Here is a 52756-nt window from a genome sequence, read left to right as displayed (position 1 = left end):
GTCTCATGAGCCATTCCTTGCGAGTGACAACCCATTGGTATCTATCGCAAGTCGCACTTCATCCTTGAACCCACCCCCCCACAGACCATTATTGCATAACGTACATTATGGAACCGTCCGATGTGCCGGAAAACATGGATTGCGGCTGATCCTTGCCTTGCCGCGCTTGACCCGGCCTCCCGCGAAACGCGCGTGCGCGACGCAGACCTCAGCGCCACAGTTACCTCGGGAACGGTCGATGCAGTTGAGTCGCCTACAATGTAACCTAACTCTGGTTCGGTTATGGACGTTTCCGATGCCCACTTCACCCTGCGAAAGATACCTCAGGATATGCGATAAGAGCGGACATACGCGTTTGCGCCCGCGTCGTCTCCTTCGTGCAGCCAACGACAACCGGCATGATGCCGATCACCTGTTCGTCGCCACTCCTGGGAGCGCTACGATATCCCTTACTCGCGAACGAAGGCCAGCGATCGAAATCGGATCGGCCTTGTCCATGCTGGCAGCGGTAGTCCTCGCTACCTACGTCGAGCTAGAGGTCATTACCGGCACACTGAACCAGGTGCTCGACGGGTTGTTCGTCGAGGCGTCGTCCGTCCTCTGGTGACGTCACACGGGCCATTGGAGCGGAGCAAAGGTTCCGAATCAACGTCCGCCGCCGCTTCGATCTCGCCCTCCTTTTTACTCTCTAAAGGAGCCTGGCGGATGGCATGCCTCTGCCCGAATGGGCCAACGGGCTCGCGACAGGCGTGCCGTTTCAGTTAATCCTGGCGCCTCCCGCAGAGAAGAGGTGGATCTTCTCTCCTTTTGGCGCGAGGTGGACCTGCTGTTCAGGGCGAAGGTCCACACGTCGATGCAGAACGATAGCGGCCGTCTGCGTGCCGACGCGCGCCGAAAGATGCGTTTCAGCGCCTGTCGGCTCAACCGTCAGGACCGTTGCTGGAATGCCCGTATCGGCAAGCTCGAGGTCTTCCGGGCGGATGCCGTAGGTTCGGGCTTCATTGCTGCGCAGGAATGGTAGTGGCAGGGAAAGCCCGCCCTCGATATGGAAGCCTCCGTCGCCGACGTCGCCTTCAAAAAGGTTCATTGCAGGCGAGCCGATGAAGGTCGCAACGAAGGTGTTGTCCGGGCGGTCGTAGAGGTCGAGCGGTTTGCCGATCTGTTCGATGCGGCCAGCGCGCATGACGACGATCTTGTCGGCCATGGTCATCGCCTCGATCTGGTCGTGGGTGACGTAGACGATGGTGGTACCGAGCCGCTGGTGCAATTCCTTGATTTCGCTGCGCATCGTCACGCGCAGCTTGGCATCGAGATTGGAGAGCGGCTCGTCGAACAGAAACACCTTGGGGTGGCGGACGATCGCGCGGCCCATCGCGACGCGCTGGCGCTGGCCGCCGGAGAGCTGCTTCGGCAGGCGGTCGAGCAGCGGTTCCAGCGCCAGAATGCCGGCGGCTTCCCTGACAAGCCGGTCGATCGTCGCCCTGTCGCGGCCCTGGAGTTTCAGGGCAAAGCCCATGTTCTCGGCGACCGTCATGTGCGGATAGAGTGCGTAGCTCTGGAACACCATGGCGATGTCCCGCTCCTTCGGCGCCACCTCGTTGACGATGCGGCCGTCGATGCGGATCTCGCCGCCGCTGATGTCCTCCAGCCCCGCCAGCATGCGCAGAAGCGTGGACTTGCCGCAGCCGGACGGGCCGACGAGCGTGACGAACTCGCCATCCTCGATATTCACGGAAACGCCGTGGATGACGGAGGCTGCCCCATATTGCTTCAAAACGCGATCGATCGTTACCGATGCCATTGTCTTCCTCCCTTAAAGCTTGAGTTGCCAGATTTTTGCACTGGCGGCGGCACCGGTTAGCGTCGCCGAACTAGCGGCGGAAAATCCCGGAATGCGCTTGGTGCCGGTCCAGCGGCCGTTGTCGGCGAACACCTCGATGGAACCTGCGTCGAGAAAAATGCGCAGCTCCGAAGGCTTGGCGCCGGATGCGAGATATCGCGGTGGCTCTTTGCCAGTGCCGGCATCAAAGAGGATCGCCAGGCCGTCGCCATCAAGCTTCACGCCGAGTTTGACGTCCGGGTGATCGAAGGCGAGTTCAAACGCGGCGCCGGGCTCGGGCAGCGAGAGCACGATCTCGACCGCGCCGCTTTCGAGCGGAACCGTCTCGCCGGCGGCGAGCGCCGCTTCGTCGAGCTGCGTGTGGCGGAGGCTTTCCGCTGCGACGCTCGGTGGCGTCAGAACGGCATCTCCATCGAGAAGCACGCGACGCGGCAGCGTCATTGCGGTCGGGAAGTCGTCTTTCTTCGAAAAATCCGTCCAGTTGGCGAGCCAAGCGATGCCGACCGGCTCGTCGCCGTCGACGAAGGCCTGGAAGGCATAGGCGTCGGAGCCGAAATCCAGCTCCTGTTCGAACTCGGACAGGAATTTGCGGCCGTCGAAGCGACCGACCGTCACGGAGGTGAGGTTGCGCCGGCCGGTGGCCGGGTCCCTGCTGGTGAGCAGGCCGAAGATCAGCGCCCAACGGGTATCCGGATCGTCCGCCTTCCCACCGAGCGGCACCATGCAGGGGCATTCCGCTGCGGTCATACCAAAACGGTCCTCGCGATGAATGATGCCGAGAAAGGTCCAGCCGGCAGCGCCTTTCGGGTCCGTCGTCTCATAGAGCAGAACGACGCCGCCCGACCTGTCGCGGCTGCCGAGCAGCATCTTCCAGCGGCCGTCCGGGCCCTTGAAGACATAGGGATCCCGGAAGTCGGTGGTGAGGTTCAAACCTTCCGGACGGACCGGCAGAACCACCTCGGATGGACCGGCGACGATGCCGTCGCGACTGAGGGCGGAGAGCTGGATCTGCTCTTCCGGCTGCCGATCGCGAACGTGTTCGGTATAGAAGACGCGGATCTCCTGCCCCTCAGGCCCGGAAATGGGGATGGCCGAGCCGGAAAAGGCGCCGCCGCGGCCGTCGTCCTTTTCGGACAGATGATCCGCCGGAAAGAGGAACATCGGCAGGTGCGTCCAGTGTATCAGATCTGTCGAGACGGCGTGTCCCCAATGCATGGTGTTCCAGCGCAGACCGTGCGGATAGTGCTGGTAGAAGAGATGGCCGCGGCCGGCGAAACGGCCGAAACCGTTCGGGTCGTTCATCCAGCCGAAGGGCGGCCGGAAGTGGTAGCCGGCCGGCACCTGAGGCGGTGCGGTACGCATGTCGTGGTGCAACACGCGAATCCCCTCCTCCAGCACCGTCTGCGGATGGAATGCGTAGACCACTGAGAGCGCGGTCGTTTCCGCATCATAGGCGAGTACAGTATGGCCACCGGTCCCGAGCGTCACTGCGAAGAACTCGAACTCCTCGGTGCGGCGCGTGGACGGATCGGCGATGTCATTGCGCTCGACACTCACGAAGAGCTTCGCCGTGCCGCCAGTTTCGCGCGCCTTGATCCAGAGATGCAGCACCGTGCCGGCGGCAAACTCGGCCTCGATGATTTCAAGCGCGGGGCTCGCGGGTATTGTTTGGGAAGTCATAGTCAACCTTTCACGGCGGAGCCGACGAACGAGCTTACGAACCAGCGCTGGAAGGCGAGGTAGAGAATGAGGACGGGGATCATCATCAGGACGGAAGCGGCCATGGCGCGGTCCCAGTAGATGCTGTCCTGTCCAAAGAAGGTGGCGATTGCGACCGAGATCGGCCTTGCATGGTCGGTCTGCGTGACGAGTGTCGGCCAGAGATACTGGTTCCAGCTCTCGATCCCCATGAGGATCGACACCGTTGCGAGCGCCGGCAGGCTGAGCGGCATGTAGATCGAACGGTAGATGCGAAAGGCCGAGGCCCCGTCCATCTCCGCGGCCTCATAGAGTTCCTTCGGCAGTTGCGCGAAGAACTGGTAGAAGAGGAAGACGTAGAGCGGGCTTGCTACCCAGGGCAGGATCTGGACGGCAAAGGTGTCCGTCAGCCCTGCCCGCGACATCATGACGACGAGCGGCATGATGATGCTTTCCTGCGGGATCACATACAGCGCGACGACGAGCGCAAGCAGGACCGCCTTGCCGCGCAGCGAGCCCCAGGCCAGCACGAAGCCTGCCATGGAGTTGATGATCAACCCGGAAACCACGGTGACGACGAGGATCACCAGCGAGTTGAACAGGTAGCGGCCATAGGCAAGCTCGCCGGAGAAATTGGCGATCTCCCTGTAGTTCGAGAGTGTCGGGTCGCTCACCCAGAAGGCGCGGAAGCTGCCCATATCGGCAAGGATCCGGAAGCGATCGTCCTTGAGGCTGGCAATGAGCAGCATGAAGAGCGGCGAGATCATTACCAGCGCGATGATGAAAATGCAGACGGTCTGGACGATACGAGGGCCCGTCTTGCTGTTGCCCCGGGATATGGCCAGCGGGGCCGGCTGGTTGAGCACGAGATCAGACATCGAAGCGCCTCAGGAGTTTGCGCTGGAGAAGCGCGATCAGAAGAACGATGACGAAGAGAATGACGGAGACGGCAGAGGCATATCCGAGCTTCTGTTCCTCGAAACCGGCGCGCACCATGTAGTGCACCACGGTCTCCGTGCTTTCCTTCGGCCCGCCCTGGGTGAGGATTGCAACTTGGGTGTAGAGCTTGAAAGCCTGGATCGTCGTGATGACCAGCACGAAAACATGGGTGGGACGCAGGCCCGGCATGGTCACGTGCCAGAAACGACGGAGCGCGCTTGCCCCATCGATGCGGGCGGCGTCGTAAAGCTCTTCCGGAATGCCCTGCAGGCCGGCAAGGTAGATGATCATCTGGAAGCCATAGGCCTGCCAGGCCGACAGCAACACGATCGAGAACATCGCCCAGTTCGGGTCGCCGAGCCAATCGATCGGCTGGATCATTCCAGCGGACAAGAAGCCGACGATCTGATTGAGCGGACCGCTCGGATACTGAAACAGCGTGCCCCAGATCACGCAGACGACAACCATGGAGGTGATCGCCGGCAGGAAGAACATGCCGCGCAGAAGATTGCGCATCGGCAGTTTCTGGTGGAGCAGCAGCGCCGTCAGGAAGGCCAGACCGCACTGGACCGGGAGCACCCAGACCGTGAAGCGCGTGACGTTCCAGAGCGACGTCCAGAACAACGGATCGGTAAAGACGCGCTGAAAGTTCAGGAGGCCGACGAAACGAACCGGCGTCGGGCGCGGCACGAGCGGCTGGTTGGTCATCGCCGTCCAAAAGGACAGAAGGAACGGCGTGATCAGGAAGATGGCGAGCAGCAGCACGGCGGGCGCGATCATCGCGACTTCCTGCCAAAATCGCTGCCGGTCACGTCGCCTGCCGGCGCGCGGAATGGCCGGCGCAGACGTCTGTTGCAAAGTCATGGTCTCCTCCTCATCGCTCATCCTCCCGAATCGCTGCCGGGCCGGCCAAAGAGGTCGGCCCGGCGAATGCGCGTTACTGCTGTTCGTCGAACGGCGGATAACCGGCGTTGTCCTCGATATCCTGGTCGATCTTCCTGGCGGCGGCAGTCAGGGCTTCCTGTGCGTCGCCGCCGTTGAAGATCTTGTCGACCGCCTGCATGAAGGCCGAGGTAATCGTCGGATAGGCAGGGTGCGGCGGACGGGCGACCGCGGACTTCGAGGCCTGTTCGAAGGCGACAGCAAGCGGTCCGCCTTCAGCGTAGAGCGGGGATTCCGCAGCAAAGCTCTTCAGGCCCGGATAGGCCGACTGGGTCTTGGCGTAGTCGCGATAATCCTTGTCCTTCAGAAGGAAGCTCAGGAACTTGCCCGCGGCCCCAGGGTTTTCGGAGGTCGCCGAGATGCCCCAGATCCAGGTGCCGTTCGGGCTGACGCCCTTCTCGCCGATTTTCGGCAGCGGCATGACGACGATATTGTCCTTCATCGCGGCGGCGGCTTCCGCATAGAACCAGTGCCCGCCCATGGCGAGTGCTGCCGGCTGACCCTCGGCATAGAACTGGTTGGTGCCGGACGACGTCGGAACGACCCAGCCGTTTTTCACCCAGGTCTGCATCATCGTGAGCGCCTTGACGCAGGCTTCGCTGTCGAGCGCACCGCTCGCCTTCCACGCCTTGCGATCGATCAGATCGCAGCCAGCGCTTTCGAGCAGCGGGCCATAGGCATAGGTGATCCACTCGGTCTTGATGCCGTAGCCGCGGAACGTGTCGATCGGCCACTTCACGCCTTCGAGCTTGGAGAGCTTTTCGAGATAGCCTTCGAATTCCTCGCGCGTCCAGGCGTCGTCGACGGATTTCGGAATGCGTGCGCCGATGGCTTCGAGATACTTCTTGTTGCCGTAGAGGACGACCGAGGAGTCGGTGAGGCCGATCGCATAGAGGTCCTTATCGATCGGATAGGTGCCCTGGGCGATGTTCGAGCCGGTCATGTCGTCGAGGACATCCTTATCGACGAGCGGCTTGATCGGCTGCAGGTATCCGGACCAGACGTAGTTGGCGAGGAACGGTGCGTCGAGTTCCATCACGTCCGGCAACTGCTTGGCCATGACGGCGGCGCTGAACTTCTCATTATAGGCGTCGTGCGGCGCGTAGATCAGTTCGATGTCGACATCCGGATTGGCGTCCTCGAAGCGCTTGGCGACATCGCCATAGGCCTTCACCCAGCCAGGATCGCCCTGGTGCATGACATGAACGACGGTTTTTGCATCGGCAATACCGGCGCTCCCCAAGAGCGCCGTGGCGGCGCAGAGTGCATTGCGTAAACGATTACCCAAGTGCGCAGTCATTGTTTTCTCCTCCTGTTGAATGCGATCACAAAACTGAATTTAGACGGATGCCCGCTCGACCAGATGGAAGGGCAACTGCCGCAGATGCGGCGGCTCAGGTTGCCCGGCGAGCAGGATCTCCATGGCAAGGCGGCCCATCGCGCGGTGCGGCAGGGCCATTGTCGTCAATGGCGGATCCAGCCGCGAGGCAAGCTCGACCTGGTTGTCGAAACTTGCCACCGCAATGTCGTCCGGGATGCGAAGGCCGGCACGCGCAAGCGCGGCATAGACCTCCATTGCCACTCGGTCGTTGCCGCACAGGATGGCGTCCGGCCGCTGACCGGAAAGAAGTGCCTCCACATGGGATGCGACAAGGCTTGGCGCGCGGTCGCTGTAAACGCTGCGGCGCACGGCCGGAAACACGCCGAGCGGATCGATGCCTGCCTCCTCCAGCGCCGCACGAAAGCCCTTCTCGCGCAAGGAGCCGGCCAGAATGCCCGGCAAGTTGATGAAGGCGATACGGCGCCGGCCTGCGGCCAGCAGGTAACGCACGATCTCACGTGCCCCGCCCTCTTCGTCCGGGACCAGCGACGTGACACGGCCGGAGGCCTCGCGGCAGTTGATCATGACCCCGACGGAACCAGCCAGCGTTGGCGGCAGATCGACGTCCTTGTGATACATGGCGGCGTAGGCAACGGCGCGCGGCCGGAACTGCTGCACTTCGTCGAGCACCGAGCCGATCGACTGTCCGCTGCTGTGGTTGACAGCGAAGATGGCCATGCCGGCGCTACGTGCAGCCCCATCGAGTCCACGCACAATTTCGGTGGCGAAGGGCGAGGTGATCAGCCCATCGGACACGACGCCGACCAGCGGAAGCCAGCCCTGACGCACGCCGCGCGCGGCCAGGTTCGTTACATAGCCGAGCTCCTCCGCAATCGCCTTGACCTTCTGACGGGTCTCGTCCGACATGCGGGCGGAGCCACCATGCAACGCGCCGGAAACCGTCTTCACCGAGACGCCCGCACGTTCCGCGATGTCAGAAAGGGAGATTGTCACGATTGGTGCCTTTGATGGGTTATCGATTACCCATTAATTCAAACCCGGCCCCATTGTCAAGCGGTCATCCGATCGAAACGCCACCATAAGCCTTGAAGGATGATCGCTGCGTAGAGCTTTGCACCCGACATCGCTCCGCCAAGACGGCGAACAGCCCCGAAATCACCACCAGCCACTGCCACGCGAAAAAGGACGCCATTTCCGATGATGCGAAATAAAGGTTGGAACTTGGCTCAAGAGGGACGAGAGCCGCTGTGCGTTCCACTGCGGCTTTCTGTTTCAGTCGGGGTCAGGCCTGCTCAGAATTGCTTGCAGCCCTCACCCGTCCGCCAAGAGATTTCTGGCCGTCACCCTCGATGTCGAGAAGGAGGCTGGCGTCGAGCATCCAGAAATCGACGGTCTCCAGCGTCAGGCCGGCGGTCAGTGTGCCGTAGGCGCCGGAGCCGTCGAGACCGGCATAACCGGCTGTCGCACCGAGCTTCGGCGTCACAGTGGAGCCGTTCTCCAGGGTGAAGGAACGCGCGATCTCCGCCCCGAGACTTATTCGGAACTGTTCGGCGTCGAAGCCCTCGATGGTGATTTCGTCGCCCGCACCGTTGCGCACGCTATAGTCCTTGACCGTCTCGTTGAAGTAGACAGCCCGGAGCTCCGGTGTCAGCACCGTGACCTCGTCGATTTGCCATTCGCCCATGATCGCCGTGTCGATCAACCAGCGTTTCGTGTCGAACGAACCGTCCCAGAAGGCTGTGTCGATGTCGTTCGCCGAGCCGCCATAGAGCAGGCTTGTATCCGAGAACACGCCCTTGCCGATCTCGAGCGAGGCATAGGGGCCGGCGAGCCAGCCGTTGCCGTCAATTCGGCGTCCTCCTTCGTCGGATCGGTCATCCGGTCGAAATGGAGTGACAGGCCGACCAGCGCCTTTTCAGAAATCAGATAATCGGCGCCGAGATTGAGCATGGCGAAGCTGCCCCACTTGTCGTCGTTCTCGTCTCGCTTGTGCGCCATCAGCGTGCCGTCGATCCAGACGTTGAACGGCGGGGCATAGCCGCCAGCCGATTCCATTTGCGCAAGACTGGTCGCGAAGCTGGCCGTTATGCCATCTTCCGAAGGCGTCATACGGGCAGTGACTGGATCCGTGGCGTTGCCCAGCTGCCGACGTTCTAGAAGGCCCGGAACCCTGATCGAAGAGGCGATCAGGCCCTGCCGGGTCTGGACGAAACCGTGCACGAGGTCATCAATATTATCGGCGACCTCGGCAGGATTGTAGCCGATCTTGTAGGTCACCGTACCGGTGTTGGAGGCGCCTTGCGCGTTCATCAGCCTGAAGCCAACCCGCACAGTACCCGAGTAGGCCGGGTTCGGGATAAACTTCAGATACCAGCCGAGAGGCGTCGGACCCGCTGCGGCAAATTCACCCCGCACGATGCTCGCCGTGCCGGCATTGGCCGGTTCCACGAATGTGGGGCTCGCATCAGTGAACGGACCGCCAGTGGCGCCGGCCTCGAGGTTGACATTGACGGGCATGCTGCCCGACGGAACGTCGACTGTCTTGTCAGTGACGGTGACGGCGCGTGTTTTGACCGTCAGAGTGTAGCTTGCCGTTCCGGTGGTGCCGTGACCGTCACGCGCTTCGATGGTGAAGCTATAGTCCTTCGCCTCGGCCGCCGTATCGAGGGGACCCGTCAACTCGCCGGTGGAGATGTTGAGGATCATTCCGGCCGGCAACGTGCCGGATTTGAGACTGTAGCTTAGCGCTCCCGCTCCCCCCGTTGCGTGGATCTGCTGGCTGTAAGCCTCACCAGCCATGGCCTCAGGCAGTGCCCCGCCGGCGGGACTGAACGTCATGGCCGAGGCAGCCACCGTGACCGTGACAGCGCCCGAGGTCGCAGCGGCATTGTTGCTGTCACCTGAATATTCCGCGGTGATGGAATGTGCACCGACGGCCAGCGCCGCGGTGCTGAACGTGGCCGTGGTGCCGGAGACGGAGCCGGTTCCAAGCGTCGTGGATCCGTTCTTGAAGGTGACGCTTCCCGTCGGTGACGCGCCGCCGGCCAAGGTCGCCGTAAAGGTCACCGATGCGCCAAGCACCGGATTGCTGTCGGAGACCGAGACAGTGACCCTTGGAGCAACCGGCCCGACCGTAACGGTCACGGCGGACGAGACCGCAGCGGCATTGTTGCCGTCACCCGAATATTCAGCGGTGATGGAATGCACGCCGACGGCGAGCGCCGCGGTGCTGAAGGCGGCCGTGGTGCCGGACACCGTGCCGGTTCCAAGCGTCGTGGATCCGCTTTTGAAGGTGACGGTTCCCGTCGGCGACGCGCCGCCGGCTAACGTCGCCGTGAAAGTCACCGATGCGCCGAGCACCGGATTGCTGCCGGAGGCCGAGACCGTGATCGTCGGAACCGATGTCAGGTAGGTAAAGCCACCATTGAACGTATCGGTTCCGTTCGGCGTAGTAAGGGCGACCGTGACAGGCCCAGCGGCATGCGCGGGCGTCGTCACCGTGACCTCACCGTCGTCGACGACGGTGAGGTTGCTCCCGGCAACACCGTCGAAGATAACCGCAGTCGTATCGGTGAAACCCGTACCGGTAATGGTGACCACCGTGCCGCCGGCCGTGCCCCCGGCATTCGGGGTGATGTTGGCGATCGACGGAGCAGGCGCTGCGTCGTCATTGAGGATAGTGCCCATACCCTGGCTGTCGACGACCGTCGCGCCGGCGACGTTTGTGACATTGACGAAGAATGTCTCGTTCGGCTCAAAGTCCGTATCACCGAGCGCAAGCACTGTGAATGTGGCGTCGGTCGCGCCCTGGCTGACCTGACCGCTTGTGGAATTGGTTGTGTAGTCGCCAGGGGCGTTGGCGGTGCCGTTTGCCGTCGCAATGTCGAAGGTCACGCCGCCGACACCGGCCGGTTTGTCTAGCGATATCGTGAAGGTGCGGCGTGTAGGTGATTGTCGTGCCAGAAGCCGATGCGGTGCCGTGGGCCGGCGCCGACGTAACCGCAACGCTATCTGCCGCGCCGCCTGTGAGGGCGAGCGTGATTGCGTTGTTCGCCGAGTTCGCATCGACCGTCGCGGACGCATTGCCGGCGACGGGCGCCTGCAGCGCGAGTATGGTCGTCAGCGAATAAGCGGCCGAGCCGCTCGCACCGTAGGTGTCTACGGCAGATACGGTGAAGTTGACGGTGCCTGTCGTCGTCGGGGTGCCGGAAAGAGTGCCCGTTGCGGTATTGAAAGACAATCCCGTTGGGAGCGTGCCGGAGGAGATGGTGAGCCCATAGGTATAGGGCGCGGTGCCGAGCGATGCGGTCATTGACTGGCTATAGGCAACGTCGGTCGTGCCGCCGGGCAGCGCTCCTGCCGCTGGCGACAGGGCCAGTGTGGGTCGGTTCACCGTGATGGTAACCGTCGCGGGCGAAGAGGTGCCGGCTGAATTCGTGGCGGTGTAGGTGAAGCTGTCAGAGCCGGAGTAGCCTGGTATTGGCGTATAGGTAACGGTCGTGCCGGAGGCCGACGCCGTGCCGTGCGAAGCGGCCGTGCCGATCGCAACCGACGTCGCCGTGCCGCCGGAAAGGCTCAGCGTGATCGGGTTCGCCGACGAGTTCGCATTGACCGTCGCCGATACCGCGCCTGCAACCGGGACGATCTCGTTGACGTTCAGTGTGTACCCCCGCGAGCCCGAGAACGGCGCGCTAGGGCCAGTCGAGCTGTCGGTAGCGACAATCTGGAAGCTGTAGCTCCCCGCAACGGTCGGCGTTCCGGAAAGTACACCGCCGGACGAGAGAATGAGACCAGCCGGTAATGTGCCGGATACAGAGAAGGTATAGGGGCTGGTGCCGCCGGAAGCCGTCAGCGTCTCGCTATAGGCCGTCCCAACGGTCCCTGTCGCCAGCGAGACGTTCGGCAAAACGATGGTCGGGGCCGATACGGTGATGGTAACCGTCGCCGGCGACGATGTGCCGCCCGCATTTGTCGCCGTATAGGTGAAGCTGTCGGGCCCGGCATAGCCTGGCGTCGGCGTATAGGTGATGGTGGCTCCCACAGCCGTCGCCGTGCCATGCGCAGCTGGCGCGCTGACCGTCACCGATGTCGCTGTTCCACCGGAAAGGTTCAACGTGATGGGGTTTGCCGACGAGTTGGGGCTGACTGTCGCCGAAACCGCACCGGCAATCGGAACGGCGGGGTTGACGGCAAAACTCTGCTGTACCTGCGGGGCGGCGTTGTAGGACGCATCGCCGGCCTGGTTGGCATTGATCGTGCAGGTCCCGGTCGTCACGAAGCTCAACACACCTGCGCCATCAACGGTGCAAACGCCGGTGGTCGCGGAGGTGAAGACGGGGCTGAGCCCGGAACTGGCGCTTGCCGTCAGCGTCGGCGTCGTGCCGAAATTCTGCGGGCCCGGATTGTTGAAGGTGATGGTCTGGTCGGTCTTTCCAGCGCACGTAACCGTCGCCTGTACGGTTCCGCCAGCGGGCTCGCTCCAAGCGTAAACCACAAATTGAGTATCGTCAGCGGGTATTGTCAATGTAGCGTTTAGATTCAACTCCGCGCCGGGTGCAGCATATGCTTCAAATGAAGTGCCGTCAGACATATTAACGCCAGCGTTCTTGTAAATCGCGAAGCCTGCGCTGTTCGAATTCACAGTGCCAGATGAAGTAACCCTGTATGTGACTTTTTCGCCGGCGAGGACGCTAAGGTTAGCCTGCCACAACTCGCTTGTATTCGAGAGGGAAACGCCGCTCCCCCACGTTGCGTTGATCGCACTGCAACCAGCCGATTGAGCGTGCGCACTCTGGAAAAACGCCAGGCTGATCAAGAAGGCAGCAACGAAGGCGAACCAGACGTTCCCCAGCCGAAGGACTGCGTTGGTGGCGGCCCGGAGCACCCAAGCGGCGGAGACAGCCGACTGAAAACGCTCGAGCATTTTCAGCCATGTGAACGCCATGCCTGCAAGAGCAAGCACAAAAACAACTATCGTCGATGTCATCGGTTCCCCGTCTGCCTTCCCCCCGAAGGCCGTCCAAATCGCGCAAGCGCCCGCAATCCATGCCTGGGTGCCGAAAAGCTTTGCTCCAGTGAAGAACTTTCGCTCAGCTTGTAAGCCAGAAAATCGCAAGTTACGCGTGCAGTGTCATCAGTAGATGGTTGTCATGGTTCGCGCCACACGAACGATGCGGATTGCCCAAATTTTTTGCTACGGAGGGTTGCAACAAAGCTGGCTACGTCACTCTGAAAAAACGTCTGCCGTCGAGGGCGCGTCACACGGCATCGCCTTGGTATCGGTTGAGAGAAATGTCCATCGCGGTCGCCATTCGATGGACCTCTGCCAGGACGGGTTCGAAGATCGCGTTGCGGCGCTCAAGTTCGGCGTGTTCGGCAAGATATGCCGGTACGAGTTCGGAAATCTCATCGAACACGGCCTGTTCGTCCACTGTGGTCAGACGCCCGTCCTGCATGACGATTCGTCCGGCAACCATCACTGTTTCCACCGACGATCCGTTTTCCGAATAGGCAAGGTGTTTGGCGACCTCGTTGAGCGGCACGAAAGGATAGTTGCGCATATCCAGGACAAGAAGATCAGCCGACTTACCGACTTCCAGCGAACCGGTCACGTGTTCCAGCATCGCCGTCTTGGCGCCGCCGATCGTCGCCATGGCGAGGATCTCGTCCGCCCTCAGCCATTTCTCATAGTCAGGACCGGCGGCGCTATGAACAAGACCGGCGACGCGCATGACATCGAAGATACGAGACGTGTCGTTCGACGAAACGCCATCCGTGCCAAGGCCGATCGTCACACCGGCATCGAGCAGGCGGCGGATCGGCGCGATCCCGGCCCCAAGCTTCAGGTTGGAGACGGCGTTGTGGGCAACGGAGACGCCCGCCTCCCCCATCAGCTCGATGTCCTTGTCGCTGACCCACACCGAATGCGCGATGGTCGTATTGCGTTTCAGAAGGCCGAGATCATGCATATAGGCGATCAAGGACTTGCCGTGATGAACGAGCCCAGTCACCGCCTGTGTCTTGGTTTCGAGGACATGCGTGTGGAACGGCACACGCCTTTCAACTGCCAGCTCCATACAGGCCGCCATGAGATCGGGCGTGCAGCGCTGCGGCGCGGAAGGGGCGATCATGAACTGCAGGCGGCCCGACATGCCGTGCAGGCTGGAAAAGGCAGCGCGGCAATAGTCCGCATATGCTCCTGCCGACATCGGCGGACCAAAATTGAGAAGATCCTGCATCGCCGAGGGCATTATCTCGCGCACAAAAGGCAGGGCATCAAGCGGATGCACATTCATCGCCGCGCTGGAAACATTGGCGCGGATTCCGACATCGTCGTAGGCGCGAAAGACGGTGGTAAGCCGGTCAAGATCGTGCCTCGGCGGGTCGAAGAAGTCGTCGCAAAGCGTTGTGACGCCGCTCCGCAGCGATTCCATCGCCAGCAACAGGCTGCGCAGATAGAGCAGACGCTCGCCGATAGGGTCGTTCATCAACAACGGATAGGCATAGAGCAGCCAGAGTTCGAGCGGCATGCGCTCGTAACGTCCCCGCAGAAATGTCTCGCTGGAATGCGTGTGGGCATTGACCAGCCCCGGCATGACCAGCTTGCCGCGTGCCTCGATAATTCGCGCGTCAGGTCCGGCGACAAGACCCGAGCCGATCGATCTGATCTCGGTGCCTTCGATCAGGATGTCAGCGGCAAATGGTGTTGCGCCGTGAGCGCGGTCCGTCGCAACTATCGTCCCATTGCGGATGAGAATTTCGCTCATGACAAATGCCCCGGAAACCACTGAATGACCTGAGGATGGCGTCCGCCGCACATCATGATTATTGATCCCTGAGCTCGGCGAACGAGCTTGCGGCTTTCGCGCCGCCGCGAAGCTTTCCGGACAGCCAGACGCCGAAGACTGTCGCGAGATAGGGCAATGCCTGCAGGAGGTCGTGCGGGACCCTGTCGCCGAAGGTCAACTGCGCCCGGATGCCGATGGCGCCGACGATGGCGAAGAACAAGGCAGCGAAGGTAGCCCCGACCGGATGGGCGGCACCGAAGATGACCGCAGCAAAGGCCATGAAGCCGCGACCGGCCGTCATGCCCTGGGCAAAGAACTGCAGGCTGCCCGCGGCAAGTTCCGCGCCGCCGATAGCGCACAGCACCCCACCGATCGAAAGCGCCACGAGCCGCATGCGCGAGGGGTTGGCGCCGACGCCGCGCGCGGCGAACGGATGCTCGCCGCAGGCGGCAAGCCGCAGGCCGAAGCGTGTCCGCCGCAACAGCACCCACATGGCGAAGACAACAAAGGGCATCGCGGCAACCGAGACCGACAGCACACCATAGGAGCCGAAGGTCGGCCCCAATTTAGGAATGCCGAAAGGCGCAGTCACGGTTGCCTGGCTGCCGAAAATCGACTGCACGGCCAGTGCCGTACCGCCGACACCGAGACCGGTCAGCCCCAGGCCGGCGATAATGGGATTGGCCTTCAGCCTGTCAATGACGAACCAGAGAAGCACCGAGGCCAGCACGCAGGCGAGAATGGCGATGAGGATGGCCGCACCAACGGACTTTGTGAGCATGATGCCGAGAACTGTCGCGCAGGCGCCGATGATCATCAGGCCCTCGAGGCCGAGGTTCCAGACCCCTGCCCGCTGCGCGATGACGCCGGCGAGCGTGACGTAGATCAGCGGCGTTCCGGAACGCAGAATGGAGATGATGATCTCATTCATGTCTTGCGCCCTCCGAGACGCAGCACCCTGTCGATGAATGTCGACCTTGCGGTTATGAACAGCGCGATCGCCGCATTGATGATGTCGATCGCCGCCGACGGCAGCCCCGCCATGATCGGCAGATAGAGTGCCGCCGAGGCAAGGCCGCCGAAGAAGATGGCCGCAACCGCCGTTCCGAGAACGGAGAGATTGGCGACAAGCGCGATCAGGATCGCAGTGAAACCATGCGCCGGCAGGAAGCCCGAGGCGATGCGGCCGTTCGGCCCCATGAACTCGATGGTGCCGGCAAGGCCCGCAAGCGCACCCGAAACGAGGAAACTGGAAAGGCCGAGCTGCCAGAGGCGCGCCCCCTGCCATTCCACCATCGTGCCATTGCGGCCTGCAAGGCTTGCCAGGATGCCGAAGGAAGTTCGGTTCACCAGCAGCCACATGAGGATGCCAACGACCACCGCGATTGCGATGATCGCCGGGGAGAGACCGAGAGAATCCGAGATGCGATAGGCCGCATCGAGCGGGCGGCTCGATGCCTGCTGACCGGAACCCGAGGGATCCTTCAGCGGCCCTGAGGTGACATAGACCAGCAGCAAGCCGGCCATGAAGTTGCCCATCAGCGTGGTGATAACCTCGTCGGTGCCTGAGCGCAGCCGCAGCAATCCCGGCCACAGCGCCCAGAGAGCACCGCCGAGCATGCCGGCAAGAAGCAAGGTCGGGATAACCAGGAAAGCTGGTCCGCCCTTTACCGCTTCGGCAGCGAAGGCGGCGCAGATCGCGCCGACATAGAACTGCCCCTGGGCGCCGATGTTGAAGAAACCCGCCCGGAAGGAAATGCCGACGCCGACGGCCGTTATGAACAGCGGCAGCGCCCATCTGAGACTTTGCTCGATCGCGCCGCTTCGCAGGAATGCCCCATCGAGCACCGCCCAGAGCGTCACCGGGGCATTGTAACCGGCAAGCTGGAACACGAGCGCGCAGAGGATGAGCGCGAAGATCACAAAGATCAAACTGCGGACGACGGTGATGAGACTGTCTTTCATGCGCTTGCCCCTGCAGCGGCACCGGTCATGGCCGCTCCCACCAACCCGATGTCGAAGGGCGAGCGGAACTCGCCATTCAGACGTCCCGACAGCATCACCACGACGCGATCCGATATGTCGAAGAGCTCGTCGAGATCCGACGAGATCAGCAAGATGGCCGCGCCACGGTCGCGCGCCTGCCTGAGCGCCTGCCAAACGAAGGCAGTGGCCCCGATGTCGAGGCCGCGCGTCGGCTGGGCCGCGATGATCAGCTTCGCATCGGGATCGATCTCCCGAGCGAGGATTACTTTCTGCGCATTGCCGCCCGAAAGCGACCCGGCCTTCTGCGCGGAATTGTGGTAGTGAACGCTCCATTCCTTGAGTGACCGGTCGCAGGCATCGCGCACTGCCGAGGGACGGATCAGCTTGAGCAGCCTGCCCTGCAGCAGCTCCCTCGCGCTCCAGTTCTGCCAGAGCGAACTCGTGAGGCTGAGCCCCTCCACATTGCGCTCGAAGGGAATGATCCTGAGGCCGATCGCGCGACGGGCGGCGAGCGGTTCGCCAGTCACGTCATGGCCGGCAAGCTGGATCGATCCACTTGTCAGATCGGCGAGAGCGGAGATAGCCCGCACCAGCGTCTTCTGTCCATTGCCTTCCACCCCGGCGATACCCACGATTTCGCCCGGACGGATCTCCAGATCGACGCCATCAAGGGCAATGCCTCCGCTGTCCGGCCGTGTAGAAACGGCCTTCACCGAAAGGATGGCAGGGCCGGTCGTGTTCACCGGCTGATCGACGTCGGCACCGACTGGCGAATTCGTTCCGACTAACGCATCGCGATCGTGCCAATCGAGAGTCCTTGCCACGGCGTCACCGACGATCAGCTTGGCCAGGCGGTCCCCCGAAACCCCCGCCACCGGAAGCGGTCCTTCGACCTTCTGGCCGCCCCGCAGCACCGTGACCGTGTCCGCAATACCCAGCACCTCGCGGATCTTGTGCAGGATGAGGATAACAGTCACCCCACGTTCCTTAAGGCGGCGAACACGCGCGAACAGCATGTCGATGCCCGCGGGAGACAGGACTGCGGTTGGCTCGTCGAGAATGAGGACGCGCGCATCTGTGACCAGCGCGCGGGCAATCTCTATGCCCTGCTGTGTCTCGATCGGCAGATCCCGGATACGCCGGTTCAAGTCGACCTGGACGTCGAGCCCCGCAAGATGCGCCCGCCATTTTTCAGCGAGCCCCTTGCGACTATAGATGCTGCCCTTGCCCGTAGCGCCAAACTCCATGGTCTCGGCGACGGTAAAGGACGGTGGCAAGGCAAAACTCTGGTGGACGAGCTCCACGCCCGCGGCCCGGCTTTCGCTAACCTGCCCCGTCCGGATGTCGTGTCCCATCACGTTGACCGCGCCGGAGGTCGGCTGGACGAGGCCGGCCGCCACGCGGGCAAAGGTGGTCTTGCCGGCTCCGTTCTGACCGACGACCGCATGGATCTGGCCGGGAGCGAACGAAGCTGAAACCTCCGACAACGCCGTCACGTCTCCGAATTTGACGGTGACGTTGCGGCACTCCAGGGCCGATTTCGGAGAATTGGACATGCTATGGTTCCCATCGAGAGCGGGAGGTTCGCGGCTGTCAACAGGGCTGGAAAGGAGCCGCGAACCCCAGTGACCTCCCCCAAGAGAGAAGGTCTGTGCCGACGTCCTTCGAAGCCTCGGGCTGGCTCGGCGAGCCAGCGCCAGGGATCAAAGGGTGGTGTTGAACGGAACCTTGATCGACCCATTCAGGATGCCGACGCGAACCTTGTCGACCTCGATCAGCGCTTCCTTCGCCTTGGCGTTCAGATCCGCCGGCCCCTGTTCGGTGAAGACCGGCGAGAGAATGAAGTCGATGACGCCGGTGCCAAGGCCCGTGTGCTCGTGCGCACCGCCCTTCCATTCGGGCCCGACCGCCTTGGTGGCCTCGTTGTAGAGCGAGGCGCCGAAGTCCAGGCTGACGATCGATATCAGTGATTTCGGACCGAGCTCATACTGTCCGGGCGCGAGGCAACTCACCATGCGCCCTTCCTTCTCGTTGGCCGCGGCAATGATGCCGCCGTCGGTGGCCGCCGCATCGGTCTGGATGTAGTCGATGCCGTCATTGTACATCTGGGTAGCGATTTCCTGACCCTTTGCAGGGTCCTGAAACGAGCCTGCAAAGGCGGCGATGACGGAGGCATCCGGTCGAATGGAATGCACGCCGGCCTTGAAGGCGTTGAAGTCTGCGTTGAGAGGCGGAATGGAAACGCCGCCGATGAAGCCGGTCTTGCCGGTCGACGACATCTTGGCCGCGAAAACTCCCGACAGATAGCAACCAAGATAGTAGTCATAGGAAACGGTCACGACGTTCGGGATTGCCGGCTCGAAGGGGTCGGCGAAAAGCTGGATCCACTTGGTGTTGGGATAGGACGGCGCCAACGCCTTGAAGGGCTCGGCCACTTCGTTGAAGGTCGAGACGATGATCGCCGCGCCCGCGTCGCCCAGCGTGCGGTAGACGGTTTCGTAGGTCGCCGGATCCTGTGCGTAGATGGCGCGGTATTCGAAACCCTTTTCTTCCGAAAGCTGCTTGAGCTTGGCGATCATCTGGTCCACGGGACCATTGTCGCCGGCGGCCTGCGTGTGCACCAGAGCGACCAGACCTCCGGAGGCGCGAGCGAATTCAGGGACGACGCTGGCCGCAAAGGCCAGCGCCGCGGCACCCGCGCTCGCCTGCAGGAAGGTCCGGCGATGCATTATGTGCTGTGCGCTATTCCCAGTCTTGTCTGTCATGATTGTTCCCTTTTTATCTTGTCGTTTCGCATGCGCATGCCAGGGCGCAGGTAATCCTGCGCTCCGCTTCCTACCTCAAAGCGGCGGGGAATAGGGGGCCGGGTTCATGATCATCACTTCCTGATTCTGGATCGCGTCCAGCGCCCAGACTTCGGAGATGAACTTCTGCCAGTCCGGGTCCGCATACATGGCCGTCCGGCGCGCCTCGCGGTCCGCGAGGCTGTCGTAGGCCCACATCAGAACGGTGGTGTGAAGCGTTCCCAGTTCCGAGACATAGAGACCGACGAACTTGTTGAGATGGCGCTTCTGCACGGGAAGGCCGTCGGCCTCGTACTTCTTCATCCACTTGTCGACCGTGCCGGGCTTGAAGGTGTAGGTGCGGTGTTCCAGGATCATCAGATTGCTTCCTATGCGTTCAGGACGAATTCGGCGCATTTCTCGCCGATCATGATGGCTGGGGCGTTGGTGTTGCCGCTTGAGATGATCGGCATGATCGAGGCGTCCGCGACACGCAGCCCCTCGATGCCGCGCACCTTGAGCCGCGCGTCCACCACAGCCATGGGGTCGTTGCCCATCTTTGCGGTTCCAACCGGGTGGAAGGTCGTCATGGCAGTCGCCCGAAGCCAGTTCGTCAGCGCTGCGTCATCGAGCGCTTCCGGTCCCGGTGCCAGCTCCTTGCCGCGATAGCGGTCGAAAGCCTTCTGGCCGACGATGTCACGGGTCAGCCGGATGGCATCGATCATCGTGCGGACGTCGAAATCGTCACGGAGGTAGTTCGCCTGGATCTTCGGCTTGTCCGTGGCGTTCGCCGAGCGCAGCGTGATCTCGCCGCGGCTCACCGGATTGACGGGGCCGACGCGGATCGTAAACCCGTGGTTCGCCTCCACAGCCTGCTTCTTCCGGAACGGATTGGGAAAATGCAGGTTGGCCGTCTTTTCCAGGGCTGGCATGAAGTGCAGCTGGATGTCGGGCGCAACCAGGCCATCGTTCGAGCGGATAAAGGCACCGGCCTCATAGGGGAACGTCGTGGTGACACCCTCACCGAACAGCATGCCCTGGGCAACGGCGGGGATGAGCTTGTCTGCCCGCAGGTCGCTGAACAGCGTGATCGGCTCCCGGCATTCCCAGCTCATGACGCAGTCGACATGGTCCTGGAGGTTCTTGCCGACGCCCGGCAGGTCCAGCACCGGCGCGATGCCAAGCGCCCGGAGCTCGTCTGCCGGCCCGATTCCGGACAGAAGCAACGCCTTGGGCGAATTGACCACCCCTGAGGAGAGGATCACCTCCCGCCCCGCACGGGCGCGTCCCAGCACGCCGTCCTTCAGATACTCGACGCCGCACGCCCGGTCGCCGTCGATAATCAGACGCGTGAGCTCCGCCCCCGTCAGCACCGTGAGATTCTTGCGGCCGAGTGCCGGACGCAGGAACGCCCATGACGTGGACCAGCGCTTTCCCTTGCGGATGGTGAAGTCGTAGCGGCCAAAGCCTTCTTGTGTCGATCCGTTGAAATCATCGTTGGCCGGATAGCCGGCCTGGATGCCCGCCTCGCAGAACACGTCCATCAACGGATTGTTGCCACGGGCCCGGCAGACGGTGAGTTCCCCGTCGCCACTGTGGAACGCGTCCTTGCGCTGGATATGCGTTTCGGAGCGTCGGAAGGCTGGCAGCACTTCATCATAAGACCAGCCGGGCAGTCCGAGCTGCGACCAGCGATCGTAGTCGTGGCGATTGCCGCGCACGTAGATCATGCCGTTGATGGTGGAAGTCCCACCCAGCACCTTGCCGCGCGGCCAATAGAGCGAACGGCCATTGAGATAAGGCTCGGGCTCGGTGTGATAATGCCAGTTGTAGATGCCCGAGTGGAACAGCTTGCCCATCAGCATCGGCAGCCGGAAGAGCGGATTGCGATCCTTGCCGCCAGCCTCGATCAGCAGCACGCGGTTTGCCGGGTTCTCCGACAGACGGTTCGCGAGAACACAACCGGCCGAGCCCGCACCAACGATGATGAAATCATATTCCGGGTTACGCGCCATGGTTCACCACGCGATGGGCCGGTCGCCCATCGCCTCCAGATGAGAATTGCAGAGAAGGAAAGGATTTTCTCGGCCCAGTACCTTGTCGGCAAAGGCGGGATGCTCGCGCTGAACATAGGCGACATGGCCCGTGCGTCCCTCGGCAACACCGGCTTCCGAAAAGATGTCCGCCGCGGCCGCGCCGAAGCCGAGGAAGACGACCGGCTTGCCGCGCGCCACAAGCGTTTCGACCACGCGCAGCATCAGCGGCCGCCAGAAGGACAGATGCCCGCGCGACTGGTGCGGATCGATATCCACGCGGAAGCGAGAAAGCGTCAGCGATGCGTTGAGCAGGAGAACACCCTCCCCGACCCAACGGTCGGCGATCAGGCTCGGCGCCTCGAACGAACCGGTGGGATCGCAAAGCAGATGCCGCACATCCGGCCAGCGGCCGAAATCGCGCGCAAGATCCTCGTCACCAAGGCGGGCGGCCGCAATCAGCTGCATATAGGCGCGGATGCTCTTCGAGAACATCTTGTCCAGCTCATCCCATGCAGCGAGATTTCCGGCCTCGAAGGCACGCCCCGTCGCAAAACCCGGCTCGGGATAAGGATCCTGGCCGAGAACCATGCAGCGCACGCCATCGGGCGCAATTCCGTCGAACGCCGCTAGGGCATGCGCGCCCCTTGGCTGACCGGGAAACGTCTTGCCGCGGCGCACCGGGAAGATCGGCTCCCACGGCTCCAGCTCGAGGTCCGCATCGATACGGCCAAAATCGTCGCCGACGGGGCCGAGCGCGGCACGCCAGGCATCTGGCAGATCGCCCTCCCAGCCTGCAAACGTCTCCGCCATTTCCTCTCTCAGACGCATCGGCATTACGGCTCCCCTTCCGTTCATTGCAGGGAGACTAGACAAAAGCTGACCAAAGTGTCAACTTTCAAAAAGCAGAAAATGGCGAAGCGGTCAACTTTTCTTGACTACATCGTCAGCTTTCTGGCGAAGGGCGATACGCTTGCATTTCGCTGGAAAACGCGGCAATTGCAAAGGCAATCTCGCCACCACGCATGATTGCCTGGTAGGAAGCGACGGCGAGATGGGGGCGAACCATATGGCAAGGGCAGTACGAGATCCCGAAGAGCGCATCCGCGAACGCAACATGCGGCTCATCATCAAGGCCGGGATCGAAATCTTCGCCCGCAAGGGCTTCGACGGCACGCGCATCGCCGAGATTGCCGAGGCCTCGGGCCTGCCCAAGGCAAACGTCTACTACTACTTCTCTTCCAAGGAGGAGATCTACACCGCCATCATCGCGCATCTGCTCGCCAGTTGGGATGATGCACTGAAATACATTTCGCCGGAGCGCGAACCGGCGGAAGCGTTCAAGCTCTACATCAAGGCGAAGCTGGAATACACGCGCAAGAACATGGCAGAGTCCCGGCTCTTCGCCAGCGAAATCATTCAGGGCGCCCGCTTCCTCTCGAGGAAGGATCGCGAGCACATCCGCCAGGTAACGGACACCCATGTCGCGGTCATCGAGGGCTGGATCGCCGCCGGCAAGATGCTGCCGGTCGATCCGCGTCATCTCTTCATCATGCTCTGGGCGTCGACCCAGTTTTACTCGGACTTCGAACCCGTCGCCGTCGATGCGCTCAAAAAGCCGCGCCTGAAAGCCGACGACTACGAAAGGGCGGCAAGCACGATCACCGAGACGATCCTGAGAGGCATCCTTCGACACCCCTAGGCCGGTTCAGCATCGGCAAGTGTAGGTCTTGAGCCCTTGATCGCGCGAACGAGCCGGAGAGATGCCAAACAAGGCCGAAGCGGCGGCAGGACGTTGCCTTTTTGGCAATCGACGCTGCGAATATCTGTGCTTCTTCGTCAAGGGAAACTCTGAATAATTGGCCGTGCAAGCAACTCTTCAGAGACCAGCAAGATGGCCTATGTCATTACCGAACCCTGCATCGACGTGAAGGATGGCGACTGCACCGCCGCATGCCCTGTTGACTGCATCTACGAGGGTGGCCGTACCTTCTACATCCACCCCGATGAATGCATAAATTGCGGGCTCTGTCTTTCGATCTGTCCCGTCGATGCCATCGTCTGGGATCACGAGATCGCCGACAATCAGCGCCATTTCATCGCTGTGAACAAGGAGTTCTTCGGAGCCGACGTCACCGGAATGGGCTCACCGGGCGGGTGGAGCAAGGAGTACTCGACGGTGCAGGACCATCCCTTCGTTGCCGCCTTCGAGAAAGCGGCGACCGTCGCATAACCGGACCTGATCCACAGGAGCAAGACAGGGCCGTTGCGCAGACGCAGGTCGACGGCTGGCCCAGAGAGGCGAAGCTTGAGGCCGGTGGAAAGCCGTCCCGTCTCGGCCCTCGCCTCACGTATCCCGAGATGTTTTTGCGGCCTCGCCGCTTGGGCTCACCAGCCGGAATAATAGGCCCGCGTCGCCGCGGCAAGCTTGGTCACGAGTTCACGCTCGCAGTTCAGCCGCGGAAGGTCCGCACGCGCCTGCTGCAGGAGTTCGGCCCGGGCACCTTCGAAATCGACCCGGGTCAGCTTCCCATCGCACATGATCTCCTGCCCGCCGACGTAAAGTCCCTTCGCGTGCGCCGCCGTCATTCGGGTGAGCAGCACCTCCGCCTCATCCAGATCGTCTATCAGGCTGTCGACAATCAACGCACCGTAATCCACGAGCACGAGATCTTCGTTCGCCGTCGCATTCACAACCGTGGCGCCGACATGGATCGCGGCATCGAAGACGCATCCAGCCGTAAACGTCCGCGCTAGGCCGCGGCCACCGTGCAACAGATGGGCAAGGCGCAGTTCGCGCCAAAGGTCCTGGTCGTCGTCAAACCCTGTCCCGTCGAGGCCGAAAGCGAAAACGGACCCGCTTGCCGGTGTGCCCGCGAGCGGCGCCACGCCTGAACGCAGTCGCAAGTTTGCCGACGGGTTCGAAACGAGCTGCACACCCCTTGCTGCCAGCAACTCCAGCTCATCCGGTCGCAGTTGAACGCCATGGGCAACGGCGAGCCGGGGCGAGAGGAAGCCGATATCGTCGAGGTATCGGACGACCCCTTGTGGAAAGCGCCTGTCCAACCACAGCCTCTGCCTTGGACTTTCGAGCAGATGCATGTGAATGCGCCGACCAGTTGCGTGAGAGGCCTCGGCGATGCTTTCGAGCAATGCATTGGAGCACCACTGCGGCCCGATCGGGCCGTACTGGACATCGATCAGCGGGTTGGTGTTGGCTGCGGCGACCGCGTCGGCCGCCGAAATCTGGACCGAAGGCGGGGCATATTGGGGGATCGAGGCACTGAGTTCGTCCCAGTCTACCGGAGCGAGATACGGCCGCAATCGCTGCGGCCCGCCGTCATAGGCCCACGGATCGTAGTCGAGAAGCGGGCAGGAAAGCGCGAGTCTTATGCCCACGTCGCGGGCTGCACGCATGACGGCACCAGCCTCGTCGACGAGGCGGTCGACGTTCAGCGAATTGTGGCAGTGCATGGTCGCACCGACGCCCGTTTGCGCCAGCCGGGAGAATGCGACAAGCGCCTCCAAATAGGGGTCGGTTCGCGGTCGGAGCCGAAGTCCCGGGATCCACACTTCCAGGGCATCGTCGACGTTGCCGAAATCGAGCGTGCGGATGCCATAGCCGTGGTCATGCGCGTTGACGGGCGGCGGCATCAACAGGGCATTGGCCGGGATCGCTGCCGAGGAGGCACCGTCAGGCAGATGCCGCAAGAGGTTTGGCTCGCGCCTTGCGGCCTCGTGGCCAGGACGCAAGAGAAGTCGCCCGGGAATGGATGCTGCACTCAAGGATTGATTGCCTCCATGATCTGGTCGCTGAACCTCAGCAGTTCCGCACCAACGAATTCGATGACGGCTTCGGCCGCGTGGGTGCGCTGCCGGCGTCGCTGCACGAGAATTCCGATATGCAGGTTCTGAAGGCGCGATCCGGAAAGCGGTATCGGAACGACATCGCCCGCCTTGATTTCCGCGAGGAATCCGATCGGCGTGAAGAAAGCCACTCCCTGCCCCGAGATGATGAATGGCTTGAGCATCATCTGGCTGTTCGACAGCACAAAGGGCCGCCCGGTTCGTTCGAAGACCGAGAGTTCGATTTCGATGAGCGAGCGGATCGGCTGCGTATCGAGTTGCAGAAGCAGGTCGTACTGAGCGCATTCGGCGAGGGAGACCTGCCGCTGCTTCGCCAACGGATGTCCCCGTCCGACGAAAGCCATCAGCGGCATCGGTACGCGAAAGAGCATCTCCGTGTCGTCTGGACGGGCGAGATCAAAGGTCAACCCCATGTCGACATCGCCTTCGGCAACCAGGCTGCTGATGTTGCCGTGACCGGCGGTGTGGATATGGAAGCTCACGCCCGGATGGATGCTGTGGAACGTGTTGACCATGTCCGGCAGGAACTGGATGGCCAGACTGTCGAGACAGGACATCTGCACGCGACCGGCCTTTTTTCCCTGCAATGCGCCGAGATCGCTGCGCAGAAGCTCGAAATTCTCGAGCGTGACCCGGGCGTGGCGCAGCACGTTTTCCCCGGCGACGGTCAGCCTCAGGCCGTTCGAGAGCCGTTCGAACAGGGCGATCCCGAGCTCGTCCTCCAGTTTTTTGATCTGCCGGCTGACCGCCGAGGACGCGACGTGAAGCTCCTCGGAGGCCTTGCGAATGGACCCGGACCGCGCGACCGAGACGAAATATTTCAGGATGCTGGCGTGCATTCGATTGGAACCTCCCCTCCCCTGGGCTCCGACCTATAACACGCTCATCGTCCCCTCCAAACGGGCGCGCGCTTCTCCTGGAAGGCGCTGACGCCTTCCAGCGCATCTTCGCTTTTGAGCGCCCTCACGAGCGCGGGTGTGCGCAGGCCTTGTGCTTCCGCCGGCGACAGATGCCCGGTGCGATTGACGGTCTGCTTGATCGCGCGGAGGGAAAGCGGCGCGCAGGCGACGATTTCAGCCACCCAGCGTGCGACGGTAGTGTCAAGCTCTTCCGGCTCAGCCACTTCGTTGACGATGCCGAAACTCTGCATCTCGGCTGCGGAAAACCGCCTGCCGGTCAACAACACGCCCATCGCGAGATTGTGAGGGATCCTGCGCTGAAGAAGCACCATGCCGCCATCAAGCGGCAGGCGCCCGACACGAGCCTCGGGCAAGCCGAACGCCGCCTTCGTCGAGGCGACGACGATATCGCAGCCGAGCACCATCTCGAACCCGCCGCCGAGCGCATAGCCGTTGACCCTGGCGATAACAGGAACATCCAGCGAGCGGCGAAAGGCGAGCCCGCCGAAACCGTTCGCCCGGCTCTCGCTCCAGTAGTCGAGACCGGTCGTCTCGGCGCCCTTCAGATCGGCTCCGGCGCAAAATGCCCGATCGCCTGCACCCGTCAGCACGACGCAGCTTATGTCATCGCGGGCTTCGATCTCCTGCCAGATCGCCTCCAGTTCACGTTCGGTTGCTGCGTCCACCGCATTCATCCGCTCAGGACGGTTCAACGTGACGCTTGCCACGCGGTCTTTTACGGCGAACTCGACGCTCATGCCGCATCTCCCCGGCGAACGGTAAGCCCAGAGAGGATCTCGTCGTTGTGCTCGCCGAGCTTGGGCGGGGCGATGCGCACTGTCACGGACGCTGCGGACATGTCGATCGGCGAGCCGACCAGCCGGATCGGACCGGCCTTCGTTTCGCCGGCGTGGAGGATCATGCCGTTGATCGTCGTCTGCTCGTCATCGAGAGCTTCGGGAAGCGAGCGTACAGGCGCGCAGAGAATGTCCACCTGCTCCAGCCGGCCGAGCCAATGGGCGCTGCTGTTCTTCGCGAACGCCTCGCGGAAGACCTGCTGCAATTCCGGCCGGCGCTGCATCTGCGCATCGAAGTCGGCAAATTGCCGCAGGAGGGACAGATCCTCGATCTCCAAGGCGGAGCAAATGTCGCGCAGCGGGTTCTGCTTGAACGCGCCGACCATGACGATGGCGCCGTCGGTGGTCTCGAACACGCCCGTCAGGGGGAAAGCGCCCCAGTTCAGGTCCTTCTCCCGCATCATGTGCGTGGTGCCTTCCTGCATCTGCATGGCGAGCATCGAGCTGTAGAGACTGACCGCAACCTGCTGGCCGTGGCCGGTCTTTTCACGGTGCAGCAAGGCAAGCAGAATGCCCTGAACCAAGTGCATGCCGGCCGAATAGTCGGCAAGCGGCGTCGCGTAGATCGACAGCGGATGGCTCGCGTCCGACTTGCGCCGCATGACACCGGAAAGCGCCTGCGCGAGGATGTCCTGTCCGCCCTTGTGCCGGTAGGGGCCCTCAAGGCCAAAGCCCGTACCGACGGCGTAGATCAGCCGCGGATTGGCCTTCCTGAGTTCTTCATAACCGAAGCCCATTCGCTCCATGACGTCAGGACGAAAGTTGTTGACGACCACGTCGGCCGTGTCGATCAGGGCGCGCACCGCGGCACGCGCCTCATCCTGCTTGAGGTCGAGCGCAAGGCTCTTCTTGTTGCGGTTGAGCGACGAGAAGACCGGATTGTTGAGGCCGTCCGGATCCGACCCAAGCGACCAGCGCGAGAGATCGCCGATCTTGGCCTTTTCGACCTTGATGACCTCGGCGCCATAGTCGGCCAGCATCTGCGTGCAGCACGGGCCCAACATGACCTGGGTGAAATCGACGACGCGGATACCGTCGAGGGGAAGAGATGTCATTCTGCGGCCTCCAGATAGGTTGCATTTTCGGATGGTACGTCGCCAGGATCGGCGCCCTGGGCCCGCAGCTGCTTCTGGATTGCCCTGACATCGGCGTCCCGCACCTTCACGCCGGCGTTGAGCGCAACGGTGGCGGCAACGCCGGCCGCCTCGCCCATTGCCATGCACGGCGGGATTTCGCGGCTCGACTTCTGCGCCTGGATCGTCGCGGAATAGTGCCTGCCTGCGACGATCAGCTGATCGACTTCCTTCGGCAGCATGGCCCGGTAGGGCGTGTAGTAGTCGCGGCCGCGGCACACCGTATCGGCGAAGTGCTGACGGTTCATGACGTCGTCCTTGGTGACAACGTACTCGCCCTGGAGCAATCGCGACTGGCGCACGCCCGTCTGCGGTGCGAAGTCGATCACATGGGCATTTTCGAAGCCCGGCAAGTTGGCCCGCGCGAACTCGAGCAGGCGCGCGATGCGGCCACGGCCCTCGAGTTCCGCGTAGGTCAGGTCTTCGACACTGAGCCCGGAAAGCTTCGGCATGTGCGGGCAGTTCAGCCAGATGACGCCCGGCAGCGGCGTCTTTAACCACCAGAACGACCAGCATCCGCCGATCAGACGCTTGGCCTCATGATCGATCAACTTGAACTTTTCCGGTTCCTCGAATTCGAAGCGCTCTGCTGCTGCGGTGTCGATCCCGCCCCAGCGGGAGACGGTCGTCAGGATGAAATTGCCGTCGGTATGCTGGGCGCCCGCATCGGCAGCAACGTCGAGGTCGCCCGATGCGTCGATCACGACATCGCCCATGATCGCTTCGCGGCCGGATTTCGTCTGGCAGACCACGCCCTTGATCGTGCCATTCTCGACGATCGCCGAAGAGAACCAGCTGTGCGTCCTGAGCTTCACCCCGGATTCGCGAAGGATGTCATAGGAGACTCGCTTGAACGCGTCGGGATCGAAGGCGGCCGCATAGCAGATCGGATGCGGCGCGGATGGCGTGTGGAAGTCGAACAGGCCCCAGCGCGCCCACCTTTGCCAGGCTTCCGGCGTATCGCGAAGATCGAGCTGGCGGTCGCCGTCCGTCGGGGTGACGCAGAGACCGAGCGTCTTCATCCGCTCGATCATCTCCATGCAGATGCCGCGCACGGTGATTTCAAGCCCGTTGACCATGTCGTCGAGCACCAGAACCATGCCGCCCGCTGCAAGGCCGCCGACATAGGGGTAGCGCTCGAGGAGCGTGACGCTGGCGCCGGTGCGCGCCGCCGAAACCGCTGCGGAGATCCCCGCCGGTCCGCCGCCGACGACGACCACGTCGGAGCGGTCGACGATCCTGGCATTGCGCAAGGGTTCTCTGATTGTTTCCATAATCATTCCTCCATAGGGGAAGCGTCCGGCGAAATGTGAGGAGCTCACAGCCAGTGACTTCGTCAGTTGACCGGACCCGGATATCCAGGTCCGGCAGCAAGGGGTTTGGGGGTCAGTGGTCCGTCGTCGGTTTCCAGCGGACGATCTTCGATTCCGCGAACGAAACAGCGAAGAAGAGAACCACGGCAAGCGAGGCCGCAATCACCACGGTCGCATAGAGCAGAGGCGAACGGAAATTATAGGTCGCCTCGATGATCAGCGCGCCGAGGCCGTAGCTGGAGCCGATCCACTCCGCGACGATCGCGCCCATCACGCTGCTGGTTGCCGCAATCTTCAGCGCAGCGAAAAGGAAAGGCAGCGAGCCGGGCAGCCGAACCTTCCAGAAGATTTCGGAGTTGCTGGCCGACAGGATGCGCATCAGATCGAGCATTGCGGGGCTCGCCGACTTCAGTCCCTGTACCATGTTGACGAGAGTCGGGAAGAAGCAGATCAAGCCTGCGATGATGATCTTCGGCGCAATGCCATTGCCGACGAGCAGCACCAGGATCGGCGCCAGTGCGATGATCGGGATCGACTTGATGATCACGGCGATCGGATAGAAGGCGCGTTCGGCGAGCGGGCTGTGGACGAACCACACCGCCAGAAGAACGGCAATGAGATTGCCGAACACGAAACCGAGAACCGCTTCCATGAGCGTCGGCCAGAAGTTCGTCCACAGGATGCCGGCGTTTTCGCCGAAGGCCTTGATGACGTCGACTGGCCCGGGCGCCATGAAGGCCGGCACCGAAAAACCCCAGACGACGAGTTGCCACAGCAGGATGCAGCCAAGGATCGCGAGCGTTGCCGGCAGGTTTCGCAGCACGGCGCTGACGATAGCATCGATCGCCCTGAACCTGTTGCCGTCGGTCAAAGCGCGGCCATCCGCCTGTGATGGAAGGGCATTTGCCATCAGCATTCTCCCAAAAGTTTGCGCAGATAGGCGGTAACCTGAATGAACTCGACCGTGTCACGCATCGCGAGCGATCGCGGATAGGGCAAGTCGACCTTCATGAACTCCTTCACCCGGCCCGGATGGGCCGCGAGCATCAGCACATGCTGACCGAGAAAGACCGCCTCGGGGATGGAATGGGTAACGAAGAGGATGGTGGTCCCGGTTTCCTGCCAAAGACGCAGCAGCTCTTCGTTCAGCTTGTCGCGTGTGATCTCGTCGAGTGCGCCGAAGGGCTCATCCATCAACAGGATGCGGGGTCGGGTCACCAGCGCACGGGCGATCGCGACGCGTTGGCGCTGCCCGCCGGACAATTCGTGCGGCATCGCTTTTTCGCGCCCCTTCAGCCCGACGAGGGCGAGCAATTCTTCCGGATCGGCATAGGTCGCGCCCGCTTCGCGTTTTCCCACCAGCAGCGGGAGACGCACATTGTCGATCACATTGCGCCACGGCAGCAGCGTCGCTTCCTGGAAGACGAAGGCGAAATCGCGGCCCTCGCGCGCCTTGCGCGGCGTCTGGCCATGCACGGACACGGAGCCATCGGTGATGTGCACGAGATCCGCGACCGTGCGCAACAGGGTGGACTTGCCGCAGCCGGACGGGCCGAGCATGGTCACGAGCGAGCCGGCCGGTATCTCGACCGAGACGTCGGAGAGTGCGGTGAAGCCGGAATCATCTGCGCCGAAGCGGATATGAAGATTCTTCACCGACACGGCGGAGCTATGGACTGCCGCCTGGTTGGGTCTGCTACGCGTTTCCAGCATCGCCTTACCCTACGCTCTTGCGGACATCGGCCGTCGCATCCAGGATTGCCATCGTGTAGACGTCGTCGGCTTTCGGGACAGGGCCGGTGAACTGTCCGAGATCCGCATAGGTCTTGATCTGCTCCTCCCAGTTTGCACGTTCCATGCCACCCCAGCCGACGGCAGCTGTCGTTTCGTTGAACACGAATTTCATCAGCGGCCCGATGGCCTCCAGTTCGCTTGCCTTGTCCAGGTTCGGGTAGGCTTCGAGCAGGATGTCGACGGCCTCTTCCAGGTGATCGCGGGCATAGCCCCATCCCCGTGCCGAACCCGACACGAACGCAGCAAGTTGGTCCGCGTGATTTTGGAGTTCGTCGTCGGTGGTATAGTAGACGTTGGCATAGAGCCGGATTCCGCCGTCCCAAAGGGTCAGGTCGACCCGGTCATCACCCAGAACCTTCAGGGCGTTGACGTTCGTCAGCCAGCCACAGACCGCATCGGCCTGACCGGTCACGAGTTGGTTCATGTCCGAACCCATGTTGACGATCTTGACCTGGTCTTCCGATATCCCGTTCTTGGCGAGGAGCGCACGAAGCAGAATAACCGAAGTCGGGATCGCCGCGATCGTCTTGCCGATCATGTCCTGAGGCTTGGCAATCGGGTTTGCCTTGCGCGAGAAATAGGCGAAGGGATGTTTCTGGTAGCCGGCCGCGAATGCCTTGATCGGCGCGCCGGCCGAACGAGCCAGCATCACAGACGGGCTGGAGGAGATCTGACCAATCGTCGACTGGCCGACGGCAACGCCAGCCACGCCATCGACATTCGGTCCGCCAGGCACGATTTCGAGCTCGATGCCCTTCTCGGCGTAGTAACCCTTCTTGCGGGCGACGAGTTCTCCGAGAAGCCCGTTGGAAGGCAGCCAACCGAGCTGCATTCGGATCGTCGCGGAATCGGCGGCTAGACCGGGCGAAACATTGATAAGGCTATGGGTCGCAACGATCGCGCCCATTGCGGCCGCATTCGAAAGGAAACCTCGGCGGTTCATCATAAAACGAGACATATCGTTCCCCTTGCTTGTTATGGGATCGATGATGATGGAATTTGGCATCTCATAAAGCACAATTTTTAGCGGTTGGTATTGCCGATATGGCAACGCTCAAGGACCATTCAGGTTTGCCGTTTCGGCAATGGCGGGCTCGAAAGATTGTGCTTTGTGCGAGTGCGATCCCGTCCGATAAGCGAAGACACGATCAAAGTCTGAACGCCGCGGAGGATAGATATGGTGCAGAAAAACCTGATCGATGGGGAATGGATCGCCAGTAGCGAAACGTTCCGCAACATTAACCCCTCGAACACCAATGACGTGGTCGGTGAATACGCCCGCGCGTCGGCCGACGACGCCCGCGCCGCGATCGCCGCTGCCAAGGCGGCGTTCCCGGCCTGGTCGCGCTCCGGCATTCTCGAACGCCACGCGATCCTGAGGAAGTCCGCCGACGAGATCCTCGCCCGCAAGGACGAACTTGGAAGGCTGCTGTCGCGCGAGGAAGGCAAGACGCTCGCCGAAGGCATCGGCGAGACGGTGCGTGCCGGCCAGATCTTCGACTTCTTCGCCGGCGAATGCCTGCGACTGGCCGGCGAAGTGCTGCCGTCGGCGCGGTCGAATATCGGCGTCGAGATCACCCGCGAGCCGGTCGGCGTCGTCGGCATCATCACGCCCTGGAACTTCCCGATCGCCATTCCCGCCTGGAAGATCGCGCCGGCGCTCTGTTACGGCAACACCGTCGTCTTCAAGCCGGCCGAACTGGTGCCCGGCAGTTCCTGGGCGATCGTCGACATTCTCCACCGCGCCGGCCTGCCGAAGGGTGTCCTGAACCTCGTCATGGGCAAGGGCTCGGTCGTCGGCCAGGCGATGCTCGACAGCCCGGATGTGCACGCCATCACCTTCACCGGCTCGACCGGCACGGGAAAACGCGTGGCGATGGCCTCGGTCGAGCACAATCGCAAGTACCAGCTGGAGATGGGCGGCAAGAACCCCTTCGTCGTGCTCGACGATGCCGATCTTTCCGTTGCGGTCGAAGCGGCGGTCAACTCCGCTTTCTTCTCCACCGGCCAGCGCTGCACCGCATCCTCGCGCATCATCGTCACCGAGGGCATCCACGATCGCTTCGTTGCCGCGATGGGCGAGCGCATCAAGGGGCTCGTGGTTGACGACGCCTTGAAGGCCGGCACGCAGATCGGTCCGGTGGTCGATCAAAGCCAGCTCAACCAGGACACCGACTATATCGCCATCGGCAGCCAGGAAGGCGCCAAGCTCGCCTTCGGCGGCGAACTGCTGAAGCGCGACACGCCCGGCTTCTACCTGCAGCCGGCGCTGTTCACCGAGGCGACCAATCAGATGCGCATTTCCCGCGAAGAGATCTTCGGGCCGGTGGCGTCGGTCATTCGCGTCCGGGATTACGACGAGGCGCTTGCCGTCGCCAACGACACGCCGTTCGGCCTCTCGTCGGGGATCGCCACCACCAGCCTCAAGCATGCGACCCATTTCAAGCGCAATGCCGAGGCCGGCATGGTGATGGTCAACCTGCCGACGGCCGGCGTCGACTTCCACGTGCCCTTCGGCGGCCGCAAGGGCTCCTCCCATGGCTCGCGCGAGCAGGGTCGTTACGCCGCCGAATTCTACACCACCGTCAAGACGGCCTACACGTCGGCGTAGATGTGAGCATGAGCCCCGCCGTTCAACTGGCGATCAACGAGTTGAACGGCGGGGCAATTCCAACGATCCACACAAACTTGGCAACCGCAAACACGCGCGTCATCAACTCTGGGGATCCTCTCTCAGAGGACGGCATAGAGGGACCGCGACGACACCACGTACTGGATCGCCGCAAGCAGGATCGCGACCGCGACGATCACGCCGATACGCAAAATCCTATCAAGGAAGGTTTCCTGGCCCTGCATCGTCAACCTCGTTCTTCAACCGGTGTGTTCGACAATCGCCAGAGCCAAAGTACCACCCTCGCGAGCCTCAGCACAGATCGCGATGAAGAGGCGCAGATACGACGGATGACTTTGTAGGCCCGTCCGCGGCTATTGATCAGCTACGAACGGGCTCAGAGAGATCGAACTGACTAGAGGGCAGCGCGCTTGTCATGCCTTGCGACGCGAGCAAGTAGATAGTCGACTTCTGTTCGCGCTGCCGGGGTCAGCATCTGGGCCGGCTTGCGTTGGGCGTCGGAGGCGATGACGCCGCGGCGTTTCAGAACGTGCTTGCGAACGGCAAGGCCGATGCCAAGCTGTTGTTCGTAACGGATCAAAGGCAGGTGCGCATCGAAGAGATCGTGCGCTTCATCCCTTTTTCCGGCCGCAAACAATGCCATGAGTTCGGTGAGCATGTCCGGGAAGCCATAGCCGGTCATCGCTCCGTCCGCGCCTCGTTCCGGCTCGAAGTCGAGGAACATGCCGCCATTGCCGCAGAGTACCGAAAAGTCGCGAAGTTCTCCGGCCTTCTGCATGGCGCGCAGCTTCGATATCTTTTCAAGGCCGGGCCAGTCCTCGTGCTTCAGCATCAGGCAGGACCTGTGGTTGGACATGATCTTCGCAACGACGCCAGGCGTCATGACGACCGTGAGGGTCAGCGGATAGTCCTGGAGAACCCACGGCACATCCTCGCCGACAGCTTCCACCGCGCCGGCGAAATAGTTGACGATCTGGTCATCGGTGCGCAAGGCGGGCGGCGGAGCGATCATCACGCCAGCGGCACCCATTTCCATCGCGTGACGCGCCAACGAGCGCATGCTGGCAAAACCAGGCGCGGAGACGCCGACGATCACCGGGATTTTGGACCGAGAGACCACGCGCTTGACGATGGCTCTGCTTTCCTCCGGCTCGAGCTTCGGCGCCTCGCCCATGATCCCGAGGATCGTGACGCCGGTGCAGCCGCTCTCCTGATAAAAGTCCGTCAGCTTGTCGATCGAATTGAAATCGATCGAGCCGTCCTCGAAGAACGGCGTGGTTGCGATGGCGTAGACGCCCTTGGATTGCGTGCTGAACGTCATTTCTGGCTGTCCTTCCAGGCCTCATACCGGGCCTTCGTTTCTGCATTCATTGGGTAAAGACCGGGAAGCGGCACGCCCCGATCGACTTCACTCATGATCCAGGCCTCCATGCGCTCCTGTTCGGGCGCCTCAGTGAGCACCTCGTCGAGAAGCGCTGCCGGGATGAGGACTGCACCGTCGTCATCGACCACGACAATGTCGTCGGGAAGCACGGCAACGCCGCCGCAGTTGATCGGCTCCTGCCATCCGACAAATGTCAGCCCTGCGACGGAAGGCGGTGCTGCGATGCCATTGCACCACACCTTAAAGCCGCTCGCCAGCACACCCTCGGCGTCGCGCATCACGCCGTCCGTGACGAGGCCGGCAACGTTGCGTTTCGCCATACGGGCACACAGGATGTCTCCGAAGATGCCAGCATCGCCGATGCCCATGGCGTCGACTACCGCGACACAGTCCTCCGGCATCGCCTCGATCGCCGCCCGAGTGGAGATCGGCGATGCCCAGCTCGCAGGCGTGGCGAGGTCCTCCCGCGCAGGGATGAAACGCAGGGTAAATGCCTTGCCGACAACTCGTCCCTGGCCGGGTTTCAGCGGCTTGGTGCCGCGCATCCAGACATTGCGAAGTCCTTTTTTCAGGAGAACCGTCGTGAGGGTTGCCGTGGAAACGCCCTTCAGGGTTTCAACGACTTGAGGTTCAAGTGCCATGACGATCTCGCCTCGTCAGATGCTGTTGATCAGACCGCCATCGACACGGATGACGGAGCCGGTGATGTAGGAAGCGCGGGGGCTGGCAAGGAAGGTGACGGTGTCGCCGTATTCCTTCGGGTCGCCATAGCGCCCGACCGGAATGGACCCGGTACTTTCGGCGGTGACGTCCGCCACCGGCTTGTTCTCGCGTTTCGCCTTCTGTTCGTCCAGAAACACGATCCGCCCGGTGGCGATGCGTCCGGGCAACACGATGTTTGCGGTGATGCCATCGCGCCCGACCTCGCGCGCCAAGGTTTTTGACCAGCCCACAAGCGCCAGGCGCAGGCTGTTCGAAATCCCGAGATTTGCAATCGGTGCGACGACGCCTGAAGACGTGGAGGTGATGATGCGTCCCCATTTGCGCTCGCGCATCGTCGGCAGAACGGCATCGGTGACCGCGATCACCGACCGAACCATGAGGTCGAAGTACTTCGACCAATCGTCGGGCGACTGGCCTGCGGCCGGCGTCGGCGGCGGGCCGCCGGTGTTGTTGACCAGGATGTCGACCGGGCCAAACGCATTGTTTATGGCGTCGAGCTTCTGACCAACCAGGGACAGGTCGCCAATATCCCAGAGCAGCGGAATGGCCTTGCCACCCTCGGCCTTGATAGCATCCGCGGTCGCCTTGGCGCTTTCTTCGTGTATGTCGGCGACGACGACGGAAACGCCTTCGGCCGCAAGCGACCTTGCGATTGCGCCGCCAAGTCCACCGCCGGCGCCGAAGACAAGCGCCGTCTTGCCGTTCAAAAGTAGATCCACCTCTTCCTCCTTTGTTTCCGGGTCACTATGGCAACGCGCAAACAAGAGAAAAACCTTCCTTTTTATTCCTTCAGACGATAGTAAAAGTATCGATGGAAACCCGCTTTCTCGAAACCTTCCTGGCCGTCGTTCAACACGGCTCTCTGGCTGAGGCGTCGCGTCGCCTGGGCGTGACGCCGGCCGCGATCGCGCAACGTATCCAGGCGTTGGAAGACGAGATCGGGCTGCCCCTTCTGGCGCGGTCAGGTCGACGGGTGAAGCCAACCGAGGCTGGGATCGCGATACTGGAGGAGAGCCGACGCGTTCTCGCGGACGTCAGGAAACTTAAAAGTCTGGCACACGACGACCAGGCATTCGGAGAACTGAGGCTTGGTGCCATCTCGACTGCCCTGACGGGCCTGCTTCCGAATGCGTTGCGAAGGGTGTTCGACACGACGCCGGGCGTCGACATCTTCCTGCTGCCGGGCACGTCGGCAGAACTCTATAACAGCGTCCTGGAGGAAAAGATCGACGCGGCAATCCTCGTCAAACCGCCCTTCCCGATACCCAAGACCTTACATTGGGAACTGATCCGGTCGGAGCCGTTCGTCCTTCTGGCGCCGCCCGACCTCGCGAACTTCCCCGCCGACCGCTTGCTTCGCGAGCAACCATTCATCCGATACGACAGAAGCAATTGGGGCGGCCGCTTGGCAGATGCCTATCTTCAATCCCAGCGGATTCTTCCTCGCGAGTGGCTGGAACTCGACTCGCTCGAAGCCATATCGGTCATGGTTGAAGCTGGACTAGGCGTATCGCTCATGCCCGACTGGCGTTCGTCCCTCTTCGACAACCTGCGCGTTGCCCGGCTTCCGCTGCGCAACGCACCGTGCCGCGAGATCGGCTTGCTCAGGCCGCGCAACGTTCCGTCAGCCCGACTAATCCAAGCCGTTCTCGATGCTCTTCGATCATAGAGCGGACCGGACTTCCCGCCGCAGGGGCCGTCTTCGTTCTGGTCTTTACTTGCACCACGATGGCTCGGAGCCGACCCGGCGATGGGCGTGTGCACACCAACAACCGACGGCCACTTACGCCTTGGTCATGCTTTCGCGCGCTGACCTCGCTCACGAACGGGCGCGAAGACCGGGCCTGCAATGCTACCCGCTCACCGACTGTATCGTCGCATCCCGAAGGCCATGCGCACCCATCCTCGGCTATGCCAGCGTGCCCGCAGAGCGCATGCGGTCCTATCTCGACCGCTTCGCCGAGGCGCTTCCCCGGCCTTGAGGGTGCTGCAGTCGTGCCCCAAGCGACCAGCCGGCAAAGCGGACCAGGAGCCCGCGAAAAAGCGCCTCTATGAAGAGCGCCCAATCGCGCGGCTCCTCGGGATTGTCCAGATCCCGCCGGGCAACCACATAGCCGATCCCCCGCAACATCGCGGCCGCCTCAGTGCCGAAAGGCACGCAGCGGTTTGCCGCTGCGCTGGGTGACGCCGACGCCGGGAGCCGCGCCGACCTCCGCATTGGAGGCAGCAAGCAGCGGCTTGCCGCGCACCATGTCTGAGCCACGCTCGGCGAGCATGATCGTCGGCGCGTTGAGGTTGGCGTTCGGCTCTGCCGGGAAGACGGAGCTGTCGATGACCCGGAGGCCGCCGATGCCGCGCACCCGGAGTTCGCTGTCGACGACGGCCATCTCGTCCTCGCCCATGCGGCAGGAGCCGCAGGGGTGGTAGGTGCTTTCCATGGTCTCGCGCACCCAGGCGTCGATCTCGTCATTCGTGCGAACATTCTTCCCCGGAGCAATTTCCTCGCCACGGAAGCGGTCAAAGGCCGGCTGGGAGATGATCTCACGCGTCAGCCGCAGGCAGCGGCGGAAACCTTCGCGGTCCTCCTCCCGGTCGAGATAATTGAAGAGGATATCCGGCTGCTCATGAGCCTCCGGCGAGCGCAGCCGCACATAACCGCGGCTCTTCGGCTTGTTCGGCCCCGTCAGCACCATGAAACCGTGTCCGTCGAGTGGCTTCTTGCCGTCATAGCGCATCGCAGCCGGCAGGAAGTGGAACTGGATATCCGGCCACTGAAGGGAGGCGTCGGAACGGATGAAGCCGCCGCTCTCGAAATGGTTGGAGACCGAAAGCCCCTTCTTGAAGAGCAGCCACTCCGCACCGATCACGGCTTTGCTCAAAAGCCCCATCTTGCCGTTGAGCGTGATCGGCTCCTTGCAGGCATACTGGATGTAGACCTCGGAGTGGTCCTGCAGATTCTCGCCGACGCCCGGCAGATCGTGCAGCACTTCGACGCCCGCCTTTTGCAGCACGGCAGCCGGGCCGATGCCGGAGCGCTGCAGCAGGTGCGGCGAGCCGATCGGGCCGGAGGAAATCAGCACTTCGCGGCTTGCCTTCGCCACGACTCGCTCCCCACCCAGCTCGTATTCGACGCCGACGGCGCGTTTTCCCTCGAGCAGCACGCACCGTGTCATGGCATGGGTGACAACCGTGAGGTTCGGCCTGCTCATCGCCGGCTTGAGATAGGCATTCGCCGTCGACCAACGCACGCCATCCTTGACCGTCATATGCATAGGGCCAAAACCTTCCTGCATATGGCCGTTCGGATCCTCGGTGGTGATGTAGCCCGCCTCGCGGCCGGCATCGACGAAGGCCTTGTAGAGTGGGTTCTGCATCCGGTTGCCGGCATTGGTCGCAAGCGGGCCGGAAGCGCCGCGATAGGCGTCGCCCCCGTCCTGCCAGCTTTCGGCGCGCTGGAAATAGGGCAGGCAATTGGCATAGCGCCAGCCGCGCGCGCCCAGTTCCTCCCACTCGTCGAAGTCACGGGCATGGCCACGCATATAGACCAGTCCGTTGATCGAGGAGGAACCGCCGATGACCTTTCCACGTGGGCAGTGGACCCGGCGCCCGTCGAGGCCGGGCTCCGGCAGGGTCATGTATTTCCAGTTGTATTTCGTGCCGTTCATCGGAATGGACAGCGCGGTCGGCATCTGAATGAAGATCGACTTGTCGCTGCCGCCGTATTCGAGGACCAGGACTTTAACGGCCGGGTCTTCCGAAAGCCGGTTGGCGAGCACGCAGCCGGCCGATCCGGCGCCGATGATGATGTAGTCGTAGGTATCGCTCATGGCGGTCATCCCGATATTACGGATAGAGGCCCCAGCCACGCCCGCGGGCGAAGAGCCGGGTCAGGACATAGTGGATCGCGCCGGCTGCAAGGCAGGAAGGCACGGAGGCGGTGAGGTACTTGAAGGCCGGCAGGCTTGCGAGCGTCTGCGGATTGAAGACGAGCACGTAGACCCCGAAACCGACGGCAAGGGCAAAGAGGCCGATGGGATTGAAGCCACCCCAAAATCGGTAAGGACCGTTTTCCTGCGGGCCGTGCAGGCTGCGCATGTCGAGCTTCTGGCCGCGCAGGAAGAAGTAATCGGCAATGCCGATGCCGGCGAGCGCGGAATTGAGCGCCGAGGTCCAGACGAGGAAGATGAAGAAGCCGTCATACATCTGCGGATAGAAGACCACGAGGCCGAGCGGGATGACGCAGAACAGGAAGAGGATCGCCCCCCAGGAGATGGCCCGCACAGATGCCGTGCCTACCTGCCGCAGACCGACGATGGAGGTGTAAAGGATGTTCGCCATCGAGGTCATGTTGGCGAAGGCGACGAAGAGCAGCGCGATGATGCCGATGATCGGGCCTGCGATCTTGGTCATCCAGATCGTTGGGTCGCTGTCGCCGAGTGCGACGGCTGCGAGCAGGCCGACAATTTCACCGAGGGCTGCGGCACCGAAAATGCCGAGGATGTTCGGCCAAAAGGCGGTGCGTTCGTTCTTGGTGAGGCGGGCGAGATTGCCGATATAGGGCCACCAGGAGAAGCCGGCGGCAAGGTTCACTTCGATCGCGATGATGAAGTTGAGCGTATTGTCCTCAAACGGTGGGGAAAGCGCCGGCATCGTCAGCAGTTCGGAGAAGGAGCGGTGCTGGAGAATGAGGTAGAGCATCACGATCATCAGGATCACCAGCGCGGGCGAGACGACCATGTTGAAGAACTTGATCGAGGTCGGCCCCTTGGCGACGATGAACCAGGTAACGAGGATGGCGCCGACGGCGGCGACGATCATCTTGATGCCGGTCGGGTTGGCGGCCTCGCCGGAACTCAGCGCCGTCAACCCGTCGATCGAGCGGCCGAACATCATGGCCAGCACCGCAAGCCAGCCCATGGTGAGCACCACGACGGCCAGCACATAGACGACGCGGCTGCCGTTATAACCGAACTGGCTGCGCAGCGCGACGAACTGCTCGATGCCGTAGCGGCCGGAAAGCGGCGTGGTGGCAAGTGCCGTCAACATGACACCGGCGATATTGCCGATGATGATGGCGGCAATGCCCTCCTTCGGTCCGACGAAAAGACCGACGGAGCCGCCGATCAGGAAGGCCCAGGTGGCGATGGCAAGCGCCGAATTGGCGTAGGTGAATTCCCAGAAGCCCCAGAGCCGTTCCGAGGGCAGAAGCGGTGCATCGCCGCGTTCGGCGGCGGCACGGTTGGCGGAAACTTCCTCCCGTTGGATTTCTGCGGCGGCAAGCCCGCCATTGGCGACGTGGTCGGTCATCTCATGCCCCCCAGAACCAGGAGCCGAGGACCAGCACGAGCGTCAGCACGGTCATGGCGGCATAGTCGAGGATTGTCATCGTGCCTTCGAAGCGGTGACCCGCCTCGATATCTTCATAGATGCGGGCACGGCGTCCCAGTTCGTTCTGCCAGGCAACTTCGTTTTCCATTTTTCGTTCCCCTATCGCGTCGCGCCTTCGGCGTCTTTCTGCGATGAAAGGCGGCTCCATCAGCCACCGGTGGTGCGAAGCGGCCGCCCATGGGCGGCGGCCGCAAGGCTTATGGCAACGTGATCCACACCGCCTTGGTCTCCATGAGGTAGTCGAGTTGCTCCGGCCCCAGGTCCTTGCCAAAGCCCGAGGCCTTGAAGCCGCCGAAGGGCATGGAGGGATCGATCGTGCTGTGGGCATTGACGTAGACGGAGCCCGCATGCAGGCGCGGGATGAGCGTGTGCACGCGCGACAGGTCGTTCGAGTAGATCGCGGCGGCAAGGCCGAACGGCGTGTCGTTCGCCAGCGAAACTGCGTCCTCCAGCGTGTCGAAGGGGCTGGTGACCAGCACAGGCCCAAAAATCTCTTCGCGCACGATGCTCATCTCCGGCTTGCAATAGGCAAAGATGGCGGGTTCGATGAAATGGCCCGGTCGGTCGGGGCTGCCGCCGCCATGAATCAGTTCCGCGCCTTCGTGGCGGCCGGCCTCGATATAGCCGGAAACGACCTTCTTCTGCTGCGCCGAGACCATGGGGCCGATGTAGCAATCACGATCGAGGCCTGGCGCGAGCTTCAGCGTGCGGGTGACAGCGACCAGCTCTTCGAGGAAGGCATCATGGACCGACCGCTGGACATAGACGCGGGTGCCGGCATCGCAGACTTGGCCGGAATTGAAGAACACGCCGTTTGCCACCGCACGGGCAGCACTTGCCAGATCGGCATCGTCGAGCACCAGCACCGGTGATTTGCCGCCGAGTTCCAGCGTGACGTGCTTCAGATTGCCGACCGCCGTGCGGCCGACCTCCTGCCCGACCGGCGTCGAGCCGGTGAAGGTCACCTTGTCGATGCCCGGATGGGTCGACATGGCCGCGCCGATGACGCTGCCCTTGCCGGTGACGATATTGACCACGCCATCGGGAATGCCTGCCTCCTGCACCAGTTCGGCAAAGCGCAGTGTGGAGAGCGAGGTGAGTTCCGCCGGCTTGACGATGACGGTGCAGCCGACAGCAAGGGCAGCTGCAAGCTTCCACGCCATGGTCTGCAGCGGAAAGTTCCACGGCACGATGGCGGCGACGACGCCGAGCGGTTCCTTGCGGGTATAGGCGAGATAATTGCCGGGGATGGACGGCTCGACGGTGCGGCCGTGCAGCTTTGTCGGCCAGCCGGCGAAATAGCGGAACGTATCAACCGTGCCCTGGATATCGATCTCGCGGGCGAAAGTCACCGACTTGCCCATGTCGATGGCTTCGATTTCCGCCAGCTCGTCGGCATGGGTCTCGATGAGGTCGGCAAGGCGATGCAGCAGCCGTTCGCGCTCGAGCGGCTTGAGGAGACGCCATGCGCCGCCATCGAATTGGGCGCGGGCAGCGCGGACGGCCCGGTCGAGATCGTCCGTGGTGCCCGAGGGGGCGCGGGTGATCAGGCCGCCGGTGGAGGGCTCAAAAATGTCGAAGGTCGCACCATTGCCGCCGTCGACCCAGGCGCCGCCGATGAACATCTTCTGGGGCTTGGCCAGAAACCGCCGCGTCGCATCGCTGACGCCGTATTGATCCAGATAATTGCGGACGCTTTCGTCCATGTCGCTTCCTCCTTATCGGCCGCCGTGGGCGCGCCGGCCCTCCCAGGGTCTTCGATTAGCGTTTTTCGGCTCTTGCATGGATGACGCGGCCGATGAGGTTCATAAGAACCTGCGCGGCCAGAATGGAGGTGCCGCCGGTGTGGTCGTAGTCGGGGGCGACCTCGACCAGGTCGATGCCGACGATGGTTCCGCGCTTGGCGAGCGCCGCCAGGATCTCCAGCACCTCGTAATAGATGAAGCCACCATGCGACGGCGTGCCGGTGCCCGGCGCGATCGAGGGATCGAAACCGTCGATATCGATGGTGACGTAATAGCGCGCGCCGGCCGGGATGCGGTCCACCACGGCGTCGGTGCCGAGCACCCGGATCTGACGGACCGAAAGGATGTCGGAGCCCATCTTGCGGGCATCCTCATAACCTTCCTTGGCGGTGGAGGAGACGTTGCGGATGCCGAGCTGCGACAGGCCGCTGACATAGGGCTTTTCCGCCGCGCGGCGCATCGGGTTGCCGTGGCCGTAGCGCACGCCATGGCGCTCGTCGACAAAATCGAGATGGGCGTCGATCTGCACGATGTGGATCGGACCGTTCTTCTCGCAGTCGTCGGCAAAGGCATTGACGCAGGGAATGTTGATGGAATGATCGCCGCCCAGCACCACCGGCAGTGCGCCGGCGGCCAAAATCTTGCGCACGCCGAACTCGATATTGGCATGGCTCTTCATCGTGTCGGTGTGGACGATATCGGCGTCGCCGATATCGACGATCGAGACCGCGCCGCTCGGAAGATAGGTGACGTCGTCCTCATGATCGTAGGCGCCGCCGTGACCGAAGGAGAACAGGGTCGAGGCCTCGCGGATCGAGCGCGGTCCGAAGCGGGTGCCGGCACGCCACTGGGTGCCGCAGTCGAACGGAGCGCCGAGGATCGCCACGTCGGCGTCGATCGCGTCCCAGTCCGGCTGGTAGGGATATTTGCCGAAGGTGCAGATGCCGACAAACGGCAGGTTCAATCGTCCGGTTTCATAGGAATTGCTGGTCATGTGTCTCCTCCACAGGTGAAGGAGTGTGCGGAAGGCCGATACGCTTAAAAATATCTATGATTGGATGTTTAGTTGTGACTTAATCAATGCATGATCAACAAGGTTCGCCACCGCGTTCTCAACCTATCGCTCGGCGATGCCGAGCTCCGGCTGCTGCGCGTCTTTGCCTCAGTCGTGCAGCACGGCGGCTTTTCGGCCGCCCAGACCGCGCTCGGCATGACGCAGGCGACAATATCTACCCATATGCGCCATCTGGAACAGCGGCTGGCCTTGCGCCTTTGCACCCGCGGCCGCAGCGGTTTCCAGCTAACCGAGGAAGGGCGGCTCGTCTATGACGCGGCGCTCGAGCTCTTCGGCTCGCTGGAGAAATTCCAGAGCCGCATCGGCGAGGCGCAGGGTGAGCTCTCCGGCAATCTCAGTTTCGGCACCGTCGATGCGATGATCACCAATCGCGAACTCGACCTTCAGGGCGCGCTCGCCAGCTTCCATGCGAAAGCGCCGCGCGTGCATCTGGAAATCGATGTCGCAGCACCGCAGGTGCTTCACCAGGGGCTACTGAACGGCTCCTATCAGGTCGTGCTCATGCCATCGGTCGGCAGCGTCACGCCGCATGTCCGCAGCCAGCCGGTGTTTTCCGAAGTCCAGAAACTCTACTGCGCCGAGCGCCACCAGCTCTTTGCCCGCCCCGACGAAGAGCTCACCGACGCGGTGCTGGCATCCCAGTCCTTTGCCGGCCGCACCTATATGCTCAACGAGACGATCTGCGGCGTGAACTTCACCTGGGCCGCCGCAACGCCGCATATGGAGGGCACCCTGCTGCTTCTGCTTTCCGGTGCTTACATCGGCTTCCTGCCCGATCATTATGCAGAGGAATGGGTGCGCACCGGCCGCCTCAGGGTCCTTGCCCCCGAGCGCATGACCTTCGAGGATATGTTCCATATCGCCTATCCCCGCAACAAGCCTTCACGTGCGGCCGAAACGCTGGCAGAGGCGATCACCGAGAGCGTGCGAAAGCCGCACTGATGTTTTCCGCTGGCCCCGGAAAAACGGCTCAGCCCTTGGGCAATTTCGAGCGACAGATTGCTGATCTCGACCTCACCGCCCCGCGGCTGAGGCCGGCTCCACCATTTGCGCGTAAAAATCCCTTTCGACTCCGACTCCCGTCGTCGGTCGAGGTCTACCTTGGCGACGAAGTCCCAGGCGTCGGCCGACTTTCAGACGGAGGCGCGGGCGTCCGCGGGCCCCCTCTTTCTCTCAGCAAACCATCATACTTGAGTGATCGTGCACTTCTCCGCCAAATAGCGGAGTGAGGGTAGGTTCGGAGAGCAGAAACCCTTGAACATGTGTTGCTCCCGCGGCCTGCGCAGCTTCAAACTGCGCATAGGTTTCGACGCCTTCAATGACCACGACCGGGGCGACACAGGATGCGAGACCGACCATGTGCGAGAGAATGCGCTCCGCGTCGTCACGACCCAGACGCAAAAAGAATCCGTCGATCTTCACGATGTCGACGGGCAGCGACAAAAGCGCCTCGGGTGTCGAAAACCCAGTGCCAAAGTCGTCGACGGCAATCCTGTAACCAAGGGCCTGTACACTTTGAAGAAACCGGCCGGCCACCGGAAGTCCCGATACGGGCAGACTTTCCGTCAACTCGAGCACAAGCCGCGATGCAAACCTCGTATTTGCAGACAGCAGATCGAAGAGAAGTGCTCTGTTGCGTTCGTCGGAAATACTTTCGACTGAAATGTTGCACCCGAGGACGCCGGATGGCTGGCACGCGAGCCAGTCAAAAGCGAGGGCGAGCATATGCCTGTCAAGCGCGGCAACACGGCCTGCCGCCTCCAGATAGCCTATGAACTCGCTGGCTGCCATGATCTCGCCATCGGGCTTGACGAGCCTTCCCAGGCATTCCGAGTAAAGGACCCGGCCGACGTCGGCGACTGAGTTGATGTGTTGAAGCGAAAAGCCGACACGTCCCTGTTTCATTGCGTGGTCGAAGGCTTCTGCAACACGATCAAACATTCGAACTCCGCTGGGTTTGGCAACCGGCCCGACAACAATCACCGGAGCCGGCTGCCTGTCTTTGTTTTACTGGACGCTTTCTACTTCCGGATCAGTTTCTACTTCCGGGTCCGTCTCATCCACCGTCGATGGCGGCAGCGTCTCGCGGATTTCATCGATCTTGCCGACCGCAGGGCCAACGCCGAGTATCTCCTTGGCTTCATCGACCATACCGTCAGTCACCACACCGTCCTTGGTGAAGCTGGCAAGCGCATCACGCAGCGCTTCGTCACTCAGCGCCGGGTCCGTGGGGATGGCATCCTCACCGTTTTCAGCCTCAAACTCGGCATAGGCGATCGCATAGGCCCGAACCCCGGCCATCTTGGGATCGTTCGAATTGAGGTAAGCGTGGTAGTTCCGGTTGAGCGAACGAAAGCCCGGCGCGTTCCCCGGCGTTACCGGTTCAACAACCGGATCCAACTCCACCGGCGCCGATTTGACGACCTTCTCGGCCTTCGCCGGCTTGGACGCTTTTTCCTTGCCGCTTGATGTGTGGGTCTTCTTATGCGATTTCTCGCCGGATTTGTTTCCCTTCGTCTCCTTGCTTCCACGCGCATTATCGGACTTGCCGTGGCCGGAACTGCCACCACGGTCACTGCCGTGGCCGCCACCATGGTCGCTACCGTTTCCGCCACCATTGCCGCCGCCGTTGCCGCCCTTGGCATAGGCGAAACCGTTCAGCCCCAAGTTACTGCCAGCCACCGGCGCGATTGCCAGTGTCAGTGTCATGATGCTTCGCGCGATCAGTCTCGTCATGGCCATGAGAATCTCCTTATTCCAACTTGCTGTTCACTGTCCTTTCGCGGACTCAGGCGAACTATCATTGATGCACGGACGATATCTGTGCCCCGGACACGGCGCCATTGGCCCCAGACCATTGCCTCCGCGCTTGGGACTTAGGTCCGGGCCCAAAGCATCAAAGGTCCGATCAAGCTCGCGTCGATCGGTCTGCCATTGACCGCGTTTCGAGAGTGGTTAGGTTGAGCTGGGCTTGCTACAATCGTCGCGCCGCGCGAGCCGGCGGCCCGATCCGAGAGACCTGGTGCGCTTCAATCAACTTATCACCCGCTGGAATTCTCAATCGCTCGCCAGGCAGTTTCTGCTGATCGGGGGAGCAGTCTCGGCATGCGCCATGGTGTTGATCGGAGCCTTTGTTTCGAACCGGATCGAAGATGCGGTCACCCGGAACTCGGCCGCGACGACTGCACTCTATGTCGATAGTGTGATTGCGCCGCTGCTGCCCGACATGCAGAAAAACGAAGTCCTAGACGGGACCGTGGCACGCGCGCTGGATGAGACCCTCGGCCAAGGCGCACTGGGTGAGCGGCTTCTCTCTTTCCGCCTCTGGCGCGCGGACGGCACGCTCCTCTATTCGAGTGATCGGGCCGCTGTCGGCACGAAGGTTGAGCTCAGCGGTGAATTGCAAACCGCATTTTCCGGCAAGATGGCCGCGCGGTTCGATCAGGACGGGGACGTCACGACTGATAAGGGTTCGGGCGTACCGGCGCTTGTGATCTACAATCCCGTACTGCAGCCTTGGTCCGGGCAGGTGGTTGCCGTATCGGAATTCCACGAAGGCGCCAATGAGTTTCTGCAAAGTCTCAATGAGGCGCGCATGCACACTTGGTTGGCGGTCGCGGCCTTCACGCTTGCCTTCTTTGTCGTGCTGTCGGCAATCGTGCTTCGCGGTAGCAAGACGATCGAGAGCCAGCGCCATGCCCTCAAGCAACGGGTCGAGGAGCTCTCGGAATCGCTCGCGCAGAACGAGAAGTTGCGGGGCCGCCTCCAGCGTGCTTCGCAGCGCGCCACGGCGCTGAACGAAAGTTATCTGAGGCGCATCGGAGCGGACCTGCACGATGGCCCTGCCCAACTCGTCGCCTACGCCTCGCTCAGGTTGGATAGTGAAGCCTTGAAGCGCAGCAAAACGCCGGCCGCCACGCGCGACCGCGAAATTACTGCGATAAAGGTAAGCTTGGACGAGGCGATGCAGGAGATCCGCACGATCTGCGGCGGCCTGGTCCTGCCGCAGATAGAAACGGCGGGTCTGACCGAAATCCTGCAGCGGTGCGTAAAGGCGCATCAGCAGCGGACAGGGTCGCCCGTCGAACTGCACTTGACGAAGCCCCCTGAACGCCTCTCGCAGGCGGCGAAGATATGCATCTACCGGTTCGTGCAAGAGACCCTCAACAACAGCTATCGCCACGGCGGCGGTGTCGGACAACGGGTAACGCAGCGAGCGGATGGCGACCGTGTCACGATCGAGGTTGCCGATCGTGGACCCGGTTTTGACCCGGACACAGTTCTGCCCACAAGTCTTGGTCTTGCCGGCTTACGAGAACGGATCGAAAGTCTCGGAGGAACGTTCGAGCTCGTTGTGGCAGCGACCGGTACAACCGTTCGCATGACGACCAGCGTCAAGGAGGTATGACAATTATGGCGTTTCCCATTCGCGTTGCTATCGTGGACGATCATCCCTTGTTTCGGGAAGGTGTGACGCGGAGCCTGTCGGAGATCGAGGGCTTTGAAATTGTCGCCGAGGGCAGCTCGAAGGACGATGCCACCCAGATCGCGGAGAGGCTTGGACCGGATATCATGCTCATGGATATCTCCATGCCCGGTGGTGGCCTGGAGGCCATACCGGCGATCCTGAAAATCGCCCCATCACAGAAGATTATCATGCTCACCGTTTCCGAAGACGGCGATGACGTGACAACTGCACTGGATCGAGGTGCCACCGGCTATGTGCTGAAGGGCGTCGGTGCCAGAGCGCTTGCCGAGGTCATTCGCACCGTGGCTGCGGGAGAGCGCTATGTGGCGCCGACCTTGTCGGCCAAGCTGCTGTCCAGCCGGACACCGGCGGCGGGCGGCAAGTCCGGCCTGGTCAGCGGTCTAACGCCTCGTGAAAGGGAAGTTCTGGAATTGGTGGCAGCCGGCATGAGCAACAAGCATGTCGCAATCCAACTGGACCTGCAGGAAAAGACCGTAAAGCATCATATGACGCAGATCATGACAAAGCTGGGCGTCGGCAACCGCACTGAAGCGGCCATGGTGCTACGTGATGCGCGCGAAGTCTGATCCACGTCGAACAAGGATGGCGCAACCGGCTTTGTGCGCCTGCCCTCACCTAATGCAAGAATGAATCTATCCGTTTTCTATCGTTTGCCGTCGCGCGACGGTTGATGATGGTGCGTCCGCGGGCATCCTTCATGATGTAGCGGCCATTCGCAATCTCTTCGGTAATGCCGCCTTCGTGGCGAATGCCGACATCCTGCCCAGTGGCCTTTGCGTTCCCACGACTGGAGCTGTTGGACTTCGAACTCCCACCGCTGTTGCCGCCAGCATTCCCGCCTCCGCTGCCGCCACCGTTTCCCCCACCATTCCCGCCGCCGTTGCCGCCGCCGTTGCCGCCACCGTTCCCACCATTTCCGCCCCCGCCTCCATTACCATTGCCATTGTTGGCGAAGGCGGCCGTCTTGACGATCGTAAGCCCGGCGCTCGACGTTTCGAGGCTGTAGGGTAAGGAGATGGCGAGGGTGCAGACTGCCGGCCAGAATGCTGTCAGGATCATCCGACGCGTGATCATAATGTCTCCAAGGCCATTTCGTGCGCAAGCGCACTCAGCGCGGCGGGCAACGAACCGACTTTGCCCTTGACCGAGACGCACAGTCAACTCGCTCCAGCAAAGATCCTGCCTGCACAGGACCTTTCCCTCAGCCCGGCTGGACCTTCGTCCCATCCAAGCCAGACTATGGTCGGAAGACCGGGCGGCGTGCCGCTGGCGCGATCTGGCGGATCAGGCAGGCAGGCGCGCTTGAACCGGCCTCTGGCTTAACAGTTGTCGGGTTGAGCCTGACGCCGCCGTCTGGTTAAAAAAGACGGCTCCCTGAGGAGCCGATGAGGTAAGCGAAGGGGCCAAATGTCAGGATCGCCGATCTGTGACGGCTCCTGGTTGACCCCATTTGAAGGGCATGCTGTTCGGGCGGGGCTAAAAATTCATCGATTGCCGCGCCGGCGTATGGTGCTTCTCCAAAAGGTAGAGTGGCGCCAAAGATTCCGTCATGGGACTTCAGTCTCACTCCTCGCGGCAAAGGTCTTAGTTCGGTTGTCGCGAGTTCTGGTTGCCCTAGTCTTCCTGTTCAGCCCATGGCACTTCGGCCCGTAACCGCCATGGGAGGGTAGCGGCTTCAGAGCGGTCCTATCGTCCCCGCCCGACGGCTCTGGTGCCGCTGCCCGATCCTTCCCGGAGGAGAATTTCAGTACTTCTGACGACGGCGCTGACGTTGTCGTCAACGTACTTTCGAAACCTCTCATTGCGGCGCGCGATATGTGTCCGGGAATACTCGTTCTGAACGGCAAAACTCTCGCCTGGCGGGAATCCCAGAGAACAAAAGCCTATCGGTCAGGTCTCCCCTTCCCTTGAGGCTCAGGCGTTCATTGCGATAAAAAGAGAGCCTCTACCCGCTAAGGAAGAGGCTCAGTCGGTGCATGCGATTGGCCTCCGCAGCGGGGACTGCATCGAGGGTGGCAATCGCAATGAGAAAAGGGTGACTGAGGCGTTGCCCAAAGACAACTTCCCTAATGGGACTAGCCCTGATCAGCCGAAGGTATAACCGGGCGACGCCCGGTTGAGGATTAGATTGCTTGTCGGCCTCGTTGGTGGGGCCCGTCCCATATAAGACCTAAGTCCTATCTGCGCCGGCATAGGTCCTACCCTGCTTGTTGCGCAATTCAATCCCAGAATATCCTAACTACAACCATGGCGTCATCCACCGCCACGGCCGCAAACGTGGTTCCAGAGTCGCTTGTGACGCCTTTCCGGGCGACTCTGGACCACAGCGCCAAACTGCTCGCAGGTTCATTAATAGTAATTAAGAATCCGAACCTGCCGCATGTCATCTCTGCTTTTCGCTGGGACATGTATGCCGGACGGCTCGACCGTTCCGCCGCAACGTTATCGATGCCCTTACGCTGATCCAACTTCGCGAAGCGGCACAACTTCTGATTTATTAGGTAGTTCTTATGGATGACTTGAAGGCCCCATACAAGAGGCGTAGCGTCCCAGTCTAAACCAGGTGCCTCATTGTAGAGCATCTAACAAGGCGTGATGAGAACACGCATAAGGGGAAAATTTACCAGAACAAACCTGCTTTTCCGAAGTGGATAGAGGCCCTGACGCTTGAGGGGCCCTATCCCTTTTATTTGGCCAATTCATTTCGTGGAGGATAACTTCGATGGCACTGGACATCCAGACTCAAGACATCATCATCGACGAGAGCATCGGTCTTCAGGACGACGATATTAACCCGTCCGGCAACACCAACCCCACGCTGTTGTATCTCCTGGGTCTTGACGATCCGGGCGGGCTGACCTCACCGGAGGTCGCCCACCAAGCCAACTTCGTGCAGGCCTCGGCGAGCGCAGGGGAAACCATCTCCGGGATCGTTCTCGCGCAGGATGCCTCCGGCACTCCCTTTTCCACCACCGTCGGCGTGAACAGCGACCTTCGCACGGTCGATGGCAACTATATCTGGCTGTTCCAGGATCCAAATAATGCAAACGTCGTGATCGGCGTCATTGGGACCTCCGACCCGGACGTCCCGCCCGCTGCTGACGGGCCGCTCGCCTTCGCGTTTGGGCTGGATCCCACAAGCGCTACCAATGCGGACCTTTACCTGGTTCAATACGTGCCGTTGTTCCATCCGGATCCGGACCAAGTGGACGAACGTATCGATCTGACTGACCACGTGTTTGCCTCGGTCACGGGGACTTCCGTGCTCAGTTTCTTGGGGCAGAACGCCGCGTCCGGCAATCATGATTTCTATGTGATCAATTCGTCCACTGACGCTTCCAAGCAGCTTCTCGTGACAGGTTTCGTGGCAGCAGCAAATGCCACCGCCAACGTGAGTACACAGGGATTCGGCATTGGTAACCAAAGCATCAATCCGACCGAAACGCTGCAATGCGATTTTGTCACCGGCGGCAATCTCCCTGCGGGCTCTGGCTCCCAAATCCAGTACGGCAGCCACCTCGATAATGTCACGCAGGCGGGGTTCACGATCAATCAGATCACACCTTCGGCCGAGACTAGGCGGGTGGATATCACGATCAGGGCCTTCGACAATACAGGCAACGAGCAAGGCTCGGACTACTTCAACGGCACCACGACCAACCCCGTCGACATCACCAGCATCAAGTTGACGGGCACGTCCGGGTTCGCCACCACCATCACCGCCGATGGCACTTATGCCACGGCAAGCGGCGATGTCACCATCTCTGGGCTTACCGGCACCGGGAACGCCGTCACAATCACTGGGCTGGATAACGTCACGACCGTCGATTTCACCACCGCCACCCAAATGGACCGGCTGACGGTTACGGGGGTCGATTCAAACGAAGGCTGCGACATCACCGAGTTCCATTTCACGTCGCAATCCACCAACGCCCTCACCGAAGAGGTCGGCTCGTTCATCAACTTCGATGACTCTGGGCCGACGCTTGAGATCACGGCCGCACCGGTGGTTGGTGCCGCCGTGGTGGTCGAGGCGAGCGGGGCTGGCGGGCAGGACGAGGTGACGATCACACCCCCGACCTTCGACGCCAGTGCGGTCGACGGCCA

43 protein-coding genes and 2 pseudogenes are annotated in these 52756 nt (G+C 62.0%); 9 read left to right on the top strand and 36 right to left on the bottom strand.

The window, feature by feature from the left end; genetic code table 11:
- Nucleotides 1-757: 757 nt before the first annotated feature.
- From V7S54_RS32050 to V7S54_RS31970, 17 genes and pseudogenes are all read right to left on the bottom strand, one after another.
- Complete coding sequence (locus V7S54_RS32050; RefSeq protein WP_336409892.1) at nucleotides 758-1801, bottom strand: ABC transporter ATP-binding protein; 1044 nt, start codon at nucleotides 1799-1801, stop codon at nucleotides 758-760.
- Between the two features lie 12 nt (nucleotides 1802-1813).
- A complete protein-coding gene (locus V7S54_RS32045; protein WP_336409891.1) occupies nucleotides 1814-3520 on the bottom strand; it encodes a GH32 C-terminal domain-containing protein in 1707 nt (568 codons plus the stop codon).
- A 2-nt stretch (nucleotides 3521-3522) separates the two neighbouring features.
- The gene (locus V7S54_RS32040) at nucleotides 3523-4416 is read right to left on the bottom strand and encodes a carbohydrate ABC transporter permease (RefSeq protein ID WP_065377353.1); all 894 of its coding nucleotides are present in this window, start codon (nucleotides 4414-4416) and stop codon (nucleotides 3523-3525) included.
- Nucleotides 4409-5341: a carbohydrate ABC transporter permease gene (locus V7S54_RS32035; protein ID WP_058329177.1), complete on the bottom strand. Its 933-nt coding sequence runs from the start codon at nucleotides 5339-5341 to the stop codon at nucleotides 4409-4411. Before V7S54_RS32035 ends, V7S54_RS32040 begins: the two co-directional genes overlap by 8 nt.
- 73 nt (nucleotides 5342-5414) lie before the next feature.
- A complete protein-coding gene (locus V7S54_RS32030; protein ID WP_442892643.1) occupies nucleotides 5415-6707 on the bottom strand; it encodes an ABC transporter substrate-binding protein in 1293 nt (430 codons plus the stop codon).
- A gap of 51 nt (nucleotides 6708-6758) precedes the next feature.
- Nucleotides 6759-7754 (bottom strand): LacI family DNA-binding transcriptional regulator, encoded by a 996-nt coding sequence (locus V7S54_RS32025; RefSeq protein ID WP_336409889.1) that lies wholly within the window; start codon nucleotides 7752-7754, stop codon nucleotides 6759-6761.
- A gap of 289 nt (nucleotides 7755-8043) precedes the next feature.
- Nucleotides 8044-8610, bottom strand: coding sequence for an autotransporter outer membrane beta-barrel domain-containing protein (locus V7S54_RS32020; RefSeq protein WP_336409896.1), 567 nt, complete (start codon nucleotides 8608-8610; stop codon nucleotides 8044-8046).
- Nucleotides 8611-9392: 782 nt separating this feature from the next.
- A pseudogene (locus tag V7S54_RS32015) lies at nucleotides 9393-10643 on the bottom strand (Ig-like domain repeat protein); the annotation flags it as partial.
- Nucleotides 10528-12255: a beta strand repeat-containing protein gene (locus V7S54_RS32010; RefSeq protein ID WP_336409888.1), complete on the bottom strand. Its 1728-nt coding sequence runs from the start codon at nucleotides 12253-12255 to the stop codon at nucleotides 10528-10530. The pseudogene V7S54_RS32015 and the gene V7S54_RS32010, both read right to left, overlap by 116 nt.
- A 763-nt stretch (nucleotides 12256-13018) precedes the next feature.
- Entirely contained in the window at nucleotides 13019-14527 is a 1509-nt protein-coding gene (locus V7S54_RS32005) for an amidohydrolase family protein (RefSeq protein ID WP_336409887.1), read from the bottom strand.
- Nucleotides 14528-14585: 58 nt separating this feature from the next.
- Nucleotides 14586-15479 carry an ABC transporter permease gene (locus tag V7S54_RS32000; protein WP_065377348.1) on the bottom strand — a complete coding sequence of 298 codons (894 nt, stop codon included), beginning with the start codon at nucleotides 15477-15479 and terminating at the stop codon, nucleotides 14586-14588.
- The gene (locus V7S54_RS31995) at nucleotides 15476-16513 is read right to left on the bottom strand and encodes an ABC transporter permease (protein ID WP_065377347.1); all 1038 of its coding nucleotides are present in this window, start codon (nucleotides 16511-16513) and stop codon (nucleotides 15476-15478) included. Before V7S54_RS31995 ends, V7S54_RS32000 begins: the two co-directional genes overlap by 4 nt.
- Complete coding sequence (locus V7S54_RS31990) at nucleotides 16510-18090, bottom strand: ABC transporter ATP-binding protein (RefSeq protein ID WP_336409886.1); 1581 nt, start codon at nucleotides 18088-18090, stop codon at nucleotides 16510-16512. Before V7S54_RS31990 ends, V7S54_RS31995 begins: the two co-directional genes overlap by 4 nt.
- Before the next feature lie 147 nt (nucleotides 18091-18237).
- Nucleotides 18238-19263 (bottom strand): BMP family ABC transporter substrate-binding protein, encoded by a 1026-nt coding sequence (locus V7S54_RS31985; protein ID WP_336409895.1) that lies wholly within the window; start codon nucleotides 19261-19263, stop codon nucleotides 18238-18240.
- A 111-nt stretch (nucleotides 19264-19374) separates the two neighbouring features.
- Entirely contained in the window at nucleotides 19375-19695 is a 321-nt protein-coding gene (locus V7S54_RS31980) for an NIPSNAP family protein (protein ID WP_336409885.1), read from the bottom strand.
- Between the two features lie 11 nt (nucleotides 19696-19706).
- Nucleotides 19707-21332 carry a GMC family oxidoreductase gene (locus V7S54_RS31975; RefSeq protein ID WP_336409884.1) on the bottom strand — a complete coding sequence of 542 codons (1626 nt, stop codon included), beginning with the start codon at nucleotides 21330-21332 and terminating at the stop codon, nucleotides 19707-19709.
- Nucleotides 21333-21335: 3 nt separating this feature from the next.
- Nucleotides 21336-22163, bottom strand: coding sequence for a uracil-DNA glycosylase (locus V7S54_RS31970; RefSeq protein WP_336409894.1), 828 nt, complete (start codon nucleotides 22161-22163; stop codon nucleotides 21336-21338).
- 256 nt (nucleotides 22164-22419) lie between these two features.
- Here V7S54_RS31970 and V7S54_RS31965 point away from each other — a divergent pair, with 256 nt between their 5' ends.
- Together V7S54_RS31965 and fdxA are read left to right on the top strand one after the other, a co-directional pair.
- Nucleotides 22420-23052 (top strand): TetR family transcriptional regulator C-terminal domain-containing protein, encoded by a 633-nt coding sequence (locus V7S54_RS31965; RefSeq protein ID WP_083203881.1) that lies wholly within the window; start codon nucleotides 22420-22422, stop codon nucleotides 23050-23052.
- 192 nt (nucleotides 23053-23244) lie between these two features.
- Entirely contained in the window at nucleotides 23245-23583 is a 339-nt protein-coding gene (fdxA, locus tag V7S54_RS31960; RefSeq protein WP_065377341.1) for a ferredoxin, read from the top strand.
- 155 nt (nucleotides 23584-23738) lie between these two features.
- Here the strand turns inward: fdxA and V7S54_RS31955 are convergent, their stop codons facing one another.
- The 8 genes from V7S54_RS31955 to V7S54_RS31920 all read right to left on the bottom strand — a co-directional run bounded on the left by V7S54_RS31955 (nucleotide 23739) and on the right by V7S54_RS31920 (nucleotide 32171).
- A complete protein-coding gene (locus tag V7S54_RS31955) occupies nucleotides 23739-25061 on the bottom strand; it encodes an amidohydrolase family protein (RefSeq protein WP_336409893.1) in 1323 nt (440 codons plus the stop codon).
- 71 nt (nucleotides 25062-25132) lie between these two features.
- A complete protein-coding gene (locus V7S54_RS31950; RefSeq protein ID WP_057251120.1) occupies nucleotides 25133-26056 on the bottom strand; it encodes a LysR family transcriptional regulator in 924 nt (307 codons plus the stop codon).
- A 44-nt stretch (nucleotides 26057-26100) separates the two neighbouring features.
- Entirely contained in the window at nucleotides 26101-26874 is a 774-nt protein-coding gene (locus V7S54_RS31945; RefSeq protein ID WP_336409883.1) for an enoyl-CoA hydratase-related protein, read from the bottom strand.
- Nucleotides 26871-28028 (bottom strand): CaiB/BaiF CoA transferase family protein, encoded by a 1158-nt coding sequence (locus V7S54_RS31940; RefSeq protein WP_336409882.1) that lies wholly within the window; start codon nucleotides 28026-28028, stop codon nucleotides 26871-26873. The genes V7S54_RS31945 and V7S54_RS31940 overlap by 4 nt, the downstream gene beginning before the upstream one ends.
- Nucleotides 28025-29386 (bottom strand): FAD-dependent oxidoreductase, encoded by a 1362-nt coding sequence (locus V7S54_RS31935; protein WP_336409881.1) that lies wholly within the window; start codon nucleotides 29384-29386, stop codon nucleotides 28025-28027. The genes V7S54_RS31940 and V7S54_RS31935 overlap by 4 nt, the downstream gene beginning before the upstream one ends.
- 106 nt (nucleotides 29387-29492) lie before the next feature.
- Complete coding sequence (locus V7S54_RS31930; protein ID WP_336409880.1) at nucleotides 29493-30329, bottom strand: ABC transporter permease; 837 nt, start codon at nucleotides 30327-30329, stop codon at nucleotides 29493-29495.
- Nucleotides 30329-31132, bottom strand: a complete 804-nt coding sequence (locus V7S54_RS31925) for an ABC transporter ATP-binding protein (protein ID WP_336409879.1) — start codon at nucleotides 31130-31132, stop codon at nucleotides 30329-30331. The genes V7S54_RS31930 and V7S54_RS31925 overlap by 1 nt, the downstream gene beginning before the upstream one ends.
- A gap of 4 nt (nucleotides 31133-31136) precedes the next feature.
- Complete coding sequence (locus V7S54_RS31920; protein WP_336409878.1) at nucleotides 31137-32171, bottom strand: ABC transporter substrate-binding protein; 1035 nt, start codon at nucleotides 32169-32171, stop codon at nucleotides 31137-31139.
- 219 nt (nucleotides 32172-32390) lie between these two features.
- Here V7S54_RS31920 and V7S54_RS31915 point away from each other — a divergent pair, with 219 nt between their 5' ends.
- Both V7S54_RS31915 and V7S54_RS31910 read left to right on the top strand, forming a co-directional pair.
- Nucleotides 32391-33824, top strand: coding sequence for an aldehyde dehydrogenase family protein (locus tag V7S54_RS31915; protein WP_336557581.1), 1434 nt, complete (start codon nucleotides 32391-32393; stop codon nucleotides 33822-33824).
- A gap of 8 nt (nucleotides 33825-33832) precedes the next feature.
- The gene (locus V7S54_RS31910; RefSeq protein ID WP_336409937.1) at nucleotides 33833-34186 is read left to right on the top strand and encodes a hypothetical protein; all 354 of its coding nucleotides are present in this window, start codon (nucleotides 33833-33835) and stop codon (nucleotides 34184-34186) included.
- Nucleotides 34187-34239: 53 nt separating this feature from the next.
- On the opposite strand, the gene V7S54_RS31905 is transcribed toward V7S54_RS31910, so the two are convergent.
- The 3 genes from V7S54_RS31905 to V7S54_RS31895 are packed head-to-tail and all read right to left on the bottom strand — an operon-like array spanning nucleotide 34240 to nucleotide 36671.
- Complete coding sequence (locus V7S54_RS31905) at nucleotides 34240-35166, bottom strand: dihydrodipicolinate synthase family protein (protein ID WP_336409938.1); 927 nt, start codon at nucleotides 35164-35166, stop codon at nucleotides 34240-34242.
- The gene (locus tag V7S54_RS31900) at nucleotides 35163-35870 is read right to left on the bottom strand and encodes a ribonuclease activity regulator RraA (RefSeq protein WP_336409939.1); all 708 of its coding nucleotides are present in this window, start codon (nucleotides 35868-35870) and stop codon (nucleotides 35163-35165) included. Before V7S54_RS31900 ends, V7S54_RS31905 begins: the two co-directional genes overlap by 4 nt.
- 15 nt (nucleotides 35871-35885) lie before the next feature.
- A complete protein-coding gene (locus tag V7S54_RS31895) occupies nucleotides 35886-36671 on the bottom strand; it encodes an SDR family oxidoreductase (protein ID WP_336409940.1) in 786 nt (261 codons plus the stop codon).
- 92 nt (nucleotides 36672-36763) lie between these two features.
- On the opposite strand from V7S54_RS31895, the gene V7S54_RS31890 reads away from it, so the two are divergent.
- Complete coding sequence (locus tag V7S54_RS31890) at nucleotides 36764-37621, top strand: LysR family transcriptional regulator (protein WP_336409941.1); 858 nt, start codon at nucleotides 36764-36766, stop codon at nucleotides 37619-37621.
- A gap of 472 nt (nucleotides 37622-38093) precedes the next feature.
- On the opposite strand, the gene betA is transcribed toward V7S54_RS31890, so the two are convergent.
- The 5 genes from betA to speB form a co-directional block, all read right to left on the bottom strand.
- A complete protein-coding gene (gene betA / locus V7S54_RS31885) occupies nucleotides 38094-39779 on the bottom strand; it encodes a choline dehydrogenase (protein ID WP_336409942.1) in 1686 nt (561 codons plus the stop codon).
- Between the two features lie 16 nt (nucleotides 39780-39795).
- Nucleotides 39796-41259 (bottom strand): cytosine permease, encoded by a 1464-nt coding sequence (locus V7S54_RS31880; RefSeq protein WP_336409943.1) that lies wholly within the window; start codon nucleotides 41257-41259, stop codon nucleotides 39796-39798.
- A gap of 1 nt (nucleotide 41260) precedes the next feature.
- Complete coding sequence (locus V7S54_RS31875; RefSeq protein ID WP_336409944.1) at nucleotides 41261-41428, bottom strand: hypothetical protein; 168 nt, start codon at nucleotides 41426-41428, stop codon at nucleotides 41261-41263.
- 109 nt (nucleotides 41429-41537) lie between these two features.
- On the bottom strand, nucleotides 41538-43046 hold the full coding sequence (locus V7S54_RS31870) for an aldehyde dehydrogenase family protein (RefSeq protein ID WP_336409945.1): 1509 nt from the start codon (nucleotides 43044-43046) through the stop codon (nucleotides 41538-41540).
- 55 nt (nucleotides 43047-43101) lie between these two features.
- The gene (gene speB, locus V7S54_RS31865; RefSeq protein ID WP_336409946.1) at nucleotides 43102-44079 is read right to left on the bottom strand and encodes an agmatinase; all 978 of its coding nucleotides are present in this window, start codon (nucleotides 44077-44079) and stop codon (nucleotides 43102-43104) included.
- A 90-nt stretch (nucleotides 44080-44169) separates the two neighbouring features.
- Here speB and V7S54_RS31860 point away from each other — a divergent pair, with 90 nt between their 5' ends.
- Nucleotides 44170-45102 carry a LysR family transcriptional regulator gene (locus V7S54_RS31860; protein ID WP_065377486.1) on the top strand — a complete coding sequence of 311 codons (933 nt, stop codon included), beginning with the start codon at nucleotides 44170-44172 and terminating at the stop codon, nucleotides 45100-45102.
- Between the two features lie 231 nt (nucleotides 45103-45333).
- Here V7S54_RS31860 and V7S54_RS31855 read toward each other — a convergent pair whose 3' ends face one another.
- Together V7S54_RS31855 and V7S54_RS31850 are read right to left on the bottom strand one after the other, a co-directional pair.
- Entirely contained in the window at nucleotides 45334-46101 is a 768-nt protein-coding gene (locus V7S54_RS31855; protein WP_336409947.1) for an EAL domain-containing protein, read from the bottom strand.
- Between the two features lie 66 nt (nucleotides 46102-46167).
- The gene (locus tag V7S54_RS31850) at nucleotides 46168-46902 is read right to left on the bottom strand and encodes a hypothetical protein (protein ID WP_065377488.1); all 735 of its coding nucleotides are present in this window, start codon (nucleotides 46900-46902) and stop codon (nucleotides 46168-46170) included.
- A 280-nt stretch (nucleotides 46903-47182) separates the two neighbouring features.
- Between V7S54_RS31850 and V7S54_RS31845 the strand changes: the two genes are divergently transcribed.
- Nucleotides 47183-48568, top strand: a complete 1386-nt coding sequence (locus V7S54_RS31845; protein ID WP_336409948.1) for a sensor histidine kinase — start codon at nucleotides 47183-47185, stop codon at nucleotides 48566-48568.
- A 5-nt stretch (nucleotides 48569-48573) separates the two neighbouring features.
- Entirely contained in the window at nucleotides 48574-49215 is a 642-nt protein-coding gene (locus tag V7S54_RS31840; RefSeq protein WP_336409949.1) for a response regulator transcription factor, read from the top strand.
- Nucleotides 49216-49264: 49 nt separating this feature from the next.
- Here the strand turns inward: V7S54_RS31840 and V7S54_RS31835 are convergent, their stop codons facing one another.
- Nucleotides 49265-49723 carry a hypothetical protein gene (locus V7S54_RS31835; protein ID WP_336409950.1) on the bottom strand — a complete coding sequence of 153 codons (459 nt, stop codon included), beginning with the start codon at nucleotides 49721-49723 and terminating at the stop codon, nucleotides 49265-49267.
- 1648 nt (nucleotides 49724-51371) lie between these two features.
- Between V7S54_RS31835 and V7S54_RS31830 the strand changes: the two are divergent.
- A pseudogene (locus V7S54_RS31830) lies at nucleotides 51372-52756 on the top strand (DUF5801 repeats-in-toxin domain-containing protein); the annotation flags it as partial.

Source organism: Ensifer sp. CCNWLY38 (genome assembly GCF_037120565.1).
Classification (GTDB): domain Bacteria; phylum Pseudomonadota; class Alphaproteobacteria; order Rhizobiales; family Rhizobiaceae; genus Ensifer; species Ensifer adhaerens_H.
Note: the sequence above shows the minus strand (reverse complement) of the source record. Positions and strands in the feature narration are given on the sequence as shown.

Excerpts from the sequence above, each read along its gene's own strand:
- V7S54_RS31925 (WP_336409879.1), bottom strand. The coding sequence starts at position 31,132 with ATGCTGGAAACGCGTAGCAGACCCAACCAGGCGGCAGTCCATAGCTCC.
- V7S54_RS31850 (WP_065377488.1), bottom strand. The coding sequence starts at position 46,902 with ATGGCCATGACGAGACTGATCGCGCGAAGCATCATGACACTGACACTG.
- V7S54_RS31935 (WP_336409881.1), bottom strand. The coding sequence starts at position 29,386 with ATGATTATGGAAACAATCAGAGAACCCTTGCGCAATGCCAGGATCGTC.
- V7S54_RS31965 (WP_083203881.1), top strand. The coding sequence starts at position 22,420 with ATGGCAAGGGCAGTACGAGATCCCGAAGAGCGCATCCGCGAACGCAAC.
- V7S54_RS31900 (WP_336409939.1), bottom strand. The coding sequence starts at position 35,870 with ATGGCACTTGAACCTCAAGTCGTTGAAACCCTGAAGGGCGTTTCCACG.
- V7S54_RS32050 (WP_336409892.1), bottom strand. The coding sequence starts at position 1,801 with ATGGCATCGGTAACGATCGATCGCGTTTTGAAGCAATATGGGGCAGCC.
- V7S54_RS32040 (WP_065377353.1), bottom strand. The coding sequence starts at position 4,416 with ATGTCTGATCTCGTGCTCAACCAGCCGGCCCCGCTGGCCATATCCCGG.
- V7S54_RS31915 (WP_336557581.1), top strand. The coding sequence starts at position 32,391 with ATGGTGCAGAAAAACCTGATCGATGGGGAATGGATCGCCAGTAGCGAA.
- V7S54_RS31990 (WP_336409886.1), bottom strand. The coding sequence starts at position 18,090 with ATGTCCAATTCTCCGAAATCGGCCCTGGAGTGCCGCAACGTCACCGTC.
- V7S54_RS31875 (WP_336409944.1), bottom strand. The coding sequence starts at position 41,428 with ATGGAAAACGAAGTTGCCTGGCAGAACGAACTGGGACGCCGTGCCCGC.
- V7S54_RS32005 (WP_336409887.1), bottom strand. The coding sequence starts at position 14,527 with ATGAGCGAAATTCTCATCCGCAATGGGACGATAGTTGCGACGGACCGC.
- V7S54_RS31855 (WP_336409947.1), bottom strand. The coding sequence starts at position 46,101 with ATGTTTGATCGTGTTGCAGAAGCCTTCGACCACGCAATGAAACAGGGA.
- V7S54_RS31940 (WP_336409882.1), bottom strand. The coding sequence starts at position 28,028 with ATGACATCTCTTCCCCTCGACGGTATCCGCGTCGTCGATTTCACCCAG.
- V7S54_RS31890 (WP_336409941.1), top strand. The coding sequence starts at position 36,764 with ATGGAAACCCGCTTTCTCGAAACCTTCCTGGCCGTCGTTCAACACGGC.
- V7S54_RS31975 (WP_336409884.1), bottom strand. The coding sequence starts at position 21,332 with ATGGCGCGTAACCCGGAATATGATTTCATCATCGTTGGTGCGGGCTCG.
- fdxA (WP_065377341.1), top strand. The coding sequence starts at position 23,245 with ATGGCCTATGTCATTACCGAACCCTGCATCGACGTGAAGGATGGCGAC.
- V7S54_RS31970 (WP_336409894.1), bottom strand. The coding sequence starts at position 22,163 with ATGGCGGAGACGTTTGCAGGCTGGGAGGGCGATCTGCCAGATGCCTGG.
- V7S54_RS31905 (WP_336409938.1), bottom strand. The coding sequence starts at position 35,166 with ATGACGTTCAGCACGCAATCCAAGGGCGTCTACGCCATCGCAACCACG.
- V7S54_RS31910 (WP_336409937.1), top strand. The coding sequence starts at position 33,833 with ATGAGCCCCGCCGTTCAACTGGCGATCAACGAGTTGAACGGCGGGGCA.
- V7S54_RS31920 (WP_336409878.1), bottom strand. The coding sequence starts at position 32,171 with ATGTCTCGTTTTATGATGAACCGCCGAGGTTTCCTTTCGAATGCGGCC.
- V7S54_RS32035 (WP_058329177.1), bottom strand. The coding sequence starts at position 5,341 with ATGACTTTGCAACAGACGTCTGCGCCGGCCATTCCGCGCGCCGGCAGG.
- V7S54_RS31985 (WP_336409895.1), bottom strand. The coding sequence starts at position 19,263 with ATGCATCGCCGGACCTTCCTGCAGGCGAGCGCGGGTGCCGCGGCGCTG.
- speB (WP_336409946.1), bottom strand. The coding sequence starts at position 44,079 with ATGACCAGCAATTCCTATGAAACCGGACGATTGAACCTGCCGTTTGTC.
- V7S54_RS31980 (WP_336409885.1), bottom strand. The coding sequence starts at position 19,695 with ATGATCCTGGAACACCGCACCTACACCTTCAAGCCCGGCACGGTCGAC.
- V7S54_RS31950 (WP_057251120.1), bottom strand. The coding sequence starts at position 26,056 with ATGCACGCCAGCATCCTGAAATATTTCGTCTCGGTCGCGCGGTCCGGG.
- V7S54_RS31870 (WP_336409945.1), bottom strand. The coding sequence starts at position 43,046 with ATGGACGAAAGCGTCCGCAATTATCTGGATCAATACGGCGTCAGCGAT.
- betA (WP_336409942.1), bottom strand. The coding sequence starts at position 39,779 with ATGAGCGATACCTACGACTACATCATCATCGGCGCCGGATCGGCCGGC.
- V7S54_RS31880 (WP_336409943.1), bottom strand. The coding sequence starts at position 41,259 with ATGACCGACCACGTCGCCAATGGCGGGCTTGCCGCCGCAGAAATCCAA.
- V7S54_RS31995 (WP_065377347.1), bottom strand. The coding sequence starts at position 16,513 with ATGAAAGACAGTCTCATCACCGTCGTCCGCAGTTTGATCTTTGTGATC.
- V7S54_RS31930 (WP_336409880.1), bottom strand. The coding sequence starts at position 30,329 with ATGGCAAATGCCCTTCCATCACAGGCGGATGGCCGCGCTTTGACCGAC.
- V7S54_RS32045 (WP_336409891.1), bottom strand. The coding sequence starts at position 3,520 with ATGACTTCCCAAACAATACCCGCGAGCCCCGCGCTTGAAATCATCGAG.
- V7S54_RS31945 (WP_336409883.1), bottom strand. The coding sequence starts at position 26,874 with ATGAGCGTCGAGTTCGCCGTAAAAGACCGCGTGGCAAGCGTCACGTTG.
- V7S54_RS31835 (WP_336409950.1), bottom strand. The coding sequence starts at position 49,723 with ATGATCACGCGTCGGATGATCCTGACAGCATTCTGGCCGGCAGTCTGC.
- V7S54_RS31860 (WP_065377486.1), top strand. The coding sequence starts at position 44,170 with ATGATCAACAAGGTTCGCCACCGCGTTCTCAACCTATCGCTCGGCGAT.
- V7S54_RS32000 (WP_065377348.1), bottom strand. The coding sequence starts at position 15,479 with ATGAATGAGATCATCATCTCCATTCTGCGTTCCGGAACGCCGCTGATC.
- V7S54_RS31840 (WP_336409949.1), top strand. The coding sequence starts at position 48,574 with ATGGCGTTTCCCATTCGCGTTGCTATCGTGGACGATCATCCCTTGTTT.